A 57,220-nucleotide genomic window follows, 5' to 3' on the forward strand; every position below is an offset into this window, starting at 1 on the left:
AAGTTTTCAAAGAGCCATCTGTTTGTGAGAAACTCGATGTCTCTCACAAGGCTTGTTTATCATATCATTGCCATTTATCTCTGTCAACACATATTGTGAAATCTTTTTGATATTTAACTTGATGCGTTTTCTTTGATAAATAACAGTGATTTGAAACGTTAAGGAAAATTTCCCTTGACGCCTGATTAGATTACCACTGCTCAAAACCAATTGCAACCACGAACTTTTCAATTTGTGAAATTTCTTTTGGTGAGTGAATTGAAATAGTAAATGCAACCATTGAACCTTTTCTGGCTGCATTTAGTCCTTCAACCACAATCGTTGCGTTTAGTCCTTCCGAGTTGCGCCTGCCCGATCGGCAGTCCGCTTCCCTGCTCTTTCTGACTGGAATACGCAAAAATGCGGGCCGGATCGTTTCAGGAAATATCCTGCTGGATCCAGCCCGCATATAGGGTTTCAATTAATCATTCATATCGTCTGCCGATGGAGTGCAGAGTCAGTCTGAGTAAGTCAGGAAACTAAGCCGCAGTGCCAGTCAGTTCCGCCATGACTTTCTGGTATTTCAGCGTTTTGGCGTGAGCGTCTGCGTGATCGGTTCCTTTAATGCAGTAGTAGAACTTGCATTTTGGTTCCGTTCCGGAAGGACGTACCGCAATCCAGCTACCGTCGGCCAGATAGTATTTCAGAACGTCGGATTTAACGAATCCAGTGAGTTCTCTGGTTTCGCCGTTTTCCTTAATTACGGATTCCTTGTAGTCTTCGAAGCGAACAACTGGTGTTCCCGCAATTTCTTTTGGTGCTTCGCTGCGCAGATCGGCAAGAATCTGTTTGATTCTCTTGGCGCCGGCTTCACCTTCCAGTTCAACCGCAACCTGGCTTTCTTCGTAGGTTCCGTGTTTTGCGTAGAGCTCTTCGAGAACGTCAACGAGGTCTTTGCCTTCGTTGTTCTTGTACCAGGAAGCTGCTTCCGCCAGCATCAGGCAGGCCTGCGGTGCATCTTTGTCGCGAACGAACGGTTTGATCAGCGAACCGTAGGATTCTTCGTAACCGAAGACATAGTTCTTGGCGTGTGTCTTTTCGTAGTTGGCTACTTTTTCACCGATGAACTTGAATCCAGTCAGCGTTTTTTCAGTTTCTACGTTATGAGCAGAAGCTACTTTTTCACCGAGATCGGAAGTTACGACGGTGTTGAACATAACCGGGTTTTCCGGCATTTCGCCCTTGGCATCGAGCTGGCTGAGAATGTACTCAAGCAGTACAGCACCAGACTGGTTGCCGGTCATGACAACGTATTCGCCGCTGTGCTTAACGCCTACGCCCATGCGGTCCGCATCTGGGTCGCAGACGAGGATAATATCCGCGTCGTTTTCCTTCGCGTATTTCAGAGCGAGTTCATAGGCGCCTGGCTGTTCCGGGTTTGGTGTCGGAGTATTCGAGAAATCCGGATCCGGGGTGCACTGTTCCAGAACAGGAATGCAGGTGTAGCCGGTTTCCTTATAAATCTCACGAACGGGTACATTGGCGGTACCGTGTTCTGGGGAGAATACGATCTTGACGTCTTTCTTTACATCCGGGTTCAATTGGATGCTCTTAACGGCTTCGTAGTATGGACGGTCAACGTCTTCACCAATAACGGTGATGAGCTTTTTCTGCTCATCGGCAATGTTGGTATCGATAGCAAGTTCATCTTCGATCGCGTTGACTTTTTCGATGACTTTGGCAGCCAGATCCGGGACGAGCTGGCATCCTTTTTCATCGTAGAGCTTGTAGCCGTTGTACTGACGGGGGTTGTGGCTGGCGGTGATCATGATACCGCCGAAGCAGCCGAGGTGACGGACCGCAAAGCTCAGTTCTGGTGTAGGACGAAGGCTTTCGAACACATACGCTTTGATTCCGTTTTTGGCGAGGAGATCGGCGCAGTCAAAGGCAAGTTCCTTACTCATGTGACGGTTGTCGTAGCCGATTGCAATACCCTTTTTGCAGGCTTCCGGACCATTTTCCTTGATGTAGTCCGCAAATCCCTGGGTAGCTTTGCGAATGGTGTGGATATTAATACGGTTTGTTCCCGGACCAAGAAGGCCGCGCATACCGGCAGTTCCAAATTCAATAGTGGTGTAGAACGCGTCGTTCTTTTCTTCTGGAGTCATGTTTTCCAGTACTTCTTTATAACGCGCGTCCAGGTTTGGGCTGTTGACCCATTTCTGATAACGTTCTTCAACAACAGACATTTTTTAACCTCCGATTTCGCAAAAATTATAACATGAATCAATCGTCGGTCGATTATGACTTTTCTGCCCGAAAACTTGTATTCCTCAATGAAAAAGATTGATTTCAAACTGTTTATTTTCGGAATCCTTTTCTGCGTGTGAATCGACCGGACGGCAAGGCAATAAGCGGGAATTCTTTGAAAACATCTGGTTACAAACCGGCAAAACGCACAGTCCATCCGACTGGCCAGACCTGCTTGCGGTCTGTGATCTCCAGATAAAGAAAAAGGGCTCCGGAGAGCCTTTTTTCTGTGTCGGATTATTCAATGACTTTCTGTGCGCGCAGTGCTTTAACGATGTTGTCGATGGCTTCGTCTTCGTCGTCACCAGTAGCGGAGATAACGATTTCGGCCTGTGTCGGGATGCCCAGGGACATAACGCCCATGATGGACTTCATGTTGGATTCGCGTCCTTTGAAGTTCAGAACGACATCGCTCTTGCATCCGCTGGCTGCGTTTACGGCCACTGTAGCAGGACGTGCGTGAAGTCCTACCGGGTCAATAACCTTAACTGTTGCTTGTTTCATGATTCATTTCCTCCTGAATCGCTTACAATCTGATTTTAAAGCAACCTGATAGTTTTAACAACCTTGAAGTGCGTGATTTCCGACAACCTGAATTCCCTCTTTTTCCAGTTTGCGCGTAAATAAACCTTTCCCAGGAATGAGTCTGGATGAAAATGTACCGTCATAAATAATGGAACTTCCGCAGGAAGGCGACCGTTCCATCAAAATAGCCAGATCCGGCTGTTTCTCCTTTACGATTTCCATAGCCTTATCGATGCCGCCTTCCATGGTCGCCGTCAGATCGTCTCCGTCTTTTGTCCGTACTCGATCTTCGAGAATTTCCATAGGCTTTCGCGGTGTAGGAAGACCGGAAAGACATTCCGGGCAGACCGGAATTAGCGTATTGCGTTTACCTAATGCGATAACCGCCTCATCCCGGCAGCTTTTCCCGTCATAGCGGCACTTCTCACCGAGCAGACAGGCGCTGACCAGAATTGTTTTTCCTTCGAGACTGGACGCTTCAACCTTCTCAGATTCGGCTAATCCGGTACAGCTGCTGGTGTCTCTTTTAGAACTTGGATTTGGACTGGAAAGGATATCTTCCGTTTTCATAAACACTCCTTTTTGCCGGACGGCGTGATCTCCGGTTTTAAAAAGTGAAGAACGGCTGCATTAAACGTCTGCGGATTTTTTGCAGCCACATAATGATCGCCGGTTATAAAGACAAGTCTGGAATCTGGGATGGCTTTGGCAATTGCTTTTGTATGGGAAGCCTTAATGACATCACGTGTTCCTGCAAGGACCAGCGTCGGTGCCTGAATCTTCGTCAGATCCTCTGGATTAATATTCGGATCGTTCACCATCAGTCCCAGCAGTTCCGCAGTTGTTCTGGCTTTTGGACTGAACTTTTTAAAGAAACTGGCCATTCTGTACCCGATTTCAATAGGAATCTGTGTGCCAGACCGAACACCGTCCGGGGTCAGATTTCCGCCGTCCAGAATGAGCCGGTCGATGCGATCAGGATATTTCATCGCAAAAATCATGGCGATGTTGGCCCCGTCGGAAAAGCCGAGAAGATTCGCCCGGACAATATTGTGCTGATCCATGAACGCCTTCAGATCCTGTGCAAACTGACGAATGGTAAATGGAGCTCTGCCTCGGAGCGTCTTTCCATGTCCGCGCGTATCGATTGCGATCACGCGATAATATCTGGAGAATTCTTCGATCTGCTTTTCAAAATAGCTGCTTTCTTCCCCGTTTCCATGAAGCAGGATCAGGGTTTCCCCTTTTCCCTGTTCCAGAAAGTTATTTTCAAACGATTCTTCCATAGGCTCTCTTCTCCGGACATTCTTCTCCAGACATTCCGCTCTCGACCGGCAGTTTCGTGCATTTTTTCACGGCTGTCTGCGCAGATTTTCCTGTCCTGTTCCATCCGCGCAAAATGAAAAATGCTTCCCGCTTATTATGGCAGGAAGCATTTCGTTTACATAGGGTAATTCTTACATCAGAGTGTCGTACAGTCTGTTGTACACTTCAGCGGAATTCTGCCAGGAAACATCTTTGTTCATGGCGTTCATCTGCAGAATTTTCCAGTCTTCCGGACGGTTGTAATAAACATTGATCGCGTTATTGAGCGTGTTCATCATTTCATCCGCGTTGTAGTTGGAGAAGCTGAAGCCGTTCCCAGTCTTGTCGAACTCGTTGTAAGGCGTAACGGTATCTTTCAGACCGCCGGTTTCACGAACCAGAGGCAGTGTGCCGTAGCGCAACGAGCAGAGCTGACTGAGGCCGCACGGTTCAAACAGAGAAGGCATCAGGAAGAGATCGCTGCCGGCGTAAATGCGGTGCGCGAGATCTTCGTTGTAGCCCCGATAGAAGCAGACTTTGCCTTTATGCTGGTTTTCCATATCGCGGAATGCGTTCTGGATGGCGTCTTCGCCGGTACCAAGAATCGCCAGCTGGATTGGTGCATTAGCGAGTTCCTGGAACTTTTCGAGCATCAGGTAGAAGCCCTTCTGGTAGGTCAGACGGGAAACTACGCCGACGAGCATAACATGCGGATTGACTTCCAGGCCGAGTTCCTTCTGAAGCGCTGCCTTGTCCTGGGCTTTGCCTTTGGACATGGTGATCTTGTTGTAATGATATGGCAGAGCCGGATCCGTGTTCGGGTTCCATACAGCCGTATCGATACCGTTTACGATGCCCCACAGGTCATAGCGGCGCATGTTCAGTACGGCTTCCATATGTTCGCCGTACTGCGGCGTCAGGATTTCCTGCGAGTAGGTCGGCGAAACGGTCGTGATCTTGTCGGCGTAGAGGATGCCGGACTTCATGAAGGATACGCCGCCGTCGAAACGGATGTTGCCATTGTCGAGCAGGTAGTATGGAAGGCCGAGGCAGGAGTCGGTCATTTCCGGTCCAAAGTTACCCTGGAAGAGCAGGTTGTGGATCGTGTAGACAAACTTGATGTTGGCATAGCGGGAATCGCTCGAATGCGTTTCCTTAACCATGCACGGAATCATGCCGGTCTGCCAGTCGTGGCAGTGGATGATGTTGGGCCAGTAGTTGAGCTGGTTCAGCATTTCGATGACAGCTTTCTGGAAGTAAGCGAAACGTTCGCCGTCATCCAGATAGCCGTAGAGCGCATCTCGTTCGAAATAGCCCTGGTGCTGAACAAAGAAGTAAGCCACTTTGCCCACGGTCTGGGAATAGATCGTTACCGGCACTTCACGGTAGTTGATGTTTACCGTATAGGAAGCACAGTATGTCAGATCCTGAAAATTCTTTTCTGCAATTTTTTTGTAGAGCGGCAGAACAACTTTCACTTCGTGACCCATTTCCGCAAGAGCGGCTGGCAGAGAACCGATTACATCGGCCAGTCCGCCGGTCTTAACGAATGGAAGGCCTTCTGCAGCCGCCATTAAAATAGAAGCCATTAATAATTACCTCTGCGTTTGAGATAAACCGGGTTCTCTTCGTTGCCGGTTACTTCGTGCTTGAGAACAACCTTGGCGTCCTTGTCGACAATGCAGTTGGTCAGCATGATGTTGTCGCCGATTTCAACACCCGGCAGAATCAGGCAGTTGTTGATCAGAGATCCTTTGCCGACGGTAACGTTACGTCCGATGATCGAACCCTGAACGTTGCCTTCAATTTTGCATCCGTTGGAGATCAGAGCGCCGGAAGCGGTGCCTTCACCCAGATAAATTGTCGGAGGCGAATCGTTGGTACGGGTATAGATTGGCCAGTTTGGATCGTTGAAGAAGCTCATGTTGGCTTCGTTCAGCATTGCCATGTTGGACTTGAAGTATGTGCGTTTGCTGAGGATCGGGAAGATTACGTGCGGATAGTCGACCATGTTGATCTTGACATCCCATTTTGGATTGTCTGCAACGTAGTTCAGCATGTCAGTCAGCCAGTACAGTTCGGAGCATTCGTGACCTTCTTCCACCATCTTCAGGAACGTTTTCTTGTTGATGATGTATGTATCCAGGAATACATCCATTTCTGCACCACGCGGGCCGAGTTCCGGCTGTCCGATGTACGTTTCCACGTGATCGAATTCGCCGGCTTCGTTTTTGAAGATAACGTTCGAGCTAAGAAAGTCGCGGGCATCGCGGGAATTCATTTCATGATGGTAAAGCAGCGTGATGTCTGCCTTGGATTCGATATGTTTCGCAAGCAGATTCTGGAAGTTGATCTTGTAGACCCAGTTGACCGGAGCGATGATCACGTAATCGTGATTATCTTCTTCGATTTCATCCAGGTTGGAGTAGTAGCCGTGCAGGTCGGAAGAATATTCCTGAGAAAGGCCGCTGTAGCCTACCGGAATAATCGCTACGTGGCCGTGCTTGTTGTTGATGTTGTAGTGACGGGCACTGCCAATGTGGTCAAACAGAACTTTCGGGTCGCCGTTGGTGTAAACCTGAATGTTCTGGATGCCGGAGTTGGTCATGTTGGAAATTGGAATATCGACCAGACGGTAGCGTCCTACATAGTTGAACGCTGCCATTGGACGGTACTGACCTACACCGCTGACATAGATGGCAGGAGATGTGAAGGCGACAATACCAAGTGCGTTAATCATATTAGTTATCTCCTTTCACGTCCTGATAAGCCAGGTAAATATGTTCCGAATCCGGCGAACCTACAGTGGAGCCGGCGCCGACAACAACTTTTTCGGCAACGATTGAGCGGTACACTTTTGCACCTTTTTCTACAATGCAGCCAGGCATGAGTACGCTGTCTTTTACTTCAGCGCCTTCCATGATGGTGACGTTGTTGAACAGAACGCTGTTCACGGCTTCGCCACGGATCACAGCACCCTGGTTGATGTAGCAGTGTTTAACCCGTCCAGTCGGGGATACGTACTGCGGAAGTACAGGAATATCGGAAGTGTAGATTTTCCAGTCCTGATCGCCAAGGTCGAGTTCATCGTTATGGTCGATCAGGTCCATGTTGGCTTCCCAGAGGGAGTCAATCGTTCCAACGTCTTTCCAGTAGCCGCTGAAGTTGTAGGCGAACAGACGCTTCTTGTCAGCGAGCAGACGCGGGATGATGTTCATGCCGAAGTCGTGCTTGGAATCCTTGTCCTTGGCATCTTCGATCAGGATTTCGCGCAGCAGCGGCCAGTCGAAGATGTAGATGCCCATGGAAGCCAGGTTGGATTTTGGTTCGGCAGGTTTTTCCTCAAACTCAAGAATGTGGTTGTTCATGTCGCAGTTCATGATTCCAAAGCGTGGCGCTTCTTCCCATGGAACCGGGCGAACGGCTACGGTCAGATCCGCGTCGTTCTGGCGATGTGCTGCGAGCATTTTGTCGTAGTTCATTTTGTAGATATGGTCACCCGACAGAATGAGAACATATCCAGGATTGAACTCGTCGATGAAGTCGATATTCTGGTAGATCGCATCGGCGGTACCCTGATAAACACCGAACTTGGTGTCGTCTTTTTCACTAGGCGGAAGGACGTATACGCCGCTGCCGCGGGTATCGAGACCCCAGCGCTGTCCAGCGCCCGCATACGCGTTGAGCTGTACAGGTTCGTACTGTGTCAGAACACCGACAACGTTGATGTTCGAGTTTGCACAGTTACTGAGGGGGAAGTCAATAATGCGGTATTTTCCGCCAAAATATACCGCAGGCTTTGCCGTTTTATTCGTCAGCTGATACAAACGGGAGCCGCGCCCGCCAGCCAGAATCATGGCGAGCATATTGTTGTTATCCATAGTTTTCCTCCTGAAACTAATTTCATTAAAAGTATAGCACTTGTAGCCTTTTCAAACACCCGCCCGCGTGCTTTTTGAGGGATAAATTGTATGGGCTTTCATAGAGAAATAGTCATGGGTAGAAATAATTTCTTTACATTTATGTTTTCTTTTATACAATAATGATTTCATTTTTGATGAATTAGATGCACTATTTGTGTCGAATTGTCAAATGGAAAGGTTTTGCCCACTTTTTGCAATGTTTGCCTTTTTTCCGGTTTAAACCATGACAAAACCCGCTACTTTCAGTCCGAATCGTGATAAAAAATCGGACTGAAATGGCTTTCGAAGGGTAGACTGGATCGCCTTTTTCTGCTCTTTCATTTGGTTTCAGAAAACGGCACTTGCTGGCCGCAGAAGCGGCTTTAAAATGTAGCGTTTTCATGCATAAATCCGTACAGATTGAACGCGCACATTTGTATTTTTTAGTATGGCAGGCATTTTCTTTCCGTCCGTTTTGCCTGTTCTCTCTTCCCTTCTCGATTCGCGCACTTCTGCTCTCTCGATTCCTGCACTCCTGCTCTCTCGATTTGCGTGCCGTTCTCTTATGGCGTAAGAAGGCCATAGAAAAACGGCAGGATCCAGAAGGAGGCTCTTCTGTTTCCTGCCGCAGAATACAGGGTTAGATCAGGACCGCGCGGTCATCGGAAAATTCGGTACCGGCTGCTTCCTTGAACTTGTTGTGGAGATCTTCTACGGTCAGCAAAGCTTTTTCGTCACCGCTTACGTCGTAGATGATCTTTCCGTTGTACATCATGATCAGACGGTTTCCCAGACGGATCGCATCGTTCATGTTGTGGGTGATCATCAGCGTCGTCAGCTTATTTTCGCTGACGATTTTTTCTGTAAGATCGAGAACTTTTTTAGCCGTCAGCGGGTCAAGCGCTGCGGTATGCTCGTCGAGCAGAAGCAGGTCCGGCTTCTGAAGCGATGCCATGAGCAGCGTAATCGCCTGGCGCTGGCCGCCGGAAAGCAGGCCGACCTTGCTGGTGAGGCGGGTTTCCAGACCGAGTCCGAGCGTAGCGAGCTGATCGCGGTATTTCTGCTGTTCGCTTTTGGTATTTCCCCAGCGCAGGGTACGTCCCTGTCCGCGTCTTGCCGCAAAAGCCAGGTTTTCGCCGATTTCCATATCGGCTGCCGTACCCATCAGCGGGTCCTGGAAGACACGGCCGATGAATTTGGCACGCTTGTGCTCCGGCATGAGCGAAACGTCGGTATTGTTGAGAACGATGTGCCCGCAGTCTGGCGGATATACGCCGGCGATCAGGTTGAGCAGCGTCGATTTGCCGGCGCCGTTGCCGCCGATGACGGTAACGAACTGGCCTTCTTCAATGTGAAGATTCAGATCGCTGATCGCTTTCTTTTCATTTACGGTGCCTTTGTTAAAGGTTTTGGAGACATGTGAGATTTTCAGCATCAGAACTTCTCCTCCACGCTTTCGACCGCTTCGGTCAGACGCTTATAGGCGGACGTCTGTGCGCGGTGTTCAAGAACGACCGGAATGCTCAGGGCTGCAGCTACGAGCAGCGCTGTAAAGAGCTTCAGGTTGTCCGGGTTCAGACCGAGCTGCAGAACGAGCGAAACAATGATTCGATACAAAATGCTTCCGACAACGATGGAGATCAGACGACGGAGGAATCCGCCCTTGCGTCCGAAAATGGTTTCTCCGATAACGATGGAAGCCAGAGCCATAACGATGGCGCCGATGCCCATTTTGACATCCGCGTAGCCCTGCTGCTGGCAGACCAGCGCGCCGGACATGGCGATCAGTCCATTGGAAAGCATGAGCGCGATCATCGTGGTCATGTTGGTCGACACGCCGTTGGCACGGACCATGTTCGGGTTGTTTCCCGTCGCACGAACCGACGCGCCGAGTTCGGTTCCGAAAAACCAGTAGAGCAGCGCAATCGTTGCGATGACAAACAGAATGCCGACGCAGATGACGGAAAGATAGCCCGGGGTGATCCAGCCCATGGCTGGGATGTGATCGGTCAGCCAGGAAAAGCAGGTGCTTTCGTTCATGAGCGGAATGTTGGATTTGCCCATGATCATCAGGTTGATGGAGTACAGACCGATCTGGGAAAGAATACCGGCAAGAATCGGCGGAATTTTGCAGACCGTATTGAAGAAGCCAGTCACTGCGCCGGCCAGAAAGCCAACGATCAGCGCAGCCAGTACGGTCAGATACGGATTGACGCCCATTAAGATGAGGGCCGAACTGATGGCCGCTCCCGTTGCGAAGGAGCCGTCGACGGTCAGGTCCGCAAAGTCAAGCAGGCGGAAGGTGATATATACGCCCAGGGCCATGATGCCCCAGAGGATTCCCTGTCCAATAGCACCTTCCAGAGAAAACAGAAGCGCCATTCCTATTCCTCAACGGTAACGTCTGTACCGCGGTCAACAACGGACTGCGGCAGCGTGAGGCCGAGTTTTTCTGCTGTCTTGGAGTTGAAGGAAAGCGTGCAGTCGTCCGTAGCCAGGTATTCAATGGCCATGTCTTCCGGTTTGCTTTCGCCTTTGAGGATGCTTACGGCCTGTGCGCCGGCAAGCTGTCCGAGTTTGTAGTAGTCAATACCATAAGTGGCAAGTCCGCCGTTTAAAACCATGCCTTCTTCGCCGACGATGGTCGGGATGCCAAAGCCGGTTGCGATCTGCGATACAGTCGCCATGCTTTCGGCCATCAGGTTATCGGTCGGTACGTAGATGGCATCGACTTTTCCGTTAAGGGATTCAACAACCTGCTGAATCTGGTTTGAGTCGGTTACGGAAGCTTCCACGAATTCAAGGCCGCGGGCTTCGCATTCTTTTTTCGCCAGTTCAATCTGGAACGCGGAGTTGCTTTCGGCGTTGCAGTAGAGCAGACCTACGGTTTTCGCATCCGGTACGATTTCCTTGAGCAGATCGAACTGCGCTTCAATCGGGTTGAGGTCGGAAGAGCCGGTTACGTTGTTGCCTGGCTTTTCGTTGCTTTCCACCAGACCGGAATCTGCAGGGTCGGTTACCGCGGAAATGACAATTGGAATGTCCTTAGTTTCGTTGGCTGCAGCCTGCGCGGCCGGCGTAGCGACGGCGTAGATCAGATCTACTTTGTCGTTCACGTATTTCTGGGCAATGGATGTGCAGTTGGCCACTTCGTTCTGTGCCGAGTTGAAGGTAATCTGCGCATCGGCATAGCCGTTTTCCTTAAGATAATCTTCAAAGCCTTTAGCAGCCGCATCGAGTGCGGGATGTTCGGTGTACTGGAGGATGCCGATCTTGACATCGGAAGCGCCATCGGCTGCCGCGGTGATACTGGAACCATCGGCGCTGCTGGCTGTGGAGGAGCTGCCGCCATTTCCGGAACATCCGGCAAAGAGGAGCGCAGCACTCAGTGCAGCAATGGAATATCTGTGCAGTTTCATTGGATAAATGTCTCCTTTTTTCGTATTGCACACATTCTACACAATTCACACATTCTGCGTCATTGTAAAAAAAGACTTTTCAAAAATTTTCATGAAATTAGCTTTCAGAGTGCGGAATTTCATCCGATCTTGCAATTCTTGGACCTTGCTTCTCAATTTGTTCGCTTTTCAAGAACAGAACGGCCGTTCTTTTTCTTACACGATTTCCGAATTTACAGCCGATTCCTGCACTGAAAAGCACAGAACCGCTTTCCACTCGATTTCCATGAAAAAAGCGGACCGCAAAAGGTCCGCATTCATACGGGTCTGTATGGAGATGATTTAGTCGACGCCGTTGATTTTCTTTTCGTTTTCTTTGATTTTTTCTTCGTGACGGGCAGCTGCCTGTTCTTTGCGTTCGATCACTTTTTCGTCATGGTCGATTTCTTTTTCACGCAGCTCTTTCATGAATTTGGACTTGTCGGCGTCCTCTTCCACTACATGCATATTCATGTCCGCACGTTTCTTATCAATTTCACGCTCGTCATGACGAACTTCGTCACTCAGAACCTTGTCTTCAAACTTTTTGAATTCTTCAGCCATAATCATCAGCCTCCTGTTTGACAGTACAATTATACGATCCTTTGTACAAAGGCCCTTGTCCCGTGCCCGAAAGGATAAATCCGCATGCACAGACAAAAAGCCGTCCCTGAACTGGGAAGAACGTTTTCCTTGGTTCAAAGGACGGCTTTGTTTTTCATCTTGTATCAATTCTGTCTGCTGATTTTGTGCAGACGATTTTCTGCAGCGTTTTCTTTCCCGCTCGAGCGGGCTTTTGTTAGGCGTTGGCGTTTTCTTCGAGCAGCGTATTGAGAATGTCCTCGGGCATGTAGTCGAAGCGGATCGGCGTTCCGGAGATCAGATAGTCGAGGCAGTCATCGGAATAGCCGGTTACGACATAGACCATCTTCTTGCCGTCTGGGTACGTAAGCAGCACCTTGCCGTTTTCGACCGCATAGCTGCCGCTTCTTTCTTCCATCAGTTCCTTGCCGCGGAAGTCGTATTCCTTGAATTCATGATCGTCCCAGAAGCTCTGGCAGGTGTAGAGATCTTTCTGGAAGTAGTGGATCCAGTTGCCAAGCAGGCTTCTTTCCGAGAAACCAGAAGCGACCACATCCTGGATTTCCTTGTCCTTGCGGCTGCCCAGACGGATCTTGTCGAGCGTTTCTTCCGAAGTGGCCGGCATGCCCAGCAGGCTCTGCGCGAAGTCGATAACCTGCGTGCACTGCTCGATGCGTTCCTTCAGGCTGCTTTCGAAGGCGTTTCTGGCTTCTTCGTCGGCGGGAAGGGAAAAAAGTCCGTCCTGGCTGACCTGAGCGAGCAGGGATTCGAGTTCTTCTTTCTGGCTCGTCGCAGTCTGCACCATTTTCTGGATTTCCTGTTTGTTACGTTCTTCCTGGAGAGCGATCTGTTCCTTGATCTCTCGGATCATCTGATCGTTGTCCTGAATGTTCGTCTGAAGCTGACTGAAAATATCTTTCCAGACCTGAATGTCTGCTGTGTTCATAGTTCTGATCCTTTCAATGGCGGCCAAGCGGCTGCCTTTTCCGTTTGATTGTTGCAAAAAATATCTTAAGGATCAAATACGACCGTCAGAAACGAAGATCAAATTCATACAAAAATCGCCATTTATGCCCGTATTCGCTTGACAGAACGTTCAAAACGTCCTTGTTTTGTACACATTCTTTCCAGTACTTTAAACTGGATCCGGTCTATATCCAGTCCTATATATCTTCTTTCTCACAAAAATTTCTTTCTCACAAAAATGGCCGCGATAATTTTCGATCCAAAAGGAATACCTGGAACAACAGATTTCCCCAAGAAAAGCTCCCTCAAGCCCGTCCGTTTCTTTCTGGGACCGGCTTGAGGGAGCGTAATTCATTCCCTGTCTGCTCGAGCAATATTTACTGATTCAATATCTGTACTTGATTCTATTTTTTGCCGAACAGGGCACGAAGCAGCGCGATGCCGCCGGCAACCATCAGGAACACCTTGCCGGCTTCAATCAGAGCGGCTTTTGGATCGTCCTGCATTTCCTGCGCGAAATCACCGACATGATCCACAGCTTTTTCACGGAACTCGCCGAATTTTTCGCGGGCATCCTGTGAAAGTTCATTGAAGCGATCATCAAAGGCGTCTGCACGTCGGTCGACTTCTTCGCCAAACTGATGCGCGTAGTCTTCGAGCTGCGAACCGGCTTCTTTCGATGCCTGATTAAAATCGGCTTCTGCTTCTTTAGCAGCCTGACTGAAATCGGCTTTCACCTGTTCTTCGGCTTTTTGCGCTTCTTCTTTTGCGGCCTCCGCGTAGGCGCCGGCTTCGGCCATTTTCGCATGGGCCTGATCGACCGCCTGCTGGAAGTCCGTCTTTACGCTTTCACGAACCTGACTGGCTTTTTCTTCGGCGCTGGCCAGATCTTTTTTCATATCCTGATCGAGAACTGTTTTCTCGTCTTTTGTTGTTTCGGCTGTTTCGGGATGCATCGTGCTTTTTTCTTCGTTCATAGTAAACCTCCCATTTCGACCATCTATACTCGTTCCCTTTTCCGCTTCTTCTATCCGATCCTTTTCCGCGCCGCTCAACGCTTCGTTTGGCTTTCTTACGAAATCCAGAACAAAGGAAGAACGTGAAAAAGAAGAAGCAAATCGGAAAAAAGCGGCGAATCGATCCGCGGGAACCGTTCCCTGTATGGATCGGTTTATAGATCGTCTTTCTCTGTTTCCATTATCTTGCAGCATGCGTTTTTCAAGAATTGCGTTGCCTGAACAAAAAAATGGTAAGAAGCGAGAAAGCGGGCGGACAAACAAATACGCGTTTCATTCTTTTCAATCCGTATGGATTTAAAAAGAGAAAACGAAAAGCCTAAGTTCGTTCGAAAACTCAGGCTTGAATCGTTTTGTGCGTGTGTGGTATTGCAGCCGGGCAGTCGTTTACGTACGCTGGGTTTTGGGCGACCGACTAGAGATCGATTTCCTTTTTCCAGAGACCGTGCAGATTGCAGTATTCGTAGACAGCTGCTTTGCCGCTCTGTCCTTTGACATCGAATACAGCGACTGGTTCCTGACCAGGAAACAGAGTCTGCTTTTCTACGGATCCATCCGGATATTCCATCCAGATGTTGGTGATCCAGTGCGCCGGAAGCATCGGGTGCTTGGTCGAGCCGACCTGTACGGAGACTTTGCCGTCTTCTACTTTTACATCCGGTACGTGTTTTTCGAGCGCAGCATCGGTAGAACCGGCTTCGAGAAGCACTGCTGGTTCGCCGTTAATGGTAATATCAAGTTCCTTGTCCACGGGCAGTACAACTTCAACTACATCGCCCTGAGCACTTTTGTAGAGTTTCATAAGAAATTCCTCCTTGTCTCTACTAGTCTACCATTGACCGTTTTGCGGCCTCCCGATTACGACCGTAAACTGACATTCGTTCGGAAGAAAAAACTATAAAAAACATAGAAAACTTCACAGAAAAGATGACTTTGCCTTTTTTGCGCTTTGAAAGTGGATAATTCCGTCTTCCACGCAGGCCTCGACCCGCATTTTCCGATGCCCTGGCATCCGTTCAAACCCCTTCCCTTTGCGTAAAACAGGCAAACGTTCATCATTTCCTCATTTGTGGCCGCTTCGGGATAAGATGAAGAAAACAACAGAAAGGTTTTAATCATGTCCATTCAAATTCATGTTCTCCCTGATGGAAATCTTCAGGCGCTGACGGATCTGCCGATCACGCTGGAAGAATTCAATACATTTTTGGCGATTTCCAAAGAAAAGAAAAAACATACGGAAATTCTGAAAAACGGTCAGGTCATCACCAACCCGGCTGAAGAAATTTCCCCAAAAGATAAAGTCACCGTTCGCATCGACCAAACGTTCGATATTTCAGAAACGACACCGCTGTCCTTTGCGGGCGTTCCGATCGTTTACGAAGACGATTTCTGCCTGGTAGCCAACAAGAAGCCGTTTTTACTCGTGCATGGTGACGGCAATACCGAAGATACGCTGACCTCCCGCGTCAACGGCTATCTCGTTTCCAACGGCGCCCGCTTTGCGGCGCAGCCGGTCAACCGCATCGACCAGGAAGCCAGCGGCCTCGTTCTTTTTTCCAAGCATCCGCTTGTCAAGGCGTTCCTCGATGAGCAGTTCGAAAACGGCACCGCCAAAAAGGAATATCTCGCCGTTGTAGACGGCCGTGTGGATCATCGGGAAATCGACATCAACAACCCGATTGCCCGCAACCGTCACGAAGCCGAAAAGATGATGGTCTTCTCCAAAGGCAAACCTGCCCATACCCACATCACCCGTCTGAAACTGTTTGAAGACAAATCGCTCGTCTCTGCCGACATTTCCACCGGACGCAAGCACCAGATCCGCGTTCATCTGGCCAACATCGGCTATCCGATCATGAACGATCCGCTGTACGGTCTTGTCCGCAACAAAAAAGGCCTGATGCTTCAGGCCTATCGTCTGCGCTTTCTGCAGCCGTACACGCGCAAGCCGATCGAAGTCGAACTCGACATGGATACCCGCTTCAAATGGTTTGATCCGGCCCTTGCCCGCAAAAGCGATAACTAATGCGGCATTTGATCTTTCGTTAACCATTTTGATCCATTTTGCTAAAACGCTGAGCTGCCAAAATCCGGCAGCTTTTTTCATGTCCTGCAGCAAGATCTGGACCAGCAGGTTTCCCTTTTCCTCCGGTTCAATTCGTCCGTTTTGATTCGTTCGTTTAAAGCAAATCGTGTTTGGCGGGATCGAGCAGTTCAAAATGATTTTTTTCAAACGCGATCAGTCCCTCTTTTTTCATGCGGCCAAGTTCCTTAGAGAGGGCGCTCCGTTCTACATTCAGATAATCGGCGAGCTGCTGTCGATCAAACGGGATTTCGAAAACGCGGCTTCCCTTTTTGAGCGCCGCAAAACGCAGATACGCAAGTACGCGGGAGCGGATCGTTCTGGAAGATGTGAAAAAGCTGCGTCTGGATAAAGCCAGATTTTTCTGCGCACCCAGCAGCGTCAGATTGTACAGAACTTTCGTCTCCCACCCCCCGCATCGGCAGGAGCCGGGTTTCAGATTTTGCAAATCCAGAAACAGAATGCGGGTCGGTTCATTGGCTGCAACTTCCACCAGTGTCGGCTCATTGCCAAGAAGAGCGTATGCCTCCGCAAAATACTGACCAGGGACGATAAGGTTTAAAATCGTCCGGTTTCCCATTTCATCCAGGCTTTCAATGCGAACGCTTCCCGACAGAACCAGACCCATTTCATGCGTTGAGCGGCCCACATGCAAAATCGTCTCTCCCTTGTCAAAATGGCGTTCTCTGGCGTGCAGCGCATGAAGCGACTGACCCAATTCATCCTCATCCATTCCTTTAAATAAAGCGGTTTTCAGCAGCTGTTTTTCGTCCATGAAAATTCTCCATAAAAATTTGTCGATGTGGTTTTAACCACATACTTATCGTCTGCATTTGAATACAGTAAAAACGAACACAGAAGCAAACAAACTGCTCGCTTGTCGCGCCTTTTAAAGGCGCGCCTTCTTTTGTCCGCCCGTTCTGGCCGGTCCGGGCAGTCTATGGAGGATATACATATATGAAAGAGAAAATGTTCTGTTATCAGTGTCAGGAAACCGCAGGCAATACGGGATGCACCATCGCAGGGGTCTGCGGAAAAAAGCCGGAAGTCGCGGCCATGCAGGATCTGCTCGTCTACGTAACCAAAGGCCTTTCGAGCATTACAACGAAAATGCGTGCTGAAGGTCTGCCGGTTTCGCAGGCGGTCAATCATCAGATTTCCAGAAATCTGTTTACAACGATTACCAACGCCAATTTTGATCGCGATTTCATCCGTCTCATGGTAGAAGACACGCTGGAAATGAAGGAAAACCTGCTCGGACAGCTTGGCAGTACAGACGGTCTGCCCGAAGCTGCCTTCTGGAACGGACCGAAAGAAGACTTTGAATCGAAAGCCGCTGAAGTCGGCGTGCTTTCGACCAAAGATGAAGATATCCGTTCTTTACGCGAGCTCATCACGTATGGACTGAAGGGCCTTTCCGCCTACTCCAAGCACGCCAACGCGCTTTTGCACGATAACGAAGCCGTTGACGCGTTTCTCCAGAACGCTTTAAGCAAAACGCTCGACGATTCGCTGAGCGTCGACGACCTCGTCGCCCTGGCTCTGGAAACCGGAAAATACGGCGTAGACGGCATGGCCCTTCTCGACAAAGCCAATACCGACGCGTACGGCCATCCGGAAATGACCGAAGTGGAAATCGGTGTCCGCCAAAACCCGGGAATTCTTGTTTCCGGACACGATCTGCGCGATCTGGAAATGCTTCTGGAACAGACGCAGGGTACAGGCGTAGACGTCTATACCCATTCCGAAATGCTTCACGCTCACTACTATCCGTCGTTCAAGAAGTATCCCCATTTTGCGGGCAACTACGGAAACGCCTGGTGGAAGCAGCGCGAAGAGTCTGAAAAATTCAACGGTCCGATTTTAATGACGACAAACTGCATCGTTCCGCCGGCCGAAAGCTATAAAGACCGTCTCTGGACAACCGGAACGACCGGATATCCAGGCTGCCGCCATATCGATAGTGCCTATTGAGAAATCAAGGACTTTTCCGCTCTGATTGAACAGGCGAAAACGTGCCCGGCACCAGAGGAAATCGAAACCGGAACAATCGTCGGCGGCTTTGCGCATGAGCAGGTGTTCGCACTCGCCGATCAGATCGTCGAAGCCGTAAAGAGCGGCGCCATTCGAAAATTTGTGGTGATGGCGGGATGCGACGGCCGTCAGAGAAGCCGCGACTATTACACCGAATTCGCGAGAAAGCTTCCAGAAGACGCGGTAATCCTGACCGCCGGCTGTGCCAAATACAAATACAACAAGCTGAATCTCGGCGATATTCAGGGCATTCCAAGAGTCCTGGACGCCGGTCAGTGCAACGACTCGTACTCGCTCGCGCTGATCGCTCTGAAACTGAAAGACGTTTTCGGACTCGACGATATCAACGACCTCCCGATCGTCTACAACATCGCCTGGTATGAACAGAAAGCCGTCATCGTTCTGCTTTCCCTGCTCTATCTGGGCATTAAGAACATTCATCTTGGGCCAACGCTTCCGGCGTTCCTGTCCCCAAATGTGGCGAAAGTCCTGATTGAAAACTTTGGCCTTTCCGGCATCCGTACGGTAGATCAGGACCTGAAGCTGTTCTTTGGCGACGAAGCGTAAGCAATCGGTTCGACTGGGCGAATTCCTTCCTTTCCGCTAAAGGATCCTTCCCATCCGCTTTACAGATCGATTTCATCCCCTGCCTGATTTCCTGAATTCTTTTTCTGCCTGGTAAACGAACAGCCCAAAGAGCCGGTTTTTCCGGTTTTCTTCGGGCTGTTTTTGTATGGGAATGGGGAAAATGCGCATTTCAAAATCGGAAAAGCTGCTAGACGTTTTCCGGTTCGGTTTCTTTTTCGCCGGACATCACCCGCACATAGGCATCGGGATCCTGGGCGTTCAAAACGGCCGGTTCAGAAGACGGACTCGCCAAAGAAGCTGGATCGGTATTTGTCTTCTGATCTTTGGAATTCTCTGTTTTCGAGGATTCGTCTTCTGTCTGGGTTTGCGGCGTTCTGGACAGTTCTTCTTCGAGTTCGTCGTTGCCTTCATGAATGGCGCGTACGTGATGCAGCGATTCCACGAGTGCATCGAGGCAGTACCAGATCCAGGCCAGCGTATAGCTCAGCGGAATCTGCTCTTTAATGGCTTCGACTTTGGATGGAAAGTGCCCGCTCTTTTTCAGATAGCGATGGAGCACAACCATGATTTCTTCCCGTTTCATTTTCGAGAAAAATTCAACGATCCGAAATTCATCGCCGTCGTAGGACGACTTGATCGCATCCAGCTGCGTGACGATCTGATCAAGATAGTCGCCGTAGTCGTACAGCGCGACGGGATCGATTTTGGCCAGCAGTGCGAGCGCCTCGACCAGCCGGCCAAATTCATAGCCAGGATCCGCTGCAGCAGACGAGCGGCCAGGCGTATAGCCGAGCGCGCTTTTCAAAATGTGGAAATCCAGATCCGGGATTTTCGGGAAAACAATATGCATCTGCATCGTCTGGCGAATGAGATAGTTTTCCACGATCTCAATCAGGGGCAGATCCCGGTTTTCAAACGTATACAAATAGCCGCAGAGCGACCCGAGCTGCTTGCGCGTTTCGAGATAGCCCTGGTTGTACATGCGCATCGCATGACAGGTAGAAAAATCCAGCGCGTTTCCCGGATTAATCAGCGGTTCGAGATAAAACATGTCTTCCGTTAAGGAAGGCGGCAGCGGTTCGCCCGGATCGTGCAGGTCGACGACGACCGTCCAGTCCAGGCTGGGATCGAGGGCATTGAGCAGATCGATCGGCACGTTATCCGCGTACATGCCATCCATATACTCTTCTCCGTTGATCGTCACTTTCGGAAACGCGGGATAGCACGCCGAGGAAGCCATTACGACTTCTTCCGCGTTTTCCGCAGTAATTTCGCCTTTAAAAAAGGCGCGGGCTTCCTTTTTCGTATCGTTATACGCCATGCATCCGTAGCGTACGGGCGATTCTTTGAACGTTTCGTAATCGAACATCATCCGAAAATGTTCGCGCAGCGGTGTGATGTCCATTTTGGAATCGAAGTACTTGATAATGAAATTCAGAACTGTCCGGCTTCCGAGCACTTTTTCCTTCAGTGTCACCGGCAGAACCGGCAGATCTGCCGCAATTTCCTGGGGCTGCATGTTCATGACAAAGTCTGTAACCGTCTCGATGCGGTTTCCCGGATAAAAAATGCCGACCAGCGCGCCGATCGACGTCCCGCTCAGCGCGTCAAAGGTGATGCCGGCTTCGTTAAACGCCTGCCAGACGCCGACGTGATAGCACCCTTTCGAACCGCCGCCTCCAAGGACGAGTCCATATTTTTCATTCGGCTTCTTATCGGCCGGACGCAGGTTCTGATGTCGTTCTCTGTTCATAAGCTGCCTCCATGAAAAACCAGACCAGGGCAAGCGCGACCTGGCCGGGCAGAATTCGATTGTACGGGGTCGTTTTCAGCATCGAATCGACGCCGGTGCGCGCAATCCGCTCTTTCATCAGTACGATCAGCCGCATTTTCGAATGAATGTCGTCTTCATTCTGGATTGTCGTGCGAATCGGATGGGCTTCAATCTCGCTCAGACGCGTAAAAAGCAAAGAAAGAAAATCCGCAAATGAATACACGCGATACGGATCGAGACCGGCCAGATACGCCAGAATTTCGAGCAGTTCCACAAAGCTTTCCTGTTCGAGCAGAGCCTTCGACAAGTCGCTTGGCGAATACTTCACGGCCCAGCGGCTGAGTCCTGCAATTTCTCTGGCCTCCATGGAAATACGATGAATCGAAAAGAGAAAGCCCAGATAGCCTTCGTAAAAATCGATGGCTTCCTGACTGCTTCGATCAAAGGTAAAGAGATGACCGGCATACAGGCCGAGCAGTTTTCCCATTTCCAGCTCGCCTGCAGCCAGATTTTTCATGCACGCAGCGCGGGAGAAATCGAGAAAGTTTTCCAGCGGCAAAATCGGCTTCATCAAAAAGAGATCGACCGATGGAGAAACCGGAAGCACGAGGCCTGGCCCTTCGACATCGACGCCAAGTACCTTTTTCGCGCCCATCTTCTCGGCCAGATCTACCGGCACGTTGTCCCAGTAGCCGCCGTCAATGTACTCCTGAGCGTTCATCTTCATGACCGGAAATGCCGGGTAACACGATGCGGAAGCCAGAATGATGTTCTGCGCGTTTTCTTCGTTCATCTCGTTTTTGAAATAGGCTTCCGGCCTTTTCGTGCTCAGATTAAACGTCATGCACGCAAAGTTGGTCGGCGATGCCCTGAACGCTTTATAGTCAAACATCGCATCCAGCGATTCCTTGAGCGGCGAGATGTTCATCCCCGTTCTCGAAAAGATGTAGCGGGAGAGAAAGTCTTCAATTTTCTTTCGATCCTGAATCCATTTGCCCAGATTTTCGGGAAAGTAAACCATATCCTTGGCAATCGCCTGCGGATGCATCGTCTGTACAAATTCGATCATCTGTGGCAGGGCACCCTGCACATACATGGCGCCGACCAGCGCGCCGATCGACGTGCCGCTCACCGCATCAAAGCAAAGCCCGGCTTCATTCAGAGCTTTCCAGAGACCGATTTCGTAGCAGCCTCTCGCCCCTCCGCCGCCTAAGGCAAGCCCATTTGGGACGGCATTCAGGTTTTCAAACCAGCTGTTCATTCGGATCCCCTCCTTTGACAAAATAAAAATGCATTCCTGTTCAGAAATATGCATTGAGTGTACCAAAACCGGCAGGAAAGCAAACCTTTCAAAACTGGAATTCTGTTCGTTTTCTCAGGAGCCTCCGGCGCACGATCCGCGAACAGAAAAAATCATAAGCAGCCCGCAAGTTTCTCATACAGAGCCATACCGTGCGCAAAGGCGATCACAAATCCGATCATCAGCGCGCTTCCAAAAGGAATATCCTCATTTGAGAAGCCAAGTAAAACGAAGCCTGTAAGAAGACTGATGGCCATGCATACCTGCATGCGTTCAAAGCCAAGCCCAAACGCCAGGCCGAAAAGCAAAAGCACATCCGCAAGCCCCAGTTTCTTCTGTCTCCATAAAACCAGACCGCCAATGCCATACACAAAGCCCAGACCATCCAAAAGCGAAAAGCCCCGCAATCCCGGGTGCGTGAGTCCGACACTCCAGAAAAGAAGAAGTCCAAACGGTAACAGCCAGTACGCGCTGAAATAGCGCGTATACAAATCTTCCATCCACGCCATGCCGCCAAAAAGACCGAGAACGCAAAAAAAGAGCAGTTCCTCTGACCAGGCCAGTTCGAGCAGAACGTACGGATAATACAGCACCCAGAAGATAAGTCCAGCAGCGGATCGACCATAGTGGCGCCAGATAAAAAACAGAAAGCAGCCCGTGCAGACGAGCGCAGAAATGAGCAGTCGTGTCATATCTGGACGGTAACAGAAACTTGTGACTTTCCAAACCGGCTCTAGTTTCGCTCCGTACGCTGGATCTGCACGCTTTCTGTTCTGTATTTAATCTTTATAAAATCGACAGTTTGGCGGCCTGCTTTCGGCTTTCGCTTCAGACTTCCCGCTCGAATTCCCTTCTAAAAATCCGCAGGAAGCGTTTTTAAGGACAGTCTTTCGCTTTTGGGAATTTCGATGACAGCCGGCTTTTCAAAAGGCGTGTTTTCCAGCGAAATTTTCCACGCCTGCAGCCGGTAATCGCCTTTTCCTTTTTTATCGCCGTACTTCACATCCCGGGCCAGCGGGGTATGGAAATGGGCGAGCGTGGCGCGGATCTGATGAAAGCGTCCGGTATGCAGATCGATCTGCGAAAGGCACAGATGCCGTACTGGATCTTCCTCAATCGTGTGCACATCCATAATGGCGCTGTCATAGCCGTCTTTCGGGCTCTCGCTGATCAGGGCCTTTGTTCCTTCTTTTTTCAGCCAGACTTCAATATGTCCCTGAACGGGCTTTTTGCGGGTAACGGCCAGGTAGCTTTTTTTGAGTGCGCGCTCCCGGATCGCCTCGGCCAGCGTTCGCGCGCTTTCGGCGTTTTTGGCCGCCAGCACCAGACCGGACGTATTCCGATCCAGACGGTGCGCCAGAGCCGGTCGAAACGACTGTTCCGCTGCGGGATCGTATTCCCCGTTTTTATACAGATGCCAGAGCAGACGGTCGTTGAGCGTATCCTGGCTTTCGGCCGAATCTTTAACCGAAAGCAGACCGGCCGGCTTGTTTGCCGCAATCAGGTTTTCGTCTTCGTAGACGACATCCAGATCGGGCCGCTTTTCCATCGTCTGCGGTTTGGTTTCGAGAAGATCCGGCGCCAGAAAGAGCAGAATGTGATCGCCTTCCTGCAGGATCTGATCAAACTGCGCCCGCTTGCGGTTCACCTTGATTTTCTTATTGCGCACCGCTTTATAGAGCGCGCCCTTGTGCAGATTTGGAAACGCCTTGAGCAGAAACTTGTCCAGGCGCTGCGACGCGTCATTTTTCTGAATGATCAGCTCTTTCATAGAAATTTCTCCTTCTCCAATCAAAATTCCCGCTTTCGCGGATTTTGAATATTTCCAAAGAAAAGCGTGTTTCCACCGTCTGGACGGAGCGCCTTTCTCCTTTTCTTCTTCATTTTTTCTTCTTTATGCCGACGGAGTATCCAGCCGGCTTTTTTCCATCCCGTTTTCTGTTTTCAAAAAATCCTATTTTCTGAGGATGAAAGGAAGCGGCTCCGGCTTGCTTATTTCCTTTTTGTGCAGTGCGATATCATTTTGAATCAAAACATTGAAAAAAAGGATGACCGGAATAAAAATAATAAGGAACACACTGCGAAAGCCGCATGGGAAACCGTCACTTCCTGTGCCTGAATTTTAAGGCGATATTTTTCGAAACCCCTTACATTTCCAGATAATTTTCGACAGTTCATGGTTTCCGTTTGTGAATTTTGTAACAACTTGTTATTCTAAGAAAGCTGTTTAAGTAAATTCATCAGAAATCACATTTTGATTCCATACAGAGGAAGGAAGGAGCAACTTACATGAGAGGTGTTTACAACTCGGTTACCGATATTCGTCGTAAAGTCTTTGCGGCCATTGCCGATATGGCTTACAGCGATGACGTCGATTACAAAGAAAGAATGGAAGCCATTCCCTATGAAATCATTCAGGGCAAACAGGCCAAATACCGTGATTCCGTTTTTCTCGAACGTGCAATCATCGGTGAACGTCTGCGCTTAGGCATGGGCCTGCCCGTACGCGACATTACCACCGCCGGCGCGATCAGTGACGGCGTCGAAGAGAGCGCTGTAGCGACAAAGTACTATGACCAGCCTCTCGTTAACATTATCTCCTTTGCCTGCCATGGCTGCCCGGAAAAGAAAGTCATGGTCACCAGCGCCTGCCAGGGATGCCTTTCCCACCAGTGCGTAGAAGTCTGCCCGAAAAAAGCCGTACACATGGTGGACGGTCATTCGGAAATTGATCAGGACCTCTGCATCAAATGCGGCAAGTGCATGGAAGCCTGCCCGTATCATGCGATCGTAAAAATTGAACGTCCGTGCGCGGTAAGCTGCGGCATGAACGCCATCCATTCCGACGAAGACGGAAAAGCCAAAATCGACTACGACAAGTGCGTATCCTGCGGTCAGTGCCTCGTTTCCTGCCCGTTTGGCGCCATCGTCGACAAAGGTCAGATTTTCCAGACCATCAAGGCCATGAAGGAAGGCGAAGAAGTTATCGCCGCTGTAGCTCCTGCCTTTGTCGGCCAGTTTGGTCCGACCGTTACTCCGGAAAAAGTCGTTGCGGCGCTGAAGGAAGCCGGATTCTCGGATGTTGTCGAAGTCGCCATCGGTGCCGACCTGTGCACGATTGAAGAAGCCGAAGACTTCCTGAACAAAGTTCCGGAAAAGCAGCCGTTCATGGCGACCAGCTGCTGCCCGGCCTGGTCCGTAATGGCGAAAAAGGAATTCCCTCAGTTCAAAGACTATATTTCCATGGCGCTTACGCCCATGGTTCTGACCGCCCGTCTCATTAAAAAGGAACACCCGAACGCAAAAGTGGCCTTCATCGGTCCCTGCGCGGCGAAGAAGCTCGAAGCGAGCCGCCGTTCCATTCGTTCGGACGTCGACTTCGTTCTGACCTTTGAAGAAGTCATGGGCATGTTCGTCGCCAAGGGCATCGATCTGCCGCAGGTTGTTGCCGAAGAAGGCACCTTTGACAAAGGTACCGCAGCGGGCCGTGAATTCGCGGTTTCCGGCGGCGTAGCGAAAGCCGTTAAATCCCTTATCGAGAAAAACAATCCGGGTACCACGGTAAAAGTCCAGGCTGCCGAAGGTCTGAAAAACTGCCGTACGATGCTGATGATGGCCAAGGCCGGCCGTCTCAACGGCTACCTGCTCGAAGGCATGGCCTGCCCGGGCGGATGCGTAGCCGGTGCCGGAACGCTTGCCCCGATCGCCAAGACCTCGGCGCAGGTCAAGAAGTACGCCAAGGAAGACAAGATGCAGTTTGCGGACGAATCCATGCATTCGGATCGCGTGCACGAAATCTCCCATATGTACGACGCACCGGAAGAATAATTTCCAGCTTCGTCTTCCCTTAACGCTATTTACGCCGGAGCAAAACGCTCCGGCGCTTTTGTTTTTCGGGGAGATCTGTTTCAATAGAGGACAGCCGTAAACCCGTTCGAAAACGGATTTTTCACTCTGTCTTCCGATTTCTTTTATAATTGGAGGGCACGGTTTCTTCTGTTTCACACAGGTACCGGCTTCAAGGAGGCTTGACATGAAATCCATCCGCGAGTTCTACGAATATCGCGAACTGCTCAAGACGAACGTTCGCAAGGATATTCGCGGCCGCTATAAAGGTTCATTTCTTGGCGTCCTGTGGACATTTCTGACCCCTCTGCTTCAGGTGCTGGTTTACTACCTGGTATTCCCTTACCTGATGCGCGGCGGCATGCCGAACTTTCTGGTGTATCTGATTACCGGTATTTTCCCCTGGAACTTTTTCCAGAGCGGCGTGGTCGGCGCGACCGGCTGCATCAAGGCCAATGAGGGCGTCGTCAAGAAGGTTTACTTTCCGAGAAAGATCCTCGTGCTTTCGCAGGTTCTTTCCGGACTGGTCAACTTCTTCATTTCCATTCCGATCATGCTGATCTTCGTTGTGATCTACCAGATTCCTCTGACGTGGAACGTTCTCTGGATTCCGGCAATCGGAGTGATTGAAGCCCTTCTCATTTACGGCATCGGTCTGATTCTGGCTGCCGTGAATGTGTACGTCCAGGACGTTAACAACATTATTCAGTTCGTCTTAAACCTGCTGTTCTATGGAACGCCGATCGTTTATTCGCTCAGCGTGTTCCCTTCCAAGCATATTCTCGCCTATATGATCCGTCTGAACCCCCTGACGATGATCGTAGACGCCAGCCGCGCCGTCATGATGGACGGAACGGCGCCAAACTTTATCTGTCTTGGCATCGTGCTGCTGCTCGGCATTGTTCTGACCATGTTTGGTACCTGGGTATTTGACAAGCTGCAAAGAGGCTTTGCGGAAGAGCTCTAAGGCTTCCAAAGGCTTTCTATCTTTTCTTACCCGCTGACAAAGCGGCACCAATTGAGGGATTCTGCACATTTAATTTGTTGATTACGTGTTAAACACGAAGGAAACAAGCAATCGAAAACGCATTTCTCTGCAGAATCAAGAAGACCTGATCCGGATGTTCTATCCGGATTTTGGCTGTATGGAGATCTGCTTTTTTCCTTTATATAAAAAGAGCATCCCGACAGAAAAGAAATATGCGATCGAAGTTGAACTGCTTTGGTTTGCGCAAAGCGAAAATTTGACAGTGTACAATAGTTCATTTCGACGCGATGGATTCATCAATGTTATTTTGATGTTAAACATGAAGTAAAGTAATCAGACGGCAGCCCGAACGCCGCACAGACAAAGACCTGTGCCCTGGGACTGACCGGTTTAAAAAGGACATTTTATGAGCAATGAATTTTATTCTTTAATGATCAACCAGTTTCTCGTAACCCCGCATCCGGATCAGTCCGTTTCGATTGTGATGTCCGGCATCGCGGTCGATACCGAAACTCCGGAAGGCGGCGACTTTGAGCTGAAAGTCAACGGCCAGCCTGTACACACGCGCGTACGCCGCGACCGCCGCAATCAGGGTGCCCGCCTCGCCAAACAGGCACCGGAAATTACCCACGCCGGCTTTACCCTGCGTGCGGATCTGCCAAACGTGAACGTTAAAAAAGTTGAACTGACCTACAACGGCCGCGGAAAAAAAGTATTCGAAGGCCAGGCGCTCGAAAAAGCGACCAATACGACTGGCCTGATGTCGATGATCGACGTCTATCTGTACCAGAAGAAAAAAGACCTTCTGATCATTCAGGGCTGGCTGATCGGCACCAATTCGTCCGAGCCGTTCGAAATCACCCTGCTCGACGCGCACGGAAACGAAGTTAAGGACGCTAAAGTTCGCTTCTCCGCCCGCTTTGATGTTTCCCGCAGCTTCTTCACTCTGACCGAACGCGTCAGCGGCTTCCATATTTATGTAAACAACCCGGCCCGCTTCGATAAGCCGTTTTCCATGAAAGTGTCGAACGGGCAGCAGGAATGGATCGTTCCGATCGTTCAGCCAAAACTGAGCTGGCTTAATCTGAAAGGCATCAACGCCCAGCGCATTTCCCATGGCGTGGAATACCTGCGCATCCACGGGCTGAAACCGTTCCTTTCCCGTCTCCACTTCAAGGCGACCCATAAGGACTCCCCGTTTAACGATGAGTACAACCGCTGGTTCCTCGCGCACCGCGCTACACCGGAACAGCTTGAAGCGCAGCGCAGGGTGAAATTTGACTGGAACCCGAAAGTTTCCCTGATCGTTGCCGCGTACAACACGCCGCTCGATCTTCTGGAAAAAATGATCGATTCCGTGCGCGAACAGACGTACGATAACTGGCAGCTGTGCATCGCCGACGGCTCTTCGACAAACGATGTCGAAGACTACCTCAAGGCGCATCCGGATCCAAAAATTTCCTGGTGCCGTCTGGAGAAAAACCTCGGCATTTCCGGCAACATGAACGCTGCAGCCGATCTGGCGGACGGCGAACTCATTTCGCTGTACGACCACGACGACTTCCTCGAACCGGACTGCCTGTTTGAAGTCGTTAAGGCGTTTAACGAACACGACTACGACTTCGTCTATACCGACGAAGACAAATTTGAAGACGCGACCGGCCGCTATGTCGGTCCAAACTTCAAGCCGGATTTCTCCCCGGCTCTGCTGCGTTCCACCAACTACATCTGTCACTTCCTGACGATGAAAAAGAGCGTCTATGACGCGGCCGGCGGAACGCTCAAAAGCGAATACGACGGCGCGCAGGACTTCGATCTCGTGCTTCGTCTGATGGACATCTGCAAGCCCGAAAAGATCGGCCATCTGCCGCGCATCCTGTATCACTGGCGCATGCATGCCGGATCGACCGCGCTCGATTCCGAAAGCAAGCTCTGGGCCTACACGGCCGGCGAACGTGCCCTCAAAGACTGGGCGACACGCAACGGCATGGATGTCGAAGTGCTCGATACCGACGTCCATGGCCAGTACCATCTCAAATACCCGACACCGGGCAATCCGCTCGTTTCGGTCATCATCCCCAACAAGGATCACATCAACGACCTCAACGTCTGCCTGGACAACCTTATCCGCCGCTCGACGTACAAAAACTTTGAAGTCATCGTGGTCGAAAACAACTCGACGGAACAGAAGACGTTTGAAGGCTACGAAGATATCAAGCGCACGTATCCGGATAAAGTACAGATCATTGAATGGCAGCATCCGTTCAACTACTCCGCCATCAACAACTTTGGCGTAAAGCACGCCAAAGGCGAATACCTGCTGTTTCTGAACAACGATACCGAAGCCATAAACGGCGATCTGCTTCAGGAACTCCTCGGCCAGGCCGTTCTGCCCGGTGTGGGTGCAGTCGGTGCCAAGCTGTACTATGAAGACGGCACGATCCAGCACAACGGCGTCATCATCGGCCATTCCGGGGTTGCCGGTCACGCGATGATCGGTCAGGTCGAAGGCGGCGAAAACTACCGCCTGCGTACGATGACCAACGTCTCCGCCGCAACGGCTGCCTGTCTGATGGTTCCCCGCCACGTCTTTGAAGAAATCGGCGGCTTTAACGAAGATCTCGCCGTCGCCTACAACGACATTGATCTCTGCCTGAGAATCCGCAAAGCCGGCCACCAGATCATCCAGAACCCGTTTGCGATCATGTTCCACTACGAATCGCAGACCCGCGGCTACGAAGATGATGAGAAGAAAAAAGCCCGCTTTGAAAACGAAGTGCGCCGCATGTATCATCTGTGGCCGGATGAACTGCGCAGCGAAGATCCGTACTACAACCCCAATCTCGACCTCACCAGCATTACCTACCAGCTGCGCAAGGACGATGAAGTCAACCCCTACATCAACCCGGACTTCCTGGGCGAAGACTACTACACATGCGGAACCCTCCGTCCAGAACGGCCAGAACCAAAAAACGAAGACGAAACGAAAGCTTCGTCTGAAAAGAAATAACCGGCCCATCGATCCGGAAAAGAACCGTTCCGAAACGAGAATGCCAGGGATGAGAAGTCAGTCACTGCCTTCTCATCCTTGTTTCTTTCCGAATGCGTATGGCCATTGCCCTGTCGCCTGATGGCAGAGCCAGAACGATCAAAACCAATTTGAAAAACGAAAGAACAGGAAACAGCCTCTGAACCCGAGGTGCCTTCCTTTTTTATAAATTAAAAGAATCTGAACGAAAAGAAACTGAAACAAAGTAAGGAAATCCGTAAGGATTTCGCATTAGAAACGCGAGGTGGATTCATGGATCAGTCCAATGCTATTGAAATCCGGCATATGACCAAGACCTTCAAGATCTACAAAGACAAACAGAAAACCCTCAAGGAAAGACTCACCCGCCGCAAAGGCGCGATGACGGAAAACGTCGTCCTCGATGATATTTCCCTCGACATAAAAAAAGGAGAAACCGTCGCTCTGATCGGAACCAACGGGTCCGGCAAGTCGACTCTTCTCAAACTGATGACCCGCATTCTCTACCCGAATAAAGGTACGGTAGAAACCCAGGGCAAGCTGACCAGTCTGCTCGAGCTTGGCGCCGGCTTCCATCCGGACTTCACCGGCCGCGAAAACATTTACTTCAACGCGGCTGTGTTCGGTCTGAACAAGGATGAAATCGACAAGCGTATCGATGACATCATCGAATTTTCCGAACTCGGTCACTTTATCGACGAACCGGTCCGCACGTACTCTTCCGGTATGTATATGCGTCTGGCTTTCTCCGTTGCCATCAATGTTGACGCCGAAATTCTGCTCATCGACGAAATTCTGGCCGTCGGCGACCAGCACTTCCAGAACAAGTGCTTCGACAAGCTCGAAGAACTGCGCGACTCCGACAAGACGATCGTCATCGTCAGCCACTCGCTGGGCATGGTCAAAATTCTCTGCTCCCGCGCGGTATGGATTTACAAAGGCCATCTGCGCCTGGACGGCGACCCGACGTACGTCATTTCCAAATACCTGGAACAGTCCGCCATCGACAACAAGGAAGAAGCGCAGAAAGCCGCCGAAGACGCCAACGCCCATGTACGCGGCGCCGTCTTCATCGATACCCCCGCGCCCTTCCAGTCGCTGCCCAACTCGGAAAACCTTCACGTCAAAGGCTGGGGCGTTTCCAACTCCCTGGATGAACAGCTTGAAGTGCTCTTCGATGACGAAGTACTTCCCAATACGTGCCGATCCCGTCGAAGCGACGTGTTCAAAGCGTACGAAGAAGACTATGCCGGCTTCATCCATGAAGACACCGTCGGCTTTGAAGTCATCATTCCAAAAGAAAAGCTCACCGACGGTGCCCATCGCATTGAAGTCATTTTGCGCGACGGCAAAACCAAGCGCCAGATCGACCACAAGAGCATCCGTGTGCGCTTCGATGAAAATCCCGTCAACTTTGAAGACGATGATAAAGGATAAGGATCTCTATGCCTCTTTCTTCTGAATCGTCTTCCCCGCTCTCCGTTCCGGACCCGGTTTTGGAGCGCGTCAGTGTTGTCGTTGCTGTCTATAACGGCGAACCGTATTTAGCAGAACAGCTCGATTCCATCGCCAGCCAGGCCCGTCCCTTTGACGAACTGCTCATTCGCGATGACGGTTCTACCGATCACAGCAACGCCGTTATTAACGCCTGGATCGAAGCGCATCCCAATTTGAACGTACGTGTTCTCGACAGCGATGAAAATCTTGGCTACATCCGAAATTTTGCCCGCCTGCTCGAAGCGGCAAGCGGCGATTTCATTTTCCTGTGCGATCAGGACGATCGCTGGCATCCGGATAAAATCGAAACGATGCTGCAGGCGCATCGGGAGTTTCCCGAAGCCCAAGTCATCGCCTCTTCCTTTTCGTTCATGAACCAGAACGGCGAACTTTTCGAAGCAGATCCCCTTCCAGGCTGGTCTAACCAGAACCTGCTCGAAAAATCCGACATCACTTTGAACGGCATGACGCCAATCGAACTTTCGGATATCTTCATCCACAACGGCTTTCAGGGCTGCGCGATGATGATTACCAGAGACATGGCCAAGCGCTACGTCGCCGATCAGAACTTTCTGCTTCCCCACGACTGGCAGCTCGCTCTGCTGGGCGCAACAACCCATTCGCTCTATTATCTGGACAAGCGGCTGTTTGACTATCGGATTCACGATTCCAATACGACCAGCCTTCCGCAAGCGTATTCCGATTCGCTGCTGACCAAACTGAAGCACGCGAGAACGTATTATTACCGCACGGCGCCCTATCTCGATCGAATTCACGTCCTCTGCTCACTGCAGATTACGCAAAGTGACCTTTTCACAAAAGATATGGCCGAAGAGCTGGCGTTTCTGGAAACGTATATGGAAGCGATGGATCGCAGGTCCTTCTCACTCTATCGAAAGCTCATGAAAGATCCCAAACGTTCCTGCATGACGCGAAAAGAGCAGATCTGCGGCTGGATTTATGTCCTTGCCGGCTATCGCGACAAAAACAGAAAACGATAAAACGCGTCTGGTGATGCGTCATTCTCTGCCTCAATACCGCAAAAAGCAGGACAGGCGTACGTGCATTTACCATAAAGAACAATAGAAACACCGAACCGAAATCTTCGCGTCGCGGCAGGATTTCGGTTTTTCTTTGCGGCGCTGATCCAATTCCAGACCAAAGTTCGAAGGCGCCCGTAAAATGCGGGTAAAATAGGACACAGAATGAAAAAGCGAAGGAAAACTTCGGGCACTTTTCTGTCGAATCGTTTCCTTCGCCTGTTCTGGAAAGCGAGCTGAATCATGAAACCTTATGCCTATTATGAAGTGGCCGCGCTGACGCCGTCGGTATCGATCGGCGATCCGATGGTCAACGCCATGAATATTCTTTCTCTTTGTGAAAAGCTGCCCGAGACCGTACGTCTGGCGGTCAGCCCGGAACTCTCGTTAACGGGCTATACGTGTCAGGATCTCTTTTATGAATCCCTCCTGCAGAAAAAAGTGCTGGAAGCCCTGGAATGGCTTTGCGAAAAGCTGCCGGATCACCTTTCCCTTCTGGTCGGACTTCCTTTGCAGGTGGAAAACCATCTGTACAACGCCGCCGCCTTTATTTCCAATCATCAGGTTTTAGGCTTTTACGCGAAAAACTATCTGCCCAATTACAACGAATATTACGAGCCGCGCTGGTTTACCTCCGCGCTCTATTTACCGGAAAACGCGACCGTTCATTTTATGAAGCGCGCCGTTCCGGTTCGCGAGCGCATCGTGTTTGAAGACTTTACGACGGGCGCCGTGATCGGTCCGGAAATCTGTGAAGACCTCTGGGTTTCCATTCCTGTAAGTTCCCGCCTGGCAGCAGCCGGTGCCAACGTGCTGTGCAACCTTTCCGCTTCCAACGAAGTCATCGCCAAGGAAGAATACCGGACGTCTCTTGTACTCGAACAGTCCGCGCGCAATTATGCGGCTTATATTTATGCCAGTGCCGGTCCGGATGAAAGTTCCAGCGATCTCGTATTTGGCGGACAGAAACTCATCGCCGAAAACGGTCATATTCTCGCGCAGAGCTCGATCCTGCATCCGCAGGAAATCATCACCGCGCAGATCGATCTGGAAATTCTCAAAAACGAGCGCATGAAATACAAGACGTCCTTTGAATCGCTCGAAGACGGCGTAACGAAAGTACCGTTCGCGTCCAAACCTGTACATTCGATCGAACTCAAGCGAACCGTCAACGCCTATCCGTTCGTTCCTTCCGATCTGCATCGCCGCATTGCGCGCTGCCAGAAAATTCTTACGATCCAGGCGACCGGTCTGGCGACCCGTCTGAAAAAGATCCGCTGCTCCAAAGTCGTTCTCGGCATTTCCGGCGGTCTGGACTCCACGCTCGCTCTGCTCGTCTGCGTGCGCGCCTTCGATCTGCTCCATCTCGATAAGAGCGGCATTATCGCCGTGACGCTGCCGGGATTTGGTACGACCGACCATACGAAATCCAACGCCATGAAGCTGATGGAACTGCTTCACGTCACCACAAAAGTCATTCCGATCGCTGATGCGGTCAACATTCATTTCCGCGACATCGATCAGGATCCGAATACCTTCGACATTACATACGAAAACAGCCAGGCCAGAGAACGTACACAGATTCTCATGGATCTGGCCAACAAGGAAAACGCACTCGTCATTGGTACCGGCGATTTGAGCGAACTGGCTCTTGGCTGGTGCACATACAACGGCGATCACATGTCCATGTACGCAGTCAACGTATCCGTGCCGAAAACGCTCGTTCGCTATCTGGTCGAAACCGAAGCGCTCGAAGCGAAAAATCAGGGCAATACGGCTTTATACGATGTCCTTACCAGCATTTGCGACACCCCGGTTTCCCCGGAACTTCTTCCGCCCGATAAAGACGGGTCGATCGCCCAGAAAACCGAACAGGTACTCGGCAGCTACGATCTGCACGACTTCTTCCTGTATCATATGATGCGATTCCACGAATCGCCTTCCAAGATTTTCGATCTGGCCTGCCATGCTTTCCCAAATACGGATCCAAAAGAAATTCTCAAGACGCTGCGTCTGTTTTATCAGCGCTTTTTCAGCCAGCAGTTCAAGCGCAACGTCATGCCAGACGGCGTCAAGGTTGGTTCCGTCAACTTCTCCCCGCGCGGCGACTGGCGCATGCCTTCCGACGCTTCCCGCTCCATGTGGATGGCCGATCTCGATTCGATCGAGCTCTAGCATCACCCGATCCGGATCCTGTTTTGCATAGAGCAAAGGATCTCCGGACTGCACCGCCCCTGTTTTTGAAAGATATTGTGTATCCATTGCCTGTCCCTTTCCTGTAGGAATCGGACAGGCTTTTTGTATAAAACCAGCCAGAAGCGGATGTTTTTTCAACAAAATGTTCTGGCTCAGAAAAGCTTGTACGCATCTGCTTTAAAACCGTTTTCCGCAAAGAATTTCTGAAATTGCTTTTTCGTGAAAGAAAGAAGATGGACGTATGTACTTTTTTATGACCATTCGTACAAGCCCGGTGTCATGGCATGGAACGCGGTGCCGATTTTTAAAAATTCTGGCACTTTTCGCAATGCCAAATGTCAATTTGAAACCGTTGTAGGCCAAAAATAAACCACGTAGGATGGAATCAACAAAGAAAGGAACAAAACGATATGAAACAGAAGCTTCAGAGGTTCGGCCGATTCCTTTCCGGAATGGTCATGCCGAACATTTCCATCTTCATTGCCTGGGGTATTATCACAGCACTTTTCATCCCCACAGGCTGGTGTCCAAACGAGACACTGAATCAAATTGTTTCCCCTATGCAGCGCTTCCTGCTGCCCGTACTCATCGCCTACTCCGGCGGCAAAATGATTTACGGCGAACGCGGCGGCATCATCGGCGCCTGCGCAGCCATCGGCGTTGCCGCTGGTGTAGAAACCCCGATGTTCATCGGTGCCATGGCGGTTGGCCCGCTCGGCGGCTGGTGCATGAAGAAAGTGGATGAATTCATCACCCCGCGGACGCCGCAGGGCTTCGAAATGTTATTCACGAACTTCTCCGCCGGCATCCTAGGCGCCATCCTCGCAATCCTTGGCTGCCTGGCCATCGGTCCGCTCTGCGAAGTTCTTACTTCCGCGCTGGAAACCGGCGTTGCCTTCCTCGTTCATCACGGCATGCTCTGGCTGACGAGCCTGATCGTTGAACCGGCAAAAGTTCTCTTCCTCAACAATGCGATTAACCACGGCGTATTCACCCCGATGGGCATGAATCAGGTTGCCGAAACCGGCAAATCCATCTTCTTCCTGATTGAATCCAATCCAGGTCCCGGCTTAGGCCTTCTGCTCGCCTACTGGTTCTTTGGCAAGGGCAATGCGAAAGAATCCGCTCCAGGCGCCATGATCATCGAATTCTTCGGCGGTATTCACGAAATTTATTTCCCATACGTTCTGATGAATCCGATCACCATCGTCGGTCTGATCGGCGGCGGCATGGCCGGCGTCATCACCAACTCGATCTTTAATTCCGGTCTGGTTTCCGCAGCTTCTCCTGGATCCATCATCGCCATCCTCGGCATGACCGCCCGTGACAGCTATCTCGGCGTCATTCTTTCCATCGCGATTGCCTTCGCCGTTTCCTTCGGTCTGAACTGCGTTCTGCTCAAAGTATTCGGCAAAGACGAAGACATGGAAGCCGCAAAACATAAAGTCGCTTCTTCCAAATCCGCATCCAAAGGCCAGGCCGTTCCAGCGGCTGCTCCAGTCCTGATTCAGGCTGACGTGAAACTGCCTAAACTTGCCTTCGCCTGCGATGCGGGCATGGGTTCTTCCGCCATGGGCGCTGCAGGACTGACGAAAAAGCTGAACGCCGCCGGCGCAGACTGTACGGTTCCGCATTACGCCATTAACGATCTTCCCTACGATATGGAAGCAGTCGTTACCCAGGCCAGCCTGGTCGATCGCGTCCGCACCAAATGTCCAAACGCAAAAATCTATCCTGTAAACAATTTCATGGGCGGCGCCGAATACGATGCCATCGTTTCCGATCTGCTCGCCAGCGCTTCGAACACCGATGAAGCCAAACCTTCTAAAGCGCCTGGTGCACTGGAAAAAATCGTCTTTGCCTGCGATGCGGGCATGGGCTCCTCCGCCATGGGCGCCGCGGCACTTGCCAAAAAGCTGAAAGCCGCCGGCCTGAACATTCTCGTTACCCATTGCGCCATCAACGATCTCGCCAGCGATACCGCATTTGTCGTAACGCATGAGTCCCTTGCCGACCGCGCCAGACAGCAGTGTCCGAACGCGACGATCCGTCCAATCACCAATTTCATGGGCGGCAGCGAATACGATGCCATCGTCGAAGAAATCGCCGGCTAAGTTCTAACCCTTTCGATTCCCTCATTTCCACAGGGATCCATCGCCCTGGATCCCGCCTCGTTTTCCCTTGCTTCACTTGCATGGTTTCCTCTCTGAACTTCACAAAGGAAACGCCCCTTTAAAAACACGCCACGCTTATGAACCTTACTCAACGACAGATTCGAATCTTCCGGACGCTTCTGGACCTTGAAGACGGACAGACCATCAGCACTGAGCAGCTGGCTGCCAAAGTCAGGGTGAGTCGACGAACGCTGTTTCGCGAACTCGAATCGATCCGGCTGATTCTCGAACAATACGGCCTGTCCCTTTCCCGACGGCCCGGCCTATCGCTCAACGGGGACAGAGAAAAACTCGCCAGAGCCCTCGACACAAGACAGGCGCCTGGCGCACTCGATAAAGACGAACGGCAGGACATGCTTCTGTATGAACTGCTGCGGGCCGAAGAAAAAGAAAAGCTCATTGTCTATGCCGCCCGGTTTCAGGTTTCGGAAGCGACGATCTCGCACGATCTTGAAGACATGCAGCCCCGTCTGGACGCCTGGGATCTCCGGCTTTCCAAAGACGGAACCATTGAAGGCAGCGAAGACGCCAGACGACGCGCCATGGCCGAACTGGTCCGTGACGGCGTCGAATACAAAACCGTGGACTATCTCGATCCCGATACCGTCCTCGAACAGATTTTCAACGGAAGTGCCATCTTCTCCCTGCTCAATCAGGACATCCTCAAACGGATTCTCGACCTGTTTTCCGAGCGGCGCGAAGAACTTGGATTAAGCCGCTACGAACAGAACTCCTATATCGGACTGGTCATTCATCTCGTCATCGCTCTCGAGCGCATCCAGGCCGGCGAACCGGCCAGCGAGCGCATCGAAGGCTTGCCGGATCTGGAAGAAAGCCGGCAGGAAGCCAGAAAAATCACTTCCTTGCTGGAAGACGAATTTGAACTGACCTTTCCGGAATCCGAAATCGATGCCATCGCGCTTCATCTGCGCGGAGCCAAGGTCAACGCCGCCACCGGTACGCTTGACCACGACCAGAACGAAATTCTCGAACTGGCCAGACAGTTTGTGGAAAGCTTCCCGCCGGGCGACGCCGCGCTGCTCAGTACCGACCCGCAGTTCATTCAGGGCCTGCTTTCCCACCTCGAACCGACGGTCATCCGCCTGAAAAAAGGCCTTCCCATTTACAACCCGCTGCTCTCTTCATTAAAGGAGCAGTACGGAGCCCTCTTTGAAAAGACACGAAACGCGGCAGCGTCGATCGAACGCACGCTTTCCCTTCCCCTCTCGGATGAGGAAATCGGTTTTCTGACGATGCACGTCGGCGCCTGCTTCGAGCGAAGCGGCTATCAGTACCGACGAAAGATTCACGCCGCTGTCGTCTGTGCCAGCGGCATCGGCGTTTCCGCCCTGCTTCGTGCCCGTCTGGATAAGGCGTTCTCCAGCCAGATGGATCTCGAAAACCTCTCGCTGGCCCAGGCCAGAAAACGCGCAGATCTCGAGCTCTTCATTACTACGTTTTATCCCGGCACACTTCCGGCGCCGTTCATTCAGGTTTCGCCGATGCTGCCGGTGAGCGACCTGAAAAAGATTCAGGAACAGCTGGCCCTCATGCAGACCACACCAGCGCCGCTTGAAAGCGCCCAGGCCGGTATGGATCAGGATCTGCTGGAACTAGAAGAAGCCATTCAGGCCATTCGTCCGCTGCTCAACCGGATACCAATCATCCATTCCGATCGGAAAACCGCCGACGAACTGATTCACGAAGCCGCTTCGGTTTTCGAAGGCGATTCTGAGCGCCTTGAGCGCGATCTTCTCACCCGCGAACAGCTCGGACCCGTCGTCGATCCCGACGAAGGATTTGGACTCTTCCATACCCGAAGCCAGGGCACCGACAAGCCCCAGGTCGCCGTGCTTGTTCCAGATGACGGTACCTTCCATAACGGCCTGCAAGTCATTCTGGTCACCATTCTTCCCGAACAGCACACCAAGGCGATGCAGGAAGCGCTCAGCGAACTCAACGTTGCGCTCGCTCTTGATCCCGCGTTTCGAAACACGCTCAAAAGCGGACCCGATTCCAAGCGGCACGAAGCGCTCAACCGCATTCTCAGCGGCTATCTCCACCGCATTCAGAGCCGAATCGGCTTTTAAGAAAAGCCAGTCCTGCATAAAGCTTTCCCGCTTTATACGCCTCAATATTTTGAATTTTCCAGCAGCCAGACTGTCGGATCGTACCGATCCATCGAACATTCCGCACAGGAATCAGAAAGGAGCCCTCTCATGGCACTGTTTTTTAAGAAAAAGAAAGCCGAAGAACCCAAAAACGAAATCCTCAGTAAGGAAAACATCCGCACCGGATGCAAAGCCGCAACCAGCGATGAAGCCATCGTCTCCGTCGGCCAGATGCTGCTCGATGCCGGCTACATTTCCGAAGGCTACATTCAGGGCATGCTCAACCGCGATCATTCTCTGACCACCTACATTGGCAACGACATCGCTATTCCGCACGGCGAATACGAAGTAAAAGACTGCGTGAAGAAAACCGGTCTGGCCATCCAGGTGTATCCCGACGGTGTGGAATGGGCCGGCAGCCGGGCCCGCATCGTCATCGGCATCGCCGCCACAACCGATGAGCACATCACTATCCTGCAGAACATCGCCGAGCGCTTAGGTGACATGGAGATGGTTGAAAAAGTCGTTGCGGGCGATCCCGATCTGATCCACAGGATCATGACCATGGAGGCTGCATGATTACCACCGTTACCTTCAATCCGGCGATCGATAAAACCGCACAGGTTCCGCAGCTGATCGCCGGCGGCCTCAACCGCCTTGAGAACGTCCGTCAGGACGCAGGCGGAAAAGGCATCAATGTCTCCAAGACGCTCAAGGCGATCGGCCAGGACAGCATTGCCACCGGCTTTCTGGCCGGATCGGCCGGCAAGTTCATTGAAGACCGTCTCGACGATCTCGGCATCGATCACGTCTTCGTCCAGATCGAAGGCAGCACACGAACCAATCTGAAAGTGCTCGACGCCCAAATGAACCTGACTGAGCTCAACGAAGCCGGACCGATGTGCACCAAAGACGATCTCGACAAGCTGATCGATCAGCTTTCGGATCGCGAGGGCATTCTCGTTCTTTGCGGCAACACCGGACCGGGCGTTCCCAAAGACATTTACCGCACGCTGACCGAAAAAGCGCACGCAAGCGGCCTGCAGGTCATTCTCGACGCGGACGGCGGACTCTTTAAGGAAGGGATTCAGGCCCATCCGGACATTATCAAGCCCAACCGCTTCGAACTCGCCCAGTACTTTGGAAAGCGCGAAGAAGACATGGACGCTCAAACCATGATCGAACTGGCCAGAACGTTCATAAACGAAGGCGTCAGGCTGGTCGTTATCTCGATGGGCATTGAAGGAAGCCTCTTCGTAACCAGAGACCGCGCGCTTCAGGCTCCGGCACTGAAAATCCCGTTCCAGTCCGCCGTCGGCGCTGGAGACGCGATGGTCGCTGCCCTGGCTTACAGCCTGGAGCATGAAATGAATCTGGAAGACACCATCACGCTGGCGGTTGCCATGTCCGCCGGCGCCTGCATGACCGAAGGCACGCAGCCCGCTGATGCAGCAACCGTAGAAACACTGAAACAGGAAGTAACCTGGAAGGAGATCTAAATCATGAAAACAAAAGCGATCCGCCTGTATGGCGTAGACGACATCCGTCTTGACGAATTTGAACTGCCGGAAATTCAGGATGACGAAATCCTGGTAAAAGTCGTATCCGACTCCATCTGCATGTCCACCTGGAAAACCGTAAAACAGGGTGCGAAACATAAACGCGTACCAAACGACGTATACGACAACCCGATCATCATCGGCCACGAATTCGCCGGCGACATCGTGAAAGTCGGCAAGAAATGGCAGAACCAGTTCAAGCCCGGTCAGAAATTCGCGCAGCAGCCGGCCATCCCCGGTCAGATGGAATCCCCGGGATACTCCTACCGTTACTGCGGCGGCGACACCGAATACTGCATTTTCCCCAACCACATCATTGAATCCGGATGCCTCTGGACGTACGATGGCGACGCCTACTTCGCCAGTTCAGTAGCCGAACCCGTTTCCTGCTGCATCGGCGGCTATCACACCAACTACCACACGATTCCTGGCACGTACCAGCACGTAATGGGTACGAAAGAAGGCGGCGATATCCTGATCCTTGGCGGATGCGGCCCGATGGGTCTTGGCGCCATCTCCTATGGCCTGACCTTTGAAAACAAGCCAAAACGCATCGTGGTTACGGAAATCAGCGATGATCGCATTCACCGTGCCAGAGAAGTCATCAGCGAAGAAGAAGCTGCCAGAAACGGCGTTGAACTCATTTACGTAAACACCGCCAAAATGGAAGATGCCGAAAAAGAACTGCGCGACATCACCGGCGGCAAAGGCTACGACGATGTCTTCGTCTACATTCCAAACCCGGCTGTATGCGAAATGGGTAACCGCCTGCTCGCCTACGACGGCTGCATGAACCTCTTCGCCGGCCCGACCGATCCGAAGTTCTCCGCCACCTGCAACCTGTACGACAGCCACTACTCCCGTACCAAAATCATCGGCTCGACCGGCGGTACCATCGATGACATGAAAGAAGCCATCGAAAAGAACGCCGACGGACGCATCGATTCCGCGGTCATGATCACCCACGTTGGCGGTCTCGCTTCCGCTGTAGACGTTACCAAGGATCTGCCAAACATACCTGGCGGCAAAAAGCTCGTCTACACCCACATCGACATGCCGATGACCGCGATCGACGATCTGGCCAGCCTCGGCAAGCAGGATCCGTTCTTCTACGAGCTCGACAAAGTCTGCAAAGCCAACCGCGGACTCTGGTCGGCCAAAGCCGAAAAAATGCTTCTGGAACACTTCGGTGAATAATTCGCCCGCACCTTGAAGTGACAGAGCCTGAGGAAATAAACGGACCGGATTTCGCCCCATCCGATCCTATCTTCCTCATTCCTTTCTAAATCTGTACCTCTTCATCTGTATCCTTTCTGTCTCCTTTGTACAGCACCCCGCCTTCATCCATCCGGCAGGGGTGTTTTCTGCAGGTTCGTGATGCGAATTTTCACCGTCTTCGCTATTTTGGATGTACACCCCATACGCCGTTCCCAATTTTTCTAAAACGGAATTTCCCGTTTTATAACCCGCAAAAGAAAACCGCATAAGGCCTTTTATTTTCCCTGTGCGGTTTATTGGATTTATGGAATGGAGCGTCTGGCGTTTGCGTCGGCAGTTTCTGGTTTCCTACCCAGAAGACCGGGGATCGCCTGATCCATCTCGCCAGATCCGCTATTTTTTAGAGGCAGAGGCTTTTGGATCCTCAGACGAAACTGGATCCTTCGTATTTGAAACCTCCCTCAGTCCGGCTTTTTTACAGATGAGGGACAGCCAGTAATTGAGATTGTCCAGATCCCGATAATATAAACGCTGCTTCTTTCTCTCGGCCAGAGCCTGAAATCTGGGCTGCAGTCTGGTGAATATCGAAAGCGCTTCCTGAACATAGTTTTGTTCAGCCAGCGAGATTCCATAATGAAGTTCCGTAATCCCTAGATCCCTCTCGTCGAAAACATCCGCATGTTCGCACTGAAGCTTTTTTCTGGCCAGTTGAATAGCATGATGATAAGAAGCTTCGGCATTCTGCCATTCCCCGGTTCTTGAATACATATCCCCCAGACGGTCATACGTATTCATCCAGGCTTCCAGATATTGTTTTGAAAGTCCGTTTTCCGTTAAATACAGATTTTGAAAACCTTCAAGAACTTCATTGAAAATCTGGACCGCGATTTCAAATTCGTGCAGATCGAAAAAACAGCTGCCAGCCAGATATGCGGCTTTCCCCCGTTCTGCCTGAATTACAGGGAGACCATACCTTTCGTAAAGGCTGTCGAAAATCTCCATCTGTTCTTGATAAACCGCAAACAATCCCGATTTCCATGCCGCTGCTTTTGCTTTTCTGAATGGGAAGGAAAGCCTCTGTTTGAGTTTTTTAAACACATCCGAGTTCCATGCTTTCCTGAGTTTTCCAAGGATCAGTTCAATACCGATCCCGGAAACTCTGAGCTGGTATTCCAGCGGTGCGGATTCGAGATGATCAACGATCGTATCGACGAAACCAAGGACTTCTGAAAAATCATTTTCATTCTCCAGATTTCCGATCTGGCAGAACAGATCGATTACTCTCTGTGTTTTCGAACAGAGCAGATCATACGCTTCTAACGGAATCAGAGCCTTCGCAAGATATCCATTAACGATGCAGCAGTTTTCCCAGGTGTATTCGTCGTTTTCCGGGCTGCGTCCATAAAAACGAAAGATATCCTTTTCTACCAGAGCGGAATCTTCCAGCAGAACATTTTTTGCCTGCTCATAATCCTTCAGATTCATGCAGCTTCTTCCGGCCAGTACAAGAAGAGAATAATGACGGAAACGATAGTCCTCATATTCCGCTGTGTCCGAAGTTTTTTCAAACAGCGCGCTGGCCTCATATAAAACTCGAAGCGCTTCAGAATCCCTGTCCTGAATATATAAAACCTGTCCATACTGATATTTCAGAATGGCAAGGAAAAGCGTGAGTTCCGTAGAGTTCTCCTCTTCCAGATCCTCTTCAATCCTAGGAATCAGAAATTCAAGTTCAGGCTCCGCCTGCGCAATATTCTGGTGCTGACAGATGGTTATGATTCGTATGGCGCAATTTTCCAGTCGAGTGCGTGTATCGGGATCCGGATCCAGTTTATAAAGCTTCTGGAGCCGTTTTAAAAGAATCCTGCGGTATACAGCTTCGCTTTCTTCATCCTCCTGCTGAGGATACAGATCCGCAATATTTTTCAAAATCATCTCGTCCTGCAAAAGGGTATCGCAACTGGCACAGTCCTCTGCAGACAAGACGGACCGAATCTTCCACCAGCTTACAAAATGCTTCAAAGCTCTTATGTGATCGCCCGATTGCAGAGCGCATAGGGCTGCGTTGCTCAAGGCTGTGAACAGATTCTGAAGCGAAAGATCATCGCGTCGCAAGTCGTAGTCTTTCCGTGCGGACTGAACGCTTTTTTCGAAATGGCCCAGCGCCGTTTCAAGGTCTCCTGAGCCATAAAAGATGCGTCCCATATCGCTCTCCAGTACATTTTCCAGAGAATCGGGATGATCGGAATTTGCAGGAAAGGCATTCAGCTGATTCAAAGCCTCTCTATAAAACTGAATCGCCCGTTCTGGATCCCTTTGACGTTCAAAGAACAGACCCGCTTTTCGAATCGAAGCTGCCGCTTCTGGAAAGCGCATGGAAACTTTTTCCGAATCTATTTTGTCTTTGTTCAGCTGGTTCTTCTCTACCGTGCAGTCCTGCATTTTCAGCAGGGCCATCTGATAACAGCTTTTGGCCTGTTTTTCTGAACCGGTAAGAGAATGGCTTTCTCCAAGCCCGTATAAACAAAGAATCATTTCCAGATTGTCATCTCGCGTCCTGTTTTGAATGTCAGAGATTCTTTTTATGGCTTTTTCAAAATAAGAGCGCGCACAGGCCGGTTTGTTCAGGCGCATATAATTCTCGCCCATCAGCCTGTATATATGAGCCAGACTGCTTTGATCGGACGGCGAAAGGTAAGCGCCTTTGTCAAGCAGAATTTTTTCCAGCTGTCGTAAGGTTCGAGCCGACTGCACATAGTCTTCCTGTTCCCTGGACAGCCAGGCCTTCAGCATCAAATCTGTTTTTTCTAAGTATTCTTTGCAGAAGGCGTATCCAGTGGTGCTGTTTTGGATCATGTCCTCAATTTTCTTCAGCAGATTGGAAACCCCATCCATATCCTTTTCTTCACACAGCAATGTCGCTTCAAGACCCGTTAAGTACGCTTCCCATTTCAATCGAGTACTGTATACATCCGCGCCAGTGCTGTCGTTCAGCGTCTTTTTGAATGCATTCAAAGTTCTTCTGGCTTCACTGAGATGATTCTGCTTTTGCAGGATGGAGATCCTGTCGTATCAGGCTTTCCAGTAGACATCCAGCAGTTCGACACTCTCTTCGAGGCGATCTGCCAGAATATTGGTAAGAGAGCGGTAAGCGCGTAATGCTTCTTCATATTTTCCCTGCGCTTCTTTGACCTGGCCGAGAGTGGAAAACAGAAGAACGGTTAAAGGATATACATCAAACTGGCTCTCTTTTAACGCCTGCATAATCGGAAGCAGGGAGTCGTTTACTTCCTTCTCCGCTTCTTTGTACAGCCCAAGATGGATCAGATCCTGAAGGTATCCCTTTAGCGCAAGGTAAAGCTGCAGGGCATGCTCCTGGTCCCTCCTGTTCGCAAACTGTTCAGCACACCTGAAAAGGTATCGTTTAGCGTACGTTAAAGCGGTCCGATAATTTCGGCGGACTCCATCGCCAGAGAAATACATTTCCGACAATTTTTTGAACGCTTCAATATAGCCTTTTTCGGCAGCCTGTCCGATCAGCATTTCTGCCTTTTCACCGTTTCTTTTTTTATTGATTCCTTTGAGAAGTGCCAGCCCGAGATAATAAAGCTTTGAGGGATCGCTGCCATCGAATGAAGTATCGGACTGGAGAAGCCGGTTCAGTCGTTTGCGTAAAACGGGGTCACTCACCGAACGAATTTCCGGAAGATCCTTATAGAGACGGGCGAGCTTTTCTGAATCCGCTGATTCCATTTCGATTGGAATTATCGTTTTTTTCGCATCCAGAGCCAAAGGGTATTCCTGTTTACTGATATAGTTTTCTTCTTCCAGTGCCGGGGTTACCAGCAGTGTGAAAACTTCACTCTTTTCCAGATTCTCTTTGATCACCTGATTAAAATCTTCACCAGGGATCAGATAATCGTCATACCATAACGCGACATCCCATGACGTTTCCAGAGACTGAAGGTATCCCATGAGGTTCTGTGCGTACTGCCAGTCTTTTTTCCGGTAGCTTATAAAAAGATGAAGCCGGAAGGAAGACTGGATCTTTTCAATAACATCCAGACTGACAAACATCTTATCCAGATATTCCTCCATTTTCCCTTCCAGCGTCTTTCCCTTGAGCAGATTGGGTTCCAGCTCAATAAACTGAAGATCTCCAAACACTTCCGCATAGTCGTCAATAAGGCTCGAATCGCTTAATATGGGAAGTGCAGGAAGCTTATTTCGGTCAAGAAAAGGCAATAAATTGTCTTTCAGGAAGGACTGCTTCTGGAGCAGCGATGCGGTAACGGGTACGACAGCCAGAAATACGTTTTCAAGCTGTTCCATGTCAGTCTCAGTCATTTCCTCGATGTTTCCGTCGAGCATCAGAATCGAGCAGTAAACGCTTGAAAATACGCTTTGAACAATCCGCTGGTCGATCTGTTCGGATTCGGAAGAGATAAGAAGCACCTTGGGTCGTGTTTGAAAATTTCCGTTGTCTGGGGTTATGATTTTCAGTTTCATTTTCTTTCCTCCTTTTCTGGTTCGTCAGAAATAAGGACAGCCTGATTCGATACCTGTTGAAGCCATGTGTTTATCCATTCATATTTTCAGGATTGTTTTTTGCTTGAGATAAGGAAGATATCTCAAGGATTGCACCGATGACCGTCCTGGATGTTCACGCAAATGTAAGCGCTTTCCCCTGCATTTATGAGTATAGAAGAAAAAGGCAGTCGGAACAGGATGGATTATTTTCTTCAATAAACGTGTTATAAAAAAGTAACGTTCCTAATCGTTTGCTGCACAAAAAAACCGCATAGGGAATTTCATTTTCCCTGTGCGGTTCGCTTGTTTCATGGATTGGAAAGCTAGGCGTTTTCGCCGGCTGCTTCTGCCTTCTGGCCAAGCAGGCCGAGGATCGCCTGATAAATCTCGTCAAATCCGCTCTTTTCTACCGAAGAGATCGGATAGATGGATTTCATCGGAATCTGCAGATCGCGCGAGATGACTTTCAGAGCGGCCTGTCGTTTTGTCTTAGGGACCTTATCGATTTTGGTAGCCCCGATAATGATCCTGCGGCCGGTCTGCTTAAAGTAGTCGATCATGTCCAGATCGTCTGCGCTAGGCGCATGACGGGCATCGACCAGGCAGACAACGCCGGCGATCTGTTTGCGTTCTCCGAAGTAATCGTCCATCATCCTGCCCATCTGGCGCAGCTGGGCCTGTGAGAGCTTCGCATAGCCATAGCCTGGGACATCGACCAGCGCCCACTGTCCGTCAATATCAAAGAAGTTGATCAACTGAGTTTTGCCGGGGGTGGAACCGACGTACGCCAGCTTCTTGCGACCAGTAAGCGCGTTAATGAAACTGCTCTTGCCGACGTTAGAACGGCCGACAACGACGATTTCCGGCAGATCGCTGTCCGGCCAGTTGTCCTTGCCGGAAGCGGAGACGAGAAAGGAGCTGTTCAGCTGTTTCAAGCTGCGTCACCTGCCTGAACTGCAGGCTGTCCTGCAGCTGCAGCAGGAAGTGCTGCGGTTTCTGGATTCGTCTTGGCTTTTCGGGTACGCGTTTTCTTTTTCGCCTTGAGCGGTTTGGTGAGCGCGTTGGCGAGAACTTCATCTACGGTAGCTACCGGCGTGAAGGTTACGGCTTTACGCACTTCTTCCGGAATGTCTTCCAGATCCTTTTCATTCATTTTTGGAATGAGGATGCTGGTAATTCCGCTGCGGTAGGCGGCCAGGGATTTCTCTTTCAGTCCGCCGATCGGCAGAACGTGTCCGCGCAGGGTCACTTCACCGGTCATCGCCAGATTGGATTTCACCGGGATGCCGGTCATCAGCGAGGTCAGAGCAGTCGTCATCGTTACGCCAGCCGAAGGTCCGTCTTTTGGTACGGCGCCTTCCGGTACGTGCAGATGAATGTCGTTTTTGGCGAACAGTTCTCCGTCTATGCCGTAGCGATCGGCATTGGCACGCACGTAGTCGAGCGCGATGGACGCGGATTCCTTCATGACATCGCCAAGCTGTCCGGTCAGGATCAGGTTTCCCTTGCCTTCGAACTTATTGGCTTCAATCTGAAGGATGTCGCCGCCAAAGGACGTGTAGGCCAGTCCGGTAACGGTGCCGACCTGATCTTCCTCTTCGCGCTTGCCATAGTCGACTTTCTCATTGCCAAGCCATTCGTGGATGAGATCCTTGTCGATCACAACCTTGTCGAATTTCTTGCGCAGAATGCCGAGGACGGCTTTGCGGGCCAGAGAGCCGAGGGTACGTTCGAGCTGACGAACGCCGGCTTCTCTTGTGTAGTAGCGAATCAGATAGAGGATCATGGCATCGCTGATTTCGAACTGTTCCGGTTTCAGACCGTTTTCTTCGAGCTGTCTGGGCACGAGATGACGCTTGGCGATCTGGATTTTTTCCACATCGGTATAGGACGAAATCTCAATGATTTCCAGACGGTCTTTCAGAGCGGCCGGGATGTTTTCGAGGTAGTTTGCGGTAGCGATAAAGAGAACTTTGGACAGGTCGTACGGCTCTTCGATGTAGTGATCGGAGAACAGCGCGTTCTGTTCGGGGTCCAGTACTTCCAGCATGGCCGAAGACGGGTCGCCTTTGTAGTCGGAAGCCATCTTGTCGATTTCATCAATCAGGAAAACCGGGTTGATGACTTCGGCTTTTTTCATGCCTTCAATGACACGGCCAGGAAGCGCACCGATGTACGTACGGCGATGACCGCGGATTTCCGCTTCATCGCGCACGCCGCCAAGGGACATCTTGACGAAATGACGGCCCAGCGCGCGGGCAATCGATTTGGCCAGAGACGTCTTGCCGACTCCAGGAGGGCCTGCGAGGCAGAGGATCGGCGCTTTCAGAGACTGGGTGTTCTGCTTCACGGCGAGATACTCCAGAATACGTTCCTTGACTTTTTCCAGACCGTAATGGTCTTCTTCCAGGACCGCTTCGACCTGATCGAGGTCTTCGTTGTCCGTGGTCGTCTGCCACCAGGGCAGATTCATGAGCCAGTCAATGTACGTCTTGATGATGCCGGTCTCGCCGCTGGCTGCCGGCAGCGTTTCGTAGCGGTCGAGTTCTTCGAGAACTTTCTTGCGAATGTTTTCCGGATACGGATTGTCTTCCAGGCGCTTGCGGATTTCCTGGCCTTCCTTGCCGATGGACGGTCCGTCGGAAAGCTGTTCCTGCATCGCCGCGATTTTCTCGCGAAGGAAGAAGTCCTTCTGGTTCTGATCAATACGTTCCTTGACGGTTTCGTTGATCATTTTTTCTACTTCCGCCAGATACTTTTCCTGCTCAATGTCTTCTTTAAGCATGTACAGTCTGGCGTTAATGCTGGTTGTTTCGAGATACTTCTGTTTCCGTTCGATGGAAAGCGGGAAAATCTGGGCCGCCTTGTTGGTCAGATTTTCCGGCGTGATTCCTTTGGAAAGGTCGAGCAGGAGTTCTTTGGACATGAACTTTTCGCCTGTTTTCATCCCTTCCAGGGACTCTTTAATCATCCGCATCAGAACGGTTTCTTCCGTTTCATCTGCTCTTTCGGATTCGAGAACTTCGACTTCGCAAAGATCAGACAAGGCGCCTTCTTCAAAGCTTTCAAGCTTTACCCGTTCAATACCCTGAAATTTCACGCGGACGAAACGGTCGAAACGACGAGCATGACGGATCCAGCAGAGGGTACCCACTTTGTGGATATCGTCTTCGGTGGGAGCGTCAATATCATTCTTGATCTGTGAGAACATGCAGATCTGGCCGCTGTAGTTTCCCTGTGCGTTATCAATCGCGCGGATGCTGGATTCCCGGCCGACGTCAATGACGATTTCCTGACCAGGGAATACAACTACGCCGCGAGTGCAGATAATGGGATATGTCTTGGAATTCATTCAAGTATACCTCCTGTCTGTTACGGCCCATATATGGGCAAAAAAGACGCACAAGCGTCTTTTTTTTATCTTAAATAAATGCCTGTTATTCAGCTGCTGCTTCTTCGCCCTGTGCGGCTTCGAGAGCTTCAACTGCCTTGTCGTGCAGAAGAGAATGTTTTACTTCTTCACGGTTTACGTTTTTGAGGATGGCTTCCACCTTCGCGTTGTTGGCTTTTGCGAAGTCTTCGATTTCGGCATCAACTTCCTCATCGGTTACTTCCAGACCGGCTTCACGGGCGATCGCGTCAAGAACGAGCGTGTTCAGAACGCGCATTCTGGACTCTTCGTAGAACTGGCCGGCAAGAGCGGACGGTTCAATGCCTGCCTGCGAGAGGAAGTTCATGAAGTTGTCCATATTGCCGAACTGGCTGGCCAGACGGTTGATCTGGTAGTTGGTTTCATTGCGGATCATGGATTCCGGAATTTCTACATCGGCTTTTTCGCCAACGGCTTTGAGCAGTTCGCCGATGAATTTTTCTTCCGCTGCGTTTTCACGTGCTTCCTGCATGCGTGTGCGCAGAGTTTCTTTCATCGCGTCAACGGTTTCCGGCTTGTCCAGATCTTCCTGCGCTTTGGCGAATTCATCGTTCACCAACGGAAGCTTGTCGCGGAATACGTCGCCGACAGTCAGGTGGAGCGTCGTTACGTTTCCTTCTGCATCGGTGTTTTCTACGTCTTTTTCTTCACCGGTCTTCATGCCAAGCAGAGCGTCTTCAACGGTTTTGTCTGCGCCGGCACCGATAACGAGCTGTTTTTTCACTTCGGAGTCGCCGTCTTTAACGGTTACGGCAACATCGTCGCCTTCTTCAATGGCACCGTCTTCAACGAGTTCGCTTTCTGCGGCTTTTTTCTGACGGTCCTTAATGGCGTTTTCTACGTCTTCGTCGGTAACGGTCACTTCGTCCTTTTTAATGCCGAGGTTTTTCCACTGACCGAGTTTGGCTTCTGGAGCTACAGGTACGGTAAAGGTGAGCGCAACGCCTTCATCGTTCACTTCGAAACCGTCAAAGGAAATGCGGTCGATTGGTTCTACGTCGGCTTCTTCAATGATCGCATCGAGATGCTGACGGCTCATTTTCTCTGCTGCTGTTTCTTCGATGGCAGCTTCGCCATAGACTTTTTTGATCATGGCAGCTGGTACGCGTCCATTACGGAAGCCTTTGATCTGGGCACGGCCGGCCAGGTTTTTCAGAGCGGCTTTGCATTCTTTCTGCCACTCAGCCTGGTCAAATGTGGCGGTAACGGTAACGGTATTGTTATCGTTTTTTACGGAATTTGTCTTCATACTCAAAATTTTCCTCTCGTTTCTATACGCAGCGGGTACGGCTTGAGACCGTCGGGATAATACTTCTTTTCCATCGCTTCCAGACCGGCCTCGTCGTTCATCTCCCTGCAGACAAGCCGGATAATGGATCCGGCCAGACGCTTTGGATCATAGCCCTCAAAATCATTGGGGAGCATTTCCAGGATTTCCTGGTCCAGAAGCTGATAAGCAAATCGGGCGCCGAACGTTCGATTTCCTTCCAGCATCGTTTCCAGCCAGTCTCTGGTCTGCAAAATGATCGACGTTTTATCGGGGTCATTTAAAAGGGATGGGTTAAACCGATAACTGACGTTGTCTTTTTCCATTGTAAACAGAGAATCTGTTTTCTGTCGGATCAAAGCCAGAATCAGTTCGCCTTTAAATTCCTGCAGAAGCACTGGACTCGAAAGCAGCTGCTGACATGCGTCATGACAGGCATTCAGATCCATCGTACAAAGAAGCGAAACGGCTTTTTCCTGATCCGATTCGGATCCATGGATCAGCCTGAGAACGCTGGCCATTTCGTCCGGGTTCTGTTTATTGTTACTTGCGGGATCATTTACGGAATCCGCAAGACGGGGATTCAATTCCAATGTGCTGTCCTTTCGGTTCATACTGCCTCCGAGCCTGAAAATTATACAGAAGCGGTCGTGTTCATGACAACCATTCTTCCATTTCACAAGCCTCAATCATTGTAACAAATTTCAAAATAAAGCTGTATTTATCAGTCCTGACGCCGCTAAATCTTAGCGGGTGCATATGCGGGCAATCCGTTTTGAAAAGTACAGACGATGCAGAGGCTTCCTGAACACTCTAAACCCTTTCTTACGGCATTCCCTAAAGCTTCCGGTTCAGGACGCAGTCTCATTCTGGCAGGAAAGAACCGTATCCTTTTTAAAGGGGTGAATTTTTTAAAGGGGTGAATTTCTGATCGGGCGGATGAAGGCTCTGTATCGCGAACAGGCCTGCTCTGACTTTTTGAGGCCTTTCCGCTGGTCTGGTCATATTGCGCATTTCACTGAAATTTTTCATCAATCGGCATTTCTCACCTGAAAAGCCGTTTTTTTGTATCCGATTTCGTCAATTCAAAAGATTTCGTACAAACCGGACTGAAATTCTGACCCCTGAACAATACGCTTGGATTCAAAAATCGCTCCTTCTATAAAATTAAGGATGTAAGGGTTATCAGCAATTCTGGCACAAACCAGTGCAGGCAGAAAGGAGAGAAACTGCACGGGCCAGAAATGGATCGCTCCATCGTTTGATCGAATCTCCCCCGCTTCGATCGGACGGGCGGTCTGGAAGAAGCGTCTTTTTTTCGCCTCTTCCTGCGTGCAGCCAAACGTATGCCGCACAAACAAAAAATAAGGATTAAAGAGAAAATCTAAGAAAGGTTCAGCATGATTTACAGAAAAATGAACAGTCTGTTTGTGCTGACGCTCAGCACCTCGCTTGGTCTGTCCGTCCTGTAGGCTGCGCCGGACATGACCTGTGTCCTGGCCGCGGAAGAAACCGCCCCGAAGCCGGTGCTTTCCGTCAGCTTCGATCAGGAAAGCGCCAAGGACGAAGCGGCGGCGAAAACAACGGAACCGTTGTCGGCTCCCCGGAATACGGCAAGGGAAAACTTGGAAAAGCCATCCATCTCGTCAACTCGACCGAACGCACCGATGAAGCGAAACAGTATATCAACTTTGGTCAGCCGGATGATCTGAAATTTGGAACCGGCAGTTTTACCGTTCAGTTCTGGTACAAGGCGTCGGCCGATTCTCAGACCGAAGGTTGCATCGTCGGCAACAAGGAATGGGTTTCCGGATCGAATCCCGGCTTTACCATCGGCGATATGGTCAACGGCGTCACGCTCAACTTCCAGACACCGGGCGGTTCGCGTACGGATTCAAGCCGCATCACGACGCCGACCGACGGCACCTGGCACCACATTGCCGCCGTGATCGACCGCGGCCGTGCCAAAACGATGACGTACTACATCGACGGCAAGCAGGCGGAAGCGCCCAAATCGATTGCCGCCCACCATGGAACAATCGATTCGTCCGACTTTTTGATCGGTGCCTCGAACAAATCCGACGGCACGAAGTTCCTGGCGGTAGACGACGCGTGGATCGATGAATTCAGTGTCAGCCGCCGTGCGCTGAGCGCCGAGGAAATTGCCGCATCCGCCAATACGTATTTAATGGATCTGGAGCTGGAGCGCATCGACCGGCCGATCGATCTGATGACCGCGGGCGAACGCTACACCCCTGACGCTATCGAAACAATGAAAGCGTCCCTCGCTAAAGCGCGCGAAGACATGAAAGCTGAAGGTGCCGATCGGCAGGCCATTTATGACGCGCTGTTAAAGGAATATGACACGTTCATGGAAGGTACGCCGGCTAAGTTGAGCTTCCACGTCGTCTCCGACCTTCATACGTCCAGTGAAGCGTCTCTGAATACTTTCTCCGAAGCGCTCGCCGACATGAATACGATCAACCCCGAAGCCAAAGCGATCCTTCTGGCCGGGGATCTGACACAGAGCGGCACGCCAGAACAGATGACGAGTTTCTACGACCGGCTTGAGGCCGGTCTGAGCGAGAAAACCGAAGGCGTTCTGGTCGCCATGGGCAACCACGAAATGCGCGGACCGACGTCATCACAGTGGGAAGACAGTCCAGGCGGCGTAAACGCCCATTTCCCGATCATTTCCGCCAGCTATCTGGAAAACAACGCCAGATATATGGGCGAAAATGACGACAAGCTCTACTACGATCAATGGATCGACGGCTATCACTTCATTGTTCTCAACTCTGAAAACTCGCCGAAGGATATGGCGTGGCTCTCGCAGGAACAGCTCGACTGGCTCGATGAAAAACTGAGCGAAGACGAGTCGCTTTCCCGCCCCGCTTTCATCATGATCCATCAGGCACTCAACTATACCCACTCCGGTTCGATGAACTACAACGGATTCGGCGATCAGGATGAAGCCATGAAAACCATCCTGGCTAAACATCCCGAAACGATTCTCATCACCGGTCATATTCATAACCCGTTTGGCACAGCGGAAATCATGGACTCCGTCTGGGGAACCCTTGTCGATGTTCCTGTCTTTACCGGCAAAGGCCTGGGCTATGAAGTGTATGTTTACGATACGGAAGTCGTATTCCGTGCAAGAAACCACAATACGAAAGAATGGATGCCCGATTACGATGTCATCGTCGAACTCAACACACTGCCTTCTCTTTTGGCCCGCACCAAAGCACTGAACGAAAAAGACTACACCGCCGACTCCTGGAACAAAGCGTATCCAGCGCTTCAGGAGTACCAGAGTCAGGCTGAAGAAATTCAGGCCAGGACGTACGGAAACTTTGGCGCTGCTGCGCGTCAGGCCATCAACGTCCTCCAGAAAAAGTACCTTGCCGCGTTCGCAGAACTTGAAGAAGCCGTTCCCGCTGACCGAAGCAAGCTTCAGGCTTCCGTTGATACCGCTGCTGCCCTGCAGACCGCCGGCGGACTCGAAGGTCTTGAAGAAAACATCGTCGCCGAATTCAATGCAGCCTTAACCGAAGCCAATGTCCTGTTAAAAGATGAAAGCGCCACGCAGGAGCAGATCGATGCATCCAAAGTCCGTGTCGATCACGTCCTCGATCTGGCGGCGTTAAAAGACGATCTGAGCGCGCTCAACGCGCTGATCGCCAAAGCCGAAGCCATCGATTCCGACAAATATACCGAAGCCTCCGTTTCCGCACTTACCACAGCGGTGTCGCAGGCAAAAGCTCTTAAAGCGGATCTGAGCCGTCTGAATCAGGAAAACATCACTGCCGCTTCGACTTCCCTGCAGACCGCTATCGACGGTCTCAAAGTCAAAGTCGATCGAAGCGCTCTGCAGACGGCGGTAAATACGGCCGAAGCGAAACAGGAAGCCGGCGATCTTAACAGTCTGCCCCAAACGATTGTATCGGAATTTGAAGCCGCTTTAAGTAAAGTAAAAGCCCTGCTGGTAAACGAGAACGCCGCGCAGGAACAGGTCAATACATCCAAATCCCGTCTGGATTGCGCACTCGAACTCGTCGCTCTCAAAGGCGATCAGCTGCACTGGATACGCTGATCGAAACCGCAGAAGCTGTCGATTCCAAGCTGTATACAGAAGAGTCACTTACGAACCTGACGTCCGCCCTGAACGAAGCCAAAGCGCTCCAGACAAATCTTGAATCCCTCAGCCAATCCTCCATCGCAAACGCCTGCACCAATCTGCAGAACGCGATCGATGCCCTCGAACTTCTGCCTGTCCTGACGCTGAATCTGGATACCCTGCGCTTCCTTTCGCAAAAGGCGCACGGATACGCCAAGGCGCAGTTCCAGTCCGCCGGCTGGCAGACGATGGAAGACGTTCTGGAATCCGCGGATGAGATGATCGCGTCTGTCGATGAGGCATCCGCAGAAGCGATGACGCAGGAAGATATTGATGCGCAGGTCAAAGCCCTGCATGCATCGATTCTCCATCTGCGTCTTCTTCCCGACGCGAAACGTCTTTTCTGATTTCATAACGAAATACGAAAAGCCGGAATCCAAAACAGCTAAGTAAATCCAAATACGCAAATCCAGTTCCATAAAGAACAAAATTTCTTCTGCACATCACAAAGATATTCGGGCTGCGGTGTTCAGATCTCACACATTCGGGCAAAAAGGATCCTTCGAATTTTTTGAAAAAAATCCGGCCGATCCAGATTCCACATCCGCAAAATCGATCGTTCACACGCGATCGATCTGCAGATTTCACGAACGCTTTCCGGCCAGGAAGAATAAACTGTCGCTGAGCCCTGCACTTCCTGCCGCCTCGATGAAAATGGGGTCCACAAAGTTTCACCGATCGAAATCGTTCCATTTACCGCACATAAATTGTCGACAGGCCGAAGCCCGGGCGCATTTTGCCCGGATTACGGCCTGTTTTTGTGAAAAAGGCATCCGAATCGGATTCCTCTTTCTTCGCCTTTTCTGCTTTAGCTTTGTGTTTTCATCCGATTCGCTTGCTTTTCCATTCCGTATTGGAATACCTTTTGACCCTCGCCCTGAACAGTCTGGCCGGAACAGGCAAATCCCGCATGGTTCATGGTGAATTTGTTAAAATGGACACAGAAGGAAGATGAATATCATGGACTATAAAATTGAATATCCTAAGAAAAATGAGGCAGTAATTACCTTCACCATTCCGAAAGCGGAATACGAAGCCGATATCGAAGCTGCCAAAAAAGCCACCGGATCCGAAGATCCAGCGGTAGCCCAGGAATACGCTCTGGCTCAGGAAGGCGGAAAAGTCTTCACCGAAGCCGCAAAGGAACACACACTCAAGCTGGCTACCCAGCCTGCATTCCTTTCCGAAGCGGATGCCGACGGCAACGTTCAGGTTACCCTGACCTGCACCCTCGTTCCAGAAGTGACTCTCCCTGCCTATACCGGACTGAACTTTGAAAAACAGCCGATCACCGTATCGGAAGAAGAAGTTCTCCAGAACGTTATGGGCCGTATCAACCAGACGAACCTCTTCGAACCGCTCCCAGAAGACGCGGTTGCGGAAGACGGAAATCAGGTTGTCATCGACTTTGTCGGTGAAAAAGACGGCGCCGCCTTCGAAGGCGGAAGCGCAAACGATTATCCGCTGGTTCTTGGAAGCCACACCTTCATCCCTGGCTTCGAAGATCAGCTGATCGGCGTCAAAGCCGGCGACGAGCGCAGCGTAGAAGTTGTCTTCCCGTCCGACTACTTTGAAGCCTCTCTGGCTGGACAGCCGGTTATCTTCAAAGTCACCGTAAAATCCGTTCAGAAAGCCATCGTCCCGGAACTCAACGATGAATTCATCAAGAAGATGAACCTCGAAGGCTGCAGCACCGTTGATGAGCTGAAAGCCAAGATCCGTGAAGAACTGACCCAGATGAAAACCGAACAGGAAGAAAACCGTCTGGCCATGGCGATCCTCACCCGCGTAGCGGAAGGCGCGCAGATGGACATCCCGGCAGCCATGATTGACTCCCAGGTTTCCCAGCACATGGAACAGTACGAAAACCAGCTCAAACAGTACGGTATGAGCTTCGATGACTTCCTGAAAGCGTCCAAGCAGACTGCGGAAGAATTCCGTGCCCGTCTGGTACCGGAAGCTGAAAACGAACTGCGTTCCGCACTCGTTCTCGATGCCATCGCCAGTGCCGAACAGATCGGTGCCGACGAAAAGGATCTTGCCAAAGAGTACGAACTGCTCTCGACCGTTTACAACTTCCCGCCTGAACAGCTGAAAATGTTCATCCCGCAGGAAGCCGTAGCCGCGCAGATCACTCAGCGCAAAACGCTTGAATTCCTGAAAGCCAACAACACCAAAAAAGACTAGTTTCCTCGCCAGTAAAAAAATCAGCGACTTCTGCCCGCATCCAATCCCAGGATGCCGGGCAGAAGCCGCTTTTTCATGTTCATCATTTCATAAACGGGCAGGCCGTTTCGGACAGTAAGTGTCAAACAATCGACGGGTATACGCGAGACTGAATATTAGATACGCTAA

General features: G+C 50.9%; 42 protein-coding genes and 1 pseudogene. 17 read left to right on the forward strand and 26 right to left on the reverse strand.

Annotation, left to right across the window (positions count from 1 at the left end; genetic code table 11):
• Positions 1 to 190: 190 nt before the first annotated feature.
• From Q2J39_RS01340 to Q2J39_RS01410, 15 genes are all read right to left on the reverse strand, one after another.
• Entirely contained in the window at positions 191 to 460 is a 270-nt protein-coding gene (locus Q2J39_RS01340; protein ID WP_288338950.1) for a hypothetical protein, read from the reverse strand.
• A gap of 58 nt (positions 461 to 518) precedes the next feature.
• Entirely contained in the window at positions 519 to 2,228 is a 1,710-nt protein-coding gene (locus Q2J39_RS01345; protein WP_288338949.1) for a phospho-sugar mutase, read from the reverse strand.
• 298 nt (positions 2,229 to 2,526) lie between these two features.
• Complete coding sequence (locus tag Q2J39_RS01350) at positions 2,527 to 2,793, reverse strand: HPr family phosphocarrier protein (RefSeq protein WP_288338948.1); 267 nt, start codon at positions 2,791 to 2,793, stop codon at positions 2,527 to 2,529.
• Between the two features lie 54 nt (positions 2,794 to 2,847).
• The gene (locus tag Q2J39_RS01355) at positions 2,848 to 3,384 is read right to left on the reverse strand and encodes a DUF523 domain-containing protein (RefSeq protein ID WP_288338947.1); all 537 of its coding nucleotides are present in this window, start codon (positions 3,382 to 3,384) and stop codon (positions 2,848 to 2,850) included.
• Positions 3,381 to 4,100: an alpha/beta fold hydrolase gene (locus tag Q2J39_RS01360; RefSeq protein WP_288338946.1), complete on the reverse strand. Its 720-nt coding sequence runs from the start codon at positions 4,098 to 4,100 to the stop codon at positions 3,381 to 3,383. The genes Q2J39_RS01355 and Q2J39_RS01360 overlap by 4 nt, the downstream gene beginning before the upstream one ends.
• Positions 4,101 to 4,271: 171 nt before the next feature.
• Positions 4,272 to 5,708 carry a glycogen synthase GlgA gene (gene glgA / locus Q2J39_RS01365; protein WP_288338945.1) on the reverse strand — a complete coding sequence of 479 codons (1,437 nt, stop codon included), beginning with the start codon at positions 5,706 to 5,708 and terminating at the stop codon, positions 4,272 to 4,274.
• The gene (locus Q2J39_RS01370; protein ID WP_288338944.1) at positions 5,708 to 6,859 is read right to left on the reverse strand and encodes a sugar phosphate nucleotidyltransferase; all 1,152 of its coding nucleotides are present in this window, start codon (positions 6,857 to 6,859) and stop codon (positions 5,708 to 5,710) included. The genes glgA and Q2J39_RS01370 overlap by 1 nt, the downstream gene beginning before the upstream one ends.
• Position 6,860: 1 nt before the next feature.
• A complete protein-coding gene (locus Q2J39_RS01375; RefSeq protein ID WP_230268201.1) occupies positions 6,861 to 8,000 on the reverse strand; it encodes a glucose-1-phosphate adenylyltransferase in 1,140 nt (379 codons plus the stop codon).
• 661 nt (positions 8,001 to 8,661) lie between these two features.
• Positions 8,662 to 9,456, reverse strand: a complete 795-nt coding sequence (locus Q2J39_RS01380; protein ID WP_230268202.1) for an ABC transporter ATP-binding protein — start codon at positions 9,454 to 9,456, stop codon at positions 8,662 to 8,664.
• Positions 9,456 to 10,403, reverse strand: coding sequence for an ABC transporter permease (locus Q2J39_RS01385; protein ID WP_230268203.1), 948 nt, complete (start codon positions 10,401 to 10,403; stop codon positions 9,456 to 9,458). Before Q2J39_RS01385 ends, Q2J39_RS01380 begins: the two co-directional genes overlap by 1 nt.
• Before the next feature lie 2 nt (positions 10,404 to 10,405).
• Complete coding sequence (locus Q2J39_RS01390; RefSeq protein WP_230268204.1) at positions 10,406 to 11,440, reverse strand: ABC transporter substrate-binding protein; 1,035 nt, start codon at positions 11,438 to 11,440, stop codon at positions 10,406 to 10,408.
• Positions 11,441 to 11,761: 321 nt separating this feature from the next.
• Positions 11,762 to 12,022 carry a hypothetical protein gene (locus Q2J39_RS01395; RefSeq protein WP_230268205.1) on the reverse strand — a complete coding sequence of 87 codons (261 nt, stop codon included), beginning with the start codon at positions 12,020 to 12,022 and terminating at the stop codon, positions 11,762 to 11,764.
• A gap of 235 nt (positions 12,023 to 12,257) precedes the next feature.
• Positions 12,258 to 12,986 carry a hypothetical protein gene (locus tag Q2J39_RS01400; protein ID WP_288338943.1) on the reverse strand — a complete coding sequence of 243 codons (729 nt, stop codon included), beginning with the start codon at positions 12,984 to 12,986 and terminating at the stop codon, positions 12,258 to 12,260.
• A gap of 424 nt (positions 12,987 to 13,410) precedes the next feature.
• On the reverse strand, positions 13,411 to 13,983 hold the full coding sequence (locus Q2J39_RS01405) for a hypothetical protein (protein ID WP_230268207.1): 573 nt from the start codon (positions 13,981 to 13,983) through the stop codon (positions 13,411 to 13,413).
• Between the two features lie 454 nt (positions 13,984 to 14,437).
• Positions 14,438 to 14,824 (reverse strand): desulfoferrodoxin family protein, encoded by a 387-nt coding sequence (locus Q2J39_RS01410; protein WP_230268208.1) that lies wholly within the window; start codon positions 14,822 to 14,824, stop codon positions 14,438 to 14,440.
• Between the two features lie 315 nt (positions 14,825 to 15,139).
• Between Q2J39_RS01410 and Q2J39_RS01415 the strand changes: the two genes are divergently transcribed.
• Positions 15,140 to 16,048 (forward strand): RluA family pseudouridine synthase, encoded by a 909-nt coding sequence (locus Q2J39_RS01415; RefSeq protein ID WP_288338942.1) that lies wholly within the window; start codon positions 15,140 to 15,142, stop codon positions 16,046 to 16,048.
• A 154-nt stretch (positions 16,049 to 16,202) separates the two neighbouring features.
• Here the strand turns inward: Q2J39_RS01415 and Q2J39_RS01420 are convergent, their stop codons facing one another.
• Positions 16,203 to 16,880 (reverse strand): Crp/Fnr family transcriptional regulator, encoded by a 678-nt coding sequence (locus Q2J39_RS01420; protein WP_288338941.1) that lies wholly within the window; start codon positions 16,878 to 16,880, stop codon positions 16,203 to 16,205.
• 194 nt (positions 16,881 to 17,074) lie between these two features.
• On the opposite strand from Q2J39_RS01420, the pseudogene hcp reads away from it, so the two are divergent.
• Positions 17,075 to 18,706: pseudogene (gene hcp, locus Q2J39_RS01425) on the forward strand (hydroxylamine reductase).
• A gap of 208 nt (positions 18,707 to 18,914) precedes the next feature.
• Here the strand turns inward: hcp and Q2J39_RS01430 are convergent.
• The 4 genes from Q2J39_RS01430 to Q2J39_RS01445 all read right to left on the reverse strand — a co-directional run bounded on the left by Q2J39_RS01430 (position 18,915) and on the right by Q2J39_RS01445 (position 23,572).
• The gene (locus Q2J39_RS01430) at positions 18,915 to 20,480 is read right to left on the reverse strand and encodes a patatin-like phospholipase family protein (RefSeq protein WP_288338940.1); all 1,566 of its coding nucleotides are present in this window, start codon (positions 20,478 to 20,480) and stop codon (positions 18,915 to 18,917) included.
• Positions 20,440 to 21,762, reverse strand: coding sequence for a patatin-like phospholipase family protein (locus Q2J39_RS01435; protein WP_288338939.1), 1,323 nt, complete (start codon positions 21,760 to 21,762; stop codon positions 20,440 to 20,442). The genes Q2J39_RS01430 and Q2J39_RS01435 overlap by 41 nt, the downstream gene beginning before the upstream one ends.
• A 152-nt stretch (positions 21,763 to 21,914) precedes the next feature.
• Positions 21,915 to 22,493, reverse strand: a complete 579-nt coding sequence (locus Q2J39_RS01440) for a hypothetical protein (RefSeq protein WP_288338938.1) — start codon at positions 22,491 to 22,493, stop codon at positions 21,915 to 21,917.
• Positions 22,494 to 22,654: 161 nt separating this feature from the next.
• Entirely contained in the window at positions 22,655 to 23,572 is a 918-nt protein-coding gene (locus Q2J39_RS01445; protein WP_288338937.1) for an RluA family pseudouridine synthase, read from the reverse strand.
• A 518-nt stretch (positions 23,573 to 24,090) separates the two neighbouring features.
• Between Q2J39_RS01445 and Q2J39_RS01450 the strand changes: the two genes are divergently transcribed.
• The 11 genes from Q2J39_RS01450 (at position 24,091) to Q2J39_RS01500 (ending at position 41,437) form a co-directional block, all read left to right on the forward strand.
• Positions 24,091 to 25,629 carry a 4Fe-4S dicluster domain-containing protein gene (locus tag Q2J39_RS01450; protein ID WP_288338936.1) on the forward strand — a complete coding sequence of 513 codons (1,539 nt, stop codon included), beginning with the start codon at positions 24,091 to 24,093 and terminating at the stop codon, positions 25,627 to 25,629.
• Positions 25,630 to 25,834: 205 nt separating this feature from the next.
• Entirely contained in the window at positions 25,835 to 26,614 is a 780-nt protein-coding gene (locus tag Q2J39_RS01455) for an ABC transporter permease (RefSeq protein ID WP_230268274.1), read from the forward strand.
• A gap of 427 nt (positions 26,615 to 27,041) precedes the next feature.
• On the forward strand, positions 27,042 to 29,645 hold the full coding sequence (locus Q2J39_RS01460; RefSeq protein ID WP_288338935.1) for a glycosyltransferase family 2 protein: 2,604 nt from the start codon (positions 27,042 to 27,044) through the stop codon (positions 29,643 to 29,645).
• 291 nt (positions 29,646 to 29,936) lie between these two features.
• Entirely contained in the window at positions 29,937 to 31,100 is a 1,164-nt protein-coding gene (locus Q2J39_RS01465; RefSeq protein ID WP_230268272.1) for an ABC transporter ATP-binding protein, read from the forward strand.
• An 8-nt stretch (positions 31,101 to 31,108) separates the two neighbouring features.
• A complete protein-coding gene (locus Q2J39_RS01470; protein ID WP_288338934.1) occupies positions 31,109 to 32,161 on the forward strand; it encodes a glycosyltransferase in 1,053 nt (350 codons plus the stop codon).
• A gap of 282 nt (positions 32,162 to 32,443) precedes the next feature.
• The gene (locus Q2J39_RS01475) at positions 32,444 to 34,375 is read left to right on the forward strand and encodes an NAD(+) synthase (RefSeq protein ID WP_288338933.1); all 1,932 of its coding nucleotides are present in this window, start codon (positions 32,444 to 32,446) and stop codon (positions 34,373 to 34,375) included.
• 431 nt (positions 34,376 to 34,806) lie between these two features.
• Entirely contained in the window at positions 34,807 to 36,510 is a 1,704-nt protein-coding gene (locus Q2J39_RS01480; protein ID WP_288338932.1) for a PTS mannitol-specific transporter subunit IIBC, read from the forward strand.
• A 137-nt stretch (positions 36,511 to 36,647) separates the two neighbouring features.
• The gene (locus Q2J39_RS01485) at positions 36,648 to 38,660 is read left to right on the forward strand and encodes a BglG family transcription antiterminator (RefSeq protein WP_288338931.1); all 2,013 of its coding nucleotides are present in this window, start codon (positions 36,648 to 36,650) and stop codon (positions 38,658 to 38,660) included.
• 129 nt (positions 38,661 to 38,789) lie between these two features.
• Positions 38,790 to 39,260, forward strand: coding sequence for a PTS sugar transporter subunit IIA (locus Q2J39_RS01490; RefSeq protein WP_230267608.1), 471 nt, complete (start codon positions 38,790 to 38,792; stop codon positions 39,258 to 39,260).
• On the forward strand, positions 39,257 to 40,180 hold the full coding sequence (gene pfkB, locus Q2J39_RS01495; RefSeq protein WP_288338930.1) for a 1-phosphofructokinase: 924 nt from the start codon (positions 39,257 to 39,259) through the stop codon (positions 40,178 to 40,180). The genes Q2J39_RS01490 and pfkB overlap by 4 nt, the downstream gene beginning before the upstream one ends.
• Positions 40,181 to 40,183: 3 nt before the next feature.
• Positions 40,184 to 41,437, forward strand: a complete 1,254-nt coding sequence (locus Q2J39_RS01500; RefSeq protein WP_288338929.1) for a zinc-binding dehydrogenase — start codon at positions 40,184 to 40,186, stop codon at positions 41,435 to 41,437.
• Between the two features lie 414 nt (positions 41,438 to 41,851).
• Here Q2J39_RS01500 and Q2J39_RS01505 read toward each other — a convergent pair whose 3' ends face one another.
• The 6 genes from Q2J39_RS01505 to Q2J39_RS01530 all read right to left on the reverse strand — a co-directional run bounded on the left by Q2J39_RS01505 (position 41,852) and on the right by Q2J39_RS01530 (position 51,299).
• Complete coding sequence (locus tag Q2J39_RS01505; RefSeq protein ID WP_288338928.1) at positions 41,852 to 44,473, reverse strand: tetratricopeptide repeat protein; 2,622 nt, start codon at positions 44,471 to 44,473, stop codon at positions 41,852 to 41,854.
• 57 nt (positions 44,474 to 44,530) lie between these two features.
• On the reverse strand, positions 44,531 to 45,967 hold the full coding sequence (locus Q2J39_RS01510) for a TIR domain-containing protein (protein ID WP_288338927.1): 1,437 nt from the start codon (positions 45,965 to 45,967) through the stop codon (positions 44,531 to 44,533).
• Positions 45,968 to 46,311: 344 nt separating this feature from the next.
• The gene (yihA, locus tag Q2J39_RS01515) at positions 46,312 to 46,914 is read right to left on the reverse strand and encodes a ribosome biogenesis GTP-binding protein YihA/YsxC (RefSeq protein WP_288338952.1); all 603 of its coding nucleotides are present in this window, start codon (positions 46,912 to 46,914) and stop codon (positions 46,312 to 46,314) included.
• 5 nt (positions 46,915 to 46,919) lie between these two features.
• A complete protein-coding gene (gene lon / locus Q2J39_RS01520) occupies positions 46,920 to 49,340 on the reverse strand; it encodes an endopeptidase La (RefSeq protein WP_288338926.1) in 2,421 nt (806 codons plus the stop codon).
• A gap of 85 nt (positions 49,341 to 49,425) precedes the next feature.
• Entirely contained in the window at positions 49,426 to 50,667 is a 1,242-nt protein-coding gene (gene tig, locus Q2J39_RS01525; RefSeq protein WP_288338925.1) for a trigger factor, read from the reverse strand.
• Positions 50,668 to 50,669: 2 nt separating this feature from the next.
• Entirely contained in the window at positions 50,670 to 51,299 is a 630-nt protein-coding gene (locus tag Q2J39_RS01530) for a hypothetical protein (RefSeq protein ID WP_288338924.1), read from the reverse strand.
• A gap of 870 nt (positions 51,300 to 52,169) precedes the next feature.
• Between Q2J39_RS01530 and Q2J39_RS01535 the strand changes: the two genes are divergently transcribed.
• The 4 genes from Q2J39_RS01535 (at position 52,170) to tig (Q2J39_RS01550) (ending at position 57,052) form a co-directional block, all read left to right on the forward strand.
• Positions 52,170 to 52,397 (forward strand): hypothetical protein, encoded by a 228-nt coding sequence (locus tag Q2J39_RS01535; protein WP_288338923.1) that lies wholly within the window; start codon positions 52,170 to 52,172, stop codon positions 52,395 to 52,397.
• Complete coding sequence (locus Q2J39_RS01540; RefSeq protein WP_288338951.1) at positions 52,394 to 54,781, forward strand: LamG-like jellyroll fold domain-containing protein; 2,388 nt, start codon at positions 52,394 to 52,396, stop codon at positions 54,779 to 54,781. The genes Q2J39_RS01535 and Q2J39_RS01540 overlap by 4 nt, the downstream gene beginning before the upstream one ends.
• Positions 54,727 to 55,212: a hypothetical protein gene (locus Q2J39_RS01545; RefSeq protein ID WP_288338922.1), complete on the forward strand. Its 486-nt coding sequence runs from the start codon at positions 54,727 to 54,729 to the stop codon at positions 55,210 to 55,212. The genes Q2J39_RS01540 and Q2J39_RS01545 overlap by 55 nt, the downstream gene beginning before the upstream one ends.
• Before the next feature lie 613 nt (positions 55,213 to 55,825).
• Positions 55,826 to 57,052: a trigger factor gene (tig, locus tag Q2J39_RS01550; protein ID WP_288338921.1), complete on the forward strand. Its 1,227-nt coding sequence runs from the start codon at positions 55,826 to 55,828 to the stop codon at positions 57,050 to 57,052.
• Positions 57,053 to 57,220 lie beyond the last annotated feature (168 nt).

This window comes from uncultured Allobaculum sp., from assembly GCF_948576815.1.
In the GTDB taxonomy this organism is placed as follows: Bacteria; Bacillota_I; Bacilli_A; order Erysipelotrichales; family Erysipelotrichaceae; genus Allobaculum; species Allobaculum fili.

Bases quoted from the DNA above. Each gene is read 5' to 3' on its own strand.
- Q2J39_RS01345 (WP_288338949.1), bottom strand. From the start codon at position 2,228: ATGTCTGTTGTTGAAGAACGTTATCAGAAATGGGTCAACAGCCCAAAC.
- Q2J39_RS01350 (WP_288338948.1), bottom strand. From the start codon at position 2,793: ATGAAACAAGCAACAGTTAAGGTTATTGACCCGGTAGGACTTCACGCA.
- Q2J39_RS01355 (WP_288338947.1), bottom strand. From the start codon at position 3,384: ATGAAAACGGAAGATATCCTTTCCAGTCCAAATCCAAGTTCTAAAAGA.
- Q2J39_RS01360 (WP_288338946.1), bottom strand. From the start codon at position 4,100: ATGGAAGAATCGTTTGAAAATAACTTTCTGGAACAGGGAAAAGGGGAA.
- glgA (WP_288338945.1), bottom strand. From the start codon at position 5,708: ATGGCTTCTATTTTAATGGCGGCTGCAGAAGGCCTTCCATTCGTTAAG.
- Q2J39_RS01370 (WP_288338944.1), bottom strand. From the start codon at position 6,859: ATGATTAACGCACTTGGTATTGTCGCCTTCACATCTCCTGCCATCTAT.
- Q2J39_RS01375 (WP_230268201.1), bottom strand. From the start codon at position 8,000: ATGGATAACAACAATATGCTCGCCATGATTCTGGCTGGCGGGCGCGGC.
- Q2J39_RS01380 (WP_230268202.1), bottom strand. From the start codon at position 9,456: ATGCTGAAAATCTCACATGTCTCCAAAACCTTTAACAAAGGCACCGTA.
- Q2J39_RS01385 (WP_230268203.1), bottom strand. From the start codon at position 10,403: ATGGCGCTTCTGTTTTCTCTGGAAGGTGCTATTGGACAGGGAATCCTC.
- Q2J39_RS01390 (WP_230268204.1), bottom strand. From the start codon at position 11,440: ATGAAACTGCACAGATATTCCATTGCTGCACTGAGTGCTGCGCTCCTC.
- Q2J39_RS01395 (WP_230268205.1), bottom strand. From the start codon at position 12,022: ATGGCTGAAGAATTCAAAAAGTTTGAAGACAAGGTTCTGAGTGACGAA.
- Q2J39_RS01400 (WP_288338943.1), bottom strand. From the start codon at position 12,986: ATGAACACAGCAGACATTCAGGTCTGGAAAGATATTTTCAGTCAGCTT.
- Q2J39_RS01405 (WP_230268207.1), bottom strand. From the start codon at position 13,983: ATGAACGAAGAAAAAAGCACGATGCATCCCGAAACAGCCGAAACAACA.
- Q2J39_RS01410 (WP_230268208.1), bottom strand. From the start codon at position 14,824: ATGAAACTCTACAAAAGTGCTCAGGGCGATGTAGTTGAAGTTGTACTG.
- Q2J39_RS01415 (WP_288338942.1), top strand. From the start codon at position 15,140: ATGTCCATTCAAATTCATGTTCTCCCTGATGGAAATCTTCAGGCGCTG.
- Q2J39_RS01420 (WP_288338941.1), bottom strand. From the start codon at position 16,880: ATGGACGAAAAACAGCTGCTGAAAACCGCTTTATTTAAAGGAATGGAT.
- Q2J39_RS01430 (WP_288338940.1), bottom strand. From the start codon at position 20,480: ATGAACAGAGAACGACATCAGAACCTGCGTCCGGCCGATAAGAAGCCG.
- Q2J39_RS01435 (WP_288338939.1), bottom strand. From the start codon at position 21,762: ATGAACAGCTGGTTTGAAAACCTGAATGCCGTCCCAAATGGGCTTGCC.
- Q2J39_RS01440 (WP_288338938.1), bottom strand. From the start codon at position 22,493: ATGACACGACTGCTCATTTCTGCGCTCGTCTGCACGGGCTGCTTTCTG.
- Q2J39_RS01445 (WP_288338937.1), bottom strand. From the start codon at position 23,572: ATGAAAGAGCTGATCATTCAGAAAAATGACGCGTCGCAGCGCCTGGAC.
- Q2J39_RS01450 (WP_288338936.1), top strand. From the start codon at position 24,091: ATGAGAGGTGTTTACAACTCGGTTACCGATATTCGTCGTAAAGTCTTT.
- Q2J39_RS01455 (WP_230268274.1), top strand. From the start codon at position 25,835: ATGAAATCCATCCGCGAGTTCTACGAATATCGCGAACTGCTCAAGACG.
- Q2J39_RS01460 (WP_288338935.1), top strand. From the start codon at position 27,042: ATGAGCAATGAATTTTATTCTTTAATGATCAACCAGTTTCTCGTAACC.
- Q2J39_RS01465 (WP_230268272.1), top strand. From the start codon at position 29,937: ATGGATCAGTCCAATGCTATTGAAATCCGGCATATGACCAAGACCTTC.
- Q2J39_RS01470 (WP_288338934.1), top strand. From the start codon at position 31,109: ATGCCTCTTTCTTCTGAATCGTCTTCCCCGCTCTCCGTTCCGGACCCG.
- Q2J39_RS01475 (WP_288338933.1), top strand. From the start codon at position 32,444: ATGAAACCTTATGCCTATTATGAAGTGGCCGCGCTGACGCCGTCGGTA.
- Q2J39_RS01480 (WP_288338932.1), top strand. From the start codon at position 34,807: ATGAAACAGAAGCTTCAGAGGTTCGGCCGATTCCTTTCCGGAATGGTC.
- Q2J39_RS01485 (WP_288338931.1), top strand. From the start codon at position 36,648: ATGAACCTTACTCAACGACAGATTCGAATCTTCCGGACGCTTCTGGAC.
- Q2J39_RS01490 (WP_230267608.1), top strand. From the start codon at position 38,790: ATGGCACTGTTTTTTAAGAAAAAGAAAGCCGAAGAACCCAAAAACGAA.
- pfkB (WP_288338930.1), top strand. From the start codon at position 39,257: ATGATTACCACCGTTACCTTCAATCCGGCGATCGATAAAACCGCACAG.
- Q2J39_RS01500 (WP_288338929.1), top strand. From the start codon at position 40,184: ATGAAAACAAAAGCGATCCGCCTGTATGGCGTAGACGACATCCGTCTT.
- Q2J39_RS01510 (WP_288338927.1), bottom strand. From the start codon at position 45,967: ATGAAACTGAAAATCATAACCCCAGACAACGGAAATTTTCAAACACGA.
- lon (WP_288338926.1), bottom strand. From the start codon at position 49,340: ATGAATTCCAAGACATATCCCATTATCTGCACTCGCGGCGTAGTTGTA.
- tig (WP_288338925.1), bottom strand. From the start codon at position 50,667: ATGAAGACAAATTCCGTAAAAAACGATAACAATACCGTTACCGTTACC.
- Q2J39_RS01530 (WP_288338924.1), bottom strand. From the start codon at position 51,299: ATGAACCGAAAGGACAGCACATTGGAATTGAATCCCCGTCTTGCGGAT.
- Q2J39_RS01535 (WP_288338923.1), top strand. From the start codon at position 52,170: ATGACCTGTGTCCTGGCCGCGGAAGAAACCGCCCCGAAGCCGGTGCTT.
- tig (WP_288338921.1), top strand. From the start codon at position 55,826: ATGGACTATAAAATTGAATATCCTAAGAAAAATGAGGCAGTAATTACC.